Origin of the sequence: Pseudoruminococcus massiliensis, assembly GCF_900291955.1 — a bacterium.
Classification (GTDB): domain Bacteria; phylum Bacillota; class Clostridia; order Oscillospirales; family Acutalibacteraceae; genus Pseudoruminococcus; species Pseudoruminococcus massiliensis.
Genome location: NZ_OLMR01000001.1, coordinates 576715 through 628657 on the forward strand (window position 1 = coordinate 576715; position 51943 = coordinate 628657).

Below are 51943 nucleotides of genomic sequence, written 5' to 3' on the forward strand. Positions count from 1 at the left end.
CACAAGGGACTCCGTCCCTTGACCCTGCAAGCCTTTAAAAAGGCTTGAGCGAAACTTTTAATTTCTGTCGAACTCGTGTTATTTAATAAATTGAAAGCTATTATTTGCCGATGATTTCCTTAAATCTCTTTGCAAGAGAAACAGAATCAAGACCGTATTCAGCAATAAGTCCAACTGCTGGACCTGAATGACCGTATGTATCGTTGATACCAATTCTTGTAACTGGTACTGGATATTCTTCGCATACAGCAGATGTAACAGCCTCGCCAAGGCCACCAATGACATTATGCTCCTCGACAGTGATAATTCTTCCTGTTTCCTTTGCTGCCTTAATTATAATATCCTTATCAATAGGCTTGATTGTGTGCATATTGATAAGTCTTACATTAATACCCTCTGCCTCAAGTGCCTTAACTGCCTTGAGTGATTCATAAACAACAAGACCAGTTGCAATAACAGTAACATCGTTGCCTTCGTGGAGAGTAATACCCTTACCAATTTCAAACTTATAGTTATCAGGGTCGTTAAAGCTATCAATAGCAAGTCTGCCAAGTCTGATATAAACTGGGCCATTATGCTCATATGCCGCCTTTGTAGCTGCTACCATCTCATAGTGGTCAGCAGGATTGAGGATAACCATTCCTGGAATAGTTCTCATAAGAGCAATATCCTCAAGACACTGGTGAGTTGCACCATCTTCACCAACAGAAATACCTGCGTGTGAACCTGCAATCTTAACATTAAGTGCAGGATAAGCTACTGTATTTCTGATTTGCTCGTATGCACGACCTGTTGCAAACATTGCAAATGATGCAGCAAATGGGACTTTGCCTGCTGCTGCAAGACCTGCTGCAACGCCTATCATATTACATTCTGCGATACCGCAGTCGATAAACTTATCTGGATATTCTTTTGCGAAGATGTCTGTTTTTGTTGCAGCGGAAAGGTCTGCATCAAGAACGACTATATCTGAATGTGTCTTTGCAAGTTCACAAAGAGCCTTTCCGAAGCTCTCTCTGGTTGCTATTTTAACACTCTCTGCCATTTATAACCATTCCTTTCAATAATAAAGGGTTTTATTTAAAATTAATCTTTAATTTCTGCAAGCTGTGCTTCAAGAAGCTTTTGCTGTTCTTTGAGTTCGTTAAGTGCAAGCTCATACTGCTCTTGGTTAGGAGCTTTTCCGTGCCAGCCCACTTGGTCTTCCATATAAGAAACGCCCTTGCCTTTAACTGTTTCTGCAATGATAACAGTTGGCTTACCCTTTACGGATTTAGCCTTTTCAAAAGCTTCCTCAATCTGGTTGAAGCAGTGACCACAAATCTTTATAACCTCAAAGCCAAAGCTCTCAAACTTCTTATCAAGAGGCTCAAGACCAGCAACTTCGCTGACCTTACCATCAATCTGCAAGCCGTTATAATCTACGATATAGCAGAGATTATCGAGGTTGTGATGTGCTGCAAACATTGCAGACTCCCAAACCTGTCCTTCTTCACACTCACCGTCACCGAGCATTGCGTATACACGATAGGAGGCATTATCCATCTTAGCTGCAAGAGCCATACCACAAGCAGCAGAAACGCCTTGTCCGAGTGAGCCTGAACTCATATCAACACCAGGAGTTCCCTTCATATCAGGGTGACCCTGAAGCATTGCACCTATATGGCGGAGAGATTTTATCTCTTTCTCAGGGAAGTAGCCTTTAATTGCAAGTGCTGCATAAAGACCAGGGCAGCAATGACCCTTAGAAAGTACAAATCTATCCCTGTCTGCCCACTTAGGATTCTTCGGGTCTACATTAAGCTCCTTAAAATAGAGGTATGTAAAAATGTCTGCGGCAGAAAGTGAACCGCCCGGATGACCCGATTTAGCATTAAAAACTCCCTCAATTATAAGCTGTCGTACTTTGTTAGCAGTAATTTTCAGCTCTGCTTTTTCTCTTTTGTCCATGGATCATATTCCTCCCGTAAAATGAATAAGAAATATATTTAGACTTTCGCTTTATGCGAAATCCATTGCGTAATTATTATCACTGTTATTTTTTTGGTGCAATTCTTCTGCCAGAAGAATCATTGCCTCCATTAGCTTGGCGTCTTGGGTTATTAGCTGTTCTACTGTTAGCCTTCTGTGACATTTTCTTTCTTCTCAACATCATAAATACTACAAAGCCAATTCCTGCGACTCCAAGCACTATTAAGATTATGCCTATAACCAAAAGCCATTCGCCGTTTCCGACATATTTGCCATCTTTAAAATCTTTAAAGCTTCCGCCCTTAGAATTTTCATTACTTGGTGATTTACTGCTACGCTCTGCATTCTGTGAGCTAAGCTCTGCTTCCGCCTGACTTTGAAGCTCTGCCCAGTCGGAAGAAGTCATTCTTGAGGTTTCTTTAGAAGCTTCAGTTTTAATTGTGCTTGCACTGCTATAATCATCTTCAGCCATAGCGATTATCGGACAAGAAACTGCAAGAACCATCGCCGAAAGTATAGCTATAAGTTTTTTTTTGAATGTGATATGCTTCATTATCCAATCAACCCTTATGATTTATTCGCCAAAAGATTCACACTAAAAACAGTGATACCAAATTGTATTTTAACACAACAAACGAAAAAAATATAGTAGCAACGCATAAAAACCGCAAAATTCCTACTATTTCAACAAAATTCACTAACAAATTGTAGAATAAAGCAACAAAATAGTTTTAACAAAAATTGCAAAAAGAATTTTTTGATATTTAAGATTTTATTCCTTGTATAATATCTAACTCTTTTAGTCTATGATTTATTCCGTTAAGCACTTGCAGCTTTCTCAAGCTCCAAAGCGGAGCTATAAGCTCGTCAGGATTTCCATCTCCTGTTAATCTGTGTATAACCATTTCTCTTGGCAAAATAGAAATAATCTCACAAACTATTTCTATATATTCTTCCTCAGTAAGTGCTTTAAATTCGCCTTTTTCATACATTTCAAGAAGTTTTGTATTCTTTAAAATGTGCATAAGCTGCAATTTAATGCCATTAGCTGTTTTTCCGATATATTCTGCTGTAGAGAGAATATCTTCTTTTGTTTCATAAGGCAAGCCGATAATCATATGAGTTATAATCTCAACACCTATATTTTTAAGCTTTCTGACTGCTTCATCATAGCATGAAAGCTCATACCCTCGATTTATGAGTTTTGCTGTTGATTCATTTATTGTTTGTAAGCCTAATTCTACCCAAACTGGTTTTATGCGATTAAGCTCAGCAAGCAATTCAATAACATCATCACCAAGACAATCGGGTCTTGTGGCAATCGAAAGTATAGCTATATCATCTCGCATAATTGTATCCATAAATAGCTTGCGAAGATATTCAACAGGGGCATATGTATTAGTATAGGCTTGAAAATATGCTATAAATCTATTACCCTGATATTTTTTACTGACAAGCGTTTTTGCTTGCTCAATCTGCTTAGCAATATCAGGATTAAAACTTGCGGCGAAATCTCCTGAACCTCCAGCACTGCAAAAAATACAACCGCCCTCGGAAATTTTGCCATCACGATTAGGACAAGTCATTCCACCATTGAGAGATAGCTTATAAAGCTTTTCGCTATATCTTTCTTTAAGCATATAGTCTAAAGAGTAGTATCTTCTGCCACCCCAAAAAGTTTTTTCCATCTTAATTTCCCCATATTTTATATTAAATATAAAGCAAACGAGCTAAAAGACCCACTTACTTTATATTATTAAAAGGATTATCATTTTTTAGATTCTGGCATTGAAACTACAATTTCAGCTTCTTCTCGTATATCGCTTTCTATGCCTGATATTTTTTCTGTAACATTATCAAACAAGCCCATTATGGTTGCTCTATATCTTGACGCAAGGTGAAAGCCTAATAAAGCCATCAATGCTGTAAATACAACAATAAATACGATAGCTCCTGTAAGCTTTGCTGTTTTCTTTAAACCTTTTTCGTTAGATTTTCGCATAATCCCCTCCGCAGTATCTTTTATTGCTATAATATTATATCCTAATATAAATTACTGCAATAGGCAAGTAGAAATAACCAATAAAAAACTTATTCCATTATTTTTAAAGAATTTTTTCCATACCATATTTCTGAATACTTAATCCGCACTTTTCATAAAAACTTTTTGCAGATTCATTACAAGCCCATACATTAAGAGTGACATTATAACAATTACTTTTCTTAGCGCAATCTAAAACAAATTCATAAAGCTTTGTGCCGACCTTATGACCTCTTGATTTTTCGGAAACGCATAAATCGTCTATATAAAGAGTAGTCTTATTATACATAGAGTTTCCATGATACTGAAATACGCAAAAAGCATAACCAAGTATTACATCATCTTCTGCAACAAATATTGGTTTCTCATCATTTTGAACTAAGGTTTCAAGTTCTTTTGTTGTATACTTTTTCTCGCCTGCTTTGAAAAGGTCTGGTCTGCCATCTGAATGTACTTTATGGACTTGATATAACAATTCCTCTATCTGTGGTATATCTTCTTTTTTTGCTCGTCTGATATTCATTTTAGTCCTCCGAATTTATAATTTTTAAACATAACTTATTTGTATCAACAAAATTATATCATTTTTTCTCTTATTACGAATTATTACGAACGATAATATTACATTAAAAAAGAGAACCCTTTCGGACTCTCTTTTTCTTTGATTATTTTATATACATAGAAATATCAAAAGCTTTTACTGAGTGTGTTAATGCTCCTATTGAAATAATATCAACACCACTTTCAGCAACCGCTCTCAAGGTTTCATTAGTGATACCGCCTGAAGCCTCAAGAACTGCTCTGCCGTCAGTAATTGCAACTGCCTCTTTCATAAGTTCAGGACTCATATTATCGAGCATAATTATATCTGCTCCAACTGCAAGAGCCTCTTTGAGTTCGTCGAGGTTTCTTGTTTCAACCTCAATCTTTGTCATATGACCGATTTTCTTTCTCAAAGCGGTAACTGCTGCTGTAATTCCGCCTGCTGCATCAATATGATTATCCTTGAGCATAGCTGCATCAGAAAGATTATAGCGGTGATTCTTTGCACCGCCTGTCATAACAGCGTACTTCTGAAGTGGACGCATACCCGGAAGTGTTTTTCTTGTATCAGCAATACTTGCATTAGTACCCTCAACAAGCTTTGTTGCTTGATTAGCCGCCGTAGCAATTCCACTCATATGCTGAATAAGGTTGAGTGCAGTTCTCTCACCCTTTAAAAGTGACGCTGTTCTGCCCTCAAGACGCATAATCTCATCGCCATATTTTACGCTCTCACCGTCTTTGATGAGAATTTCGATTTTAATATCACTATCTATAAGTTCAAAAACTCTTGCGGCAACTTCTACACCACAAAGTATGCCTTCTGCCTTTGCAACAAGCTTACCCTTGCCCATCTGTTCAGCAGGAATGAGGTAATCCGTTGTAACATCACAATAATTGATGTCCTCTAAAAGAGCCGTTTTAATTAAATTATCAACATAAATTTTATTCAGAATCATTGCTAACCTCCTCAAGAATTATGCAAGCAACGCAAGCAAGGCTTCTTGCCTCAACAAAGTTATGGTCGATTTTGTAGTGTCCGTTAAGGAGTAAATCTTTGATTTCCTTTGCTCGCTTTAGACCTGCTGGAACAGCACTTGGGTCTGGAATTACAAAATGAGATGTCTGCATAATCTTTCTGATTTCGGTTCTGAGTCCGTGTGGAAGTTCATTACCTTCAAGAGATTCCTTAGGCGGAAGCTCGCCAACAGAAGCTCCATTATCATTTTTAAGCTTTTCTGTAATATCCTGTGCGGCACGGCGTGAGAATACCAAAGCCTCAAGCAAAGAGTTACTTGCAAGACGGTTTGCACCATGAACGCCTGTATGTGAGCATTCTCCTGCGGCATAAAGTCTATCAACAGTAGTTCTTGCATTGAGGTCAACATCTATTCCGCCCATAAGGTAATGCTGGCATGGGAATACTGGTATTCTATCCTTTGTAATATCAATACCTTCCTCAAGACAACGCTCATAAATCATTGGGAAACGATTTTTTACAAATTCTGGGTCTTTATCGGTAATATCAAGATAAAAATTCTCATTGCCCTTTTTGCGTGATTCGAGAATTATTGCATTTGAAACAACATCTCTTGGGGCAAGCTCTCCACGCTCATCATAATTAAAGGCAAATCTTTCGCCGTCACAGTTGAGCAAAACTGCTCCTTCACCACGAACAGCCTCACTTATAAGAAAACGCTCTCTGTCTGCTTCTGCGGCAAAAGCTGTTGGGTGGAACTGAATCCAGCTAAGGTGCTTAATTCTTGCACCAAGCATATGTGCAAGAGTAATGCCGTCACCTGTTGCAATAGCTGAGTTTGTAGTATACTGATAAACTCTGCCGATACCGCCAGACGCCATAATGCAGTATTTTGCACCAACAAAGGCTTGTTCGCCATTATCGAGAATTAAGCCTGCAAAGAATCCATTATCTGCCTTTTCGAGAGAATAAAGAAGTGTATTCTCAAGAATATCAACATTCTTATGTTCCTTAACCTTTTCAATAAGTGCATCAACAATAGCTCTGCCTGTTGAATCCTTATGGTGAACTATTCTATGTCTTGAATGTCCCGCCTCAAGGGTCATCATCATCTTACCTGATGCGTCAAGGTCAAATGCAACGCCCATCTCTTTAAGCTTGAGAACATCTTGAGGTCCTTCGGAAACAAGCACCTCGATTGCAGCTAAATTATTTTTATACTTACCCGCAATAAGTGTATCAGCGATATGTAGCTTAAAATTATCATGGCTCTTATCAAGAACAGCCGCAACACCGCCCTGTGCCAATGAGGAATTGGAAAGTGGAAGTTCTCTTTTGGAAATAAGCAAAACACTTACATTCTCAGGAAACTGCAATGCTCCGTAAAGTCCAGCAGCACCTGCTCCAACAACAATAACATCATATTCCCGCTTCATAATTAGTACCTCTTTTTATTTCACATTTCTAAAATTTTATTATTCTAAAAAAACCTTAGACTTATTTTATTGTATCATAATTTATATGAAATTTAAATAGGAAAAATAAAAAAAGTGCCGACTGAACGACACTTTTTATTTTAGGCGAAATTAAATCAGTTTTTTACCGCATTTAACGCAAAAACTTCCTGCTGTAGTATTTTGCGTTCCGCAATTTTGGCAGAATATAATATTATTTATCTCTTTTATCTTTGAAGGTAAAAGCTTGATAGCTTCTTCAACAGTTGTTGCCATTCCGTTGCGTATATATCCTGAGATTTCTAAGGCATTATCCCAATAATCTTTTGGTATAACACAAACCTGAGTATTACTCATATATAGTTCAAGTGAGTTTAATTCTTCTACTGCTTTTTGATATTCTACAAGTTTAGATTGACACATACTGCGATATTGATTATCTTGTCGTATATATTCTTGATATTTACTTTTTTTAATAGTAGTTGCAATCGTACCCAAAATAGCAGCAATAACTAACCAAAAAATTCCTGCCATTGACGCATAGTACGAAATTATCATTATAATACCCATGACAGCTATAACATTGCTTATAACTCTAAATACAGAAGCAGCCACGATTTTATTATTTGCTTTATATATTTTAAAATCTACTTGTGGAGTATTCAAATAATCATTATACTGTGAAAGCTCATTTACATTTTCTTTTAAAATTTTTCTCTTATTTATCAATTCAATAGAAAGATTTAATTTTTCAATAATATTTTCCATAATTAACAACACCTTTCCTCTTCAAATTCAATTTGATATTTGGGGCACACCCCATGTATCTTTCGTAGTACTTAATTCTGTTACATTGTAATATTCTTTTTGAGATGTAACCTCATCAATAATCAAGCTATCATAATTGTCTGAACTTTTATAATCTATATTTACATCCCAATTAATAGTAGCGTTACAGTCTAAGCTTATGTTATTTACGATTATCATAACATACCTTTTTTCTTTTCTTACATCATCTTCATATTTCTTACTTGTTACATTATAATCATACACTAACATAAGTTTGTTATACGCATCATTGCTGTATTTATCCTCAAAATCACTTTTTAAAGATATTAAATAAGCAGATTTCAAACCTTTATTTTCATATGAATTGAATTTATATCCAGAAATCCAATCAAGGGGAAATCCCGCAAAAAAATTATCTCCCTCTTTCGCTGCAGTTACAACAGTTAATTTATCGTTTATTTCTGACTGCATTTCAGATAAATCTAAACCATCTATATTAGTTATAAATTCGGGACAATCTTTGATTGTGTAACTTTTCTTATTATTTAACACTGAATATCCTAATGTTTCTATACTATACGAATCATATACAGCCGTAACTTCAAAACTATCACCATTTTTATATTTTTTATCCTCAATCTGATAATTAAAATTTTCTTTTATAATACTATCGCACGATGAGTTATCAGTAGATACAACTATATATGGTGAAGTTCCAGTATATGTAATTTTAAGTTTTTCAAATGGGTCTAAAACTTTTTCTGATGATTTAGAAAGTTCTGATATTTCAGATTTTGTTTCAGACGAAAATACGACAGAAGATTCATATGAATTAGAACTTTCATCAAAATCATAGTTTTCTGATAAAACTTCTTCATTTTTCTGACAAGCTGCTAATGATGCCACAGATGTAACAGCTAAAGCCAGAGAAACTAAAATTTTCAATTTTTTCATAATTTAATCACTCCTAAAATAGATTTATTTTTTTGTATCAATCAAAAACTTACAATTTAATTCGGGGTTATCAGTTCTGCCAAGTAAAAAATCTACTGAAACATTAAAATAATCGCCAAAAGCAATTAACGTTTTATAATCAGCTTGGCGTACTTCTGTTTCATATCTACTAATATTATTTTGACTCATGTTTAAATCCATTGCTAACTTTACTTGAGATATTTTCTTTGTTTTTCGCAATTCTTTTAATCTAAAAATTTTTACCACCCCTAATATAATTATACTCTGGTAGTATAATGTAAATATCCCGTTTTGGGATATTTTAGGTAAAGTGCTTATTTTATGCTGAATTTAGTAAGAAATTATATAAAAATAATGCAAGAATGATATTTTTCTACAAAAAAACGCCCACAGTTTTTAAATGTAAACTGTGGACGCTCATTTTTCGATTTAATATTTTTCGCTTAGAAACGAAGCTCTTTATAGTTGCCTAAAAATGAAAATTCCGGAAGTTCTTCTGAAAGCGAACAAAGAAGATTTTTAATATGCTCGCTTTGTGCATTTCCTGTGAAATCAAGATAGAAAAGATATTCAAAACTCTTTCCAACCATAGGGCGGGATTCTATCTTAGTAAGATTTAAACCATGTGAGGAAAAGCGTGAAAGTACACTGCAAAGCGAACCTTTGACATGAGAAACAGAAAAACAAAGGCTTATTCTATCCGCATCATCGGAAATTATAGGATTTTTGGATATTATTATAAAGCGTGTGCAGTTGTTCTCATCATTCTGTATACCCTCTGCAAATACCTTTAAGCCATATTCCTTAGCGGCATATGCTGAACAAACTGCTGAAAGGCTCTTATCGCCTTTTTCGGCAACCATTTTGGCAGCGGCTGATGTACTTGCATAAAGCATAGCTGAAAGTTTATGCTCATCTATAAACTTGGAGCATTGTGCCAATGCTTGGTCTTTTGAATATACTTCCTTAACATCAGAAAGCTCCGCTCCCTCAACTCCTGCTATGCAATGATTTATCTTTAAATCAACTGCACTTACTATGTAATAGCGGTATTGCAACATAAGGTCGTATACATCTATAACTGAACCAGCGGAGGAGTTTTCTATCGGAATAATACCATAATCTGCCTCTTTATTTTCCAGTGCCTCAAACACACTGCTGAACTTTCCATAAAAAACAGGCTCGCTCTCAGGGAAAAGCTTCATCAAAGCTATGTGCGTATTTGAACCCGCATTTCCAAAGCAAGCTACTTTTTCGTGGGTTTCATTGATTTTAGCCTTGCTATCTGCTGAATCAAAAAGCTTTCTAAGTTCTTTTCCTGAACCTATTATATCGTGCTGTAAGCCTCGGCTTATCTCCATTATATTTTGGAAAAGAATCCTTGTACAATCGGCATATCTGCCTGAATTTGCAGTAACCTTATCTATAATTTGCTGTTCTCTCTCATTATTGAAGATTGGCATATTGTTTTCTGCCTTATATCTTGCAACCTCTTCTGAACAGTTCATTCTGCGAAGCAGCAACTCAACAAGCTGGCTATCTATTTCGTCAATTTCTGCTCTTATATCCTTTAAATCCATTCCGTAATCTTCCTTTTTATTTTTCATTCATATGGTATACTTATCCATCATAAGGTCAAGTATTGCAATTGCTGTCGCATTCTCTATAACTGGTACTGCACGAACTACTATACAAGGGTCATGTCTGCCCTTTATCTCAAGCTCTGTATTTTCGTGAGTTTCAAGATTTACTGTGTTCTGCTTTTGAGATATAGAGGCTGTCGGTTTAATAGCCGCTCTGAAAATAATTGGCATACCCGAAGTGATTCCGCCGAGAATACCGCCATGATTGTTGGTTTCGGTCTTTATGGTATCTCCGTCATAAACAAAAGGGTCATTATTTTCACTTCCTTTATGCTTAGAACCCTCAAAGCCTGAACCGAACTCTATCCCCTTAACTGCTGGAACACCAAAAATCATAGACGCAATAACATTTTCAACGCCATCAAACATAGGAGAACCTATGCCGACAGGTACACCTTTTATAGCACATTCTACAACGCCACCAATGCTATCCTGTGACATACGGCAATCCTCAATAAGCTCACGCATAGGCACTTCTGCACTTTCATCTATAAGACAGAATTTTTCTGTTGAAAGTCTTTCTAAAAGCTCGTCTGATATATCTACTGGATTGAAAAGCTTATCTTCAACCGTTCCAACACTTGCTATATGAGCTGCAATTTTAATTCCACGATTTTCAAGAATTTGTCTTGAAACTGCTCCTGCAAATACAAGCGGTGCTGTTAATCTTCCCGAAAAATGTCCTCCGCCTCTGACATCATTAAAACCACCATAGCGGATATGTCCTGTATAGTCTGCGTGAGATGGTCTTGGCGAGGTCATAAGATTTCCGTAATCTTGAGAGCGTGTATTTGTATTGCGAATTACAGCACAAAGTGGAGCACCTGTTGTTGTATCATTAAGCATACCCGAAAGGATTTCTGGCAAATCACTTTCTTTTCTCGGAGTAGCGGCTTTATCGTTGCCTGGTGCTCTCCTTGCCATTTGTGCTAAAAGCTTATCCATATCAATTTTTTTGCCCGCTGGAAGTCCATTTATTACAACACCTATGCCATTGCCATGACTTTCTCCGAAAATTGAAATTTCTATATTTTTACCCCATGTTGATGACATTAGCGTTACCTCCAAGATTATTATAGTCCTCAAAGAAGCTCGGATATGATTTATTGATACTTTCTGCGTCTGTAATGATGACTGGCTCTGTTGCTCTTGTTGCCGCCACAGAAAGTGCCATAACTATTCTATGGTCATTATAGCCCTGAACTGCTCCGCCATGAAGTGACTTAACACCGTTTATTCTTAAGCCGTCTGGCAGTTCTGTTATATCTGCACCAAGCTTATTTAAGCCCTCTGTAATTGCGTGAAGTCTGTCGCTTTCTTTTATGCGAAGTCTTGCTGCACCTGTAATGGTAGTTGTACCCTCCGCAAGTGCTGCTACAACTGCAAGAATCGGAACTAAATCAGGAATATTTTCTGCGTCAATTTCTATTCCATTAAGCTTATTATGCTTACAGCTAAGAACTTGTCCATTTATTGTTATATCCGCACCAAATTGACGGAGTAATTGATATATAGCTTTATCGCCTTGATAAGATGCAGTATCAAGATTTTCTATGGAAACATTTCCACCTAAAGCCCCAGCCGCAAGGAAAAATGCTGCCTGCGACCAATCGCCCTCTATATTCAAATGCTGTGGTTTATAGCTTTGATTGCCATAAACCTTATAGCCATTTTCGGTTTCTATCGCTGTCACACCAAATCTATACATAGCGGAAAGTGTCATATCAATATAGCTTTTGGATTCGAGAGAGGAAGTAACTACAATCTCACTATCAGCCTTTAAAAGCGGTAATGCGAGAAGTAAACCTGTTATAAACTGTGAACTGACATTTCCAGGCACTTCAAATATTCCAGGCTTTAGCTGACCGTTTATAGAAAGTGGCAAACCACCCTCTGTTACACAATTTACGCCCGCCTTTGGCAAGCACTCAAGATAAATGCCGATAGGTCTTTCTGGAAGTCTGCCGTGACCTATGAATTTTGCTTTTACATTGCCTGCTCCTACAACTGGAATCATAAATCTTAGTGTAGAGCCTGATTCTCCACAATCAAGAGTTGCTTCGGTATTTGTAAACATCATTTTTCCGTCAATGGTAAGTCTTTTACCAATGAGCGAAACTGCTGCTCCAAGTTCCTTTACACAATCTATTGTGGCACGAATATCATTTGAAAGCTCGACTGGCTCCATTACGCTTACTCCCTGAGCCAATGCCGCACAGATAACGGCTCTATGGGCAGCACTTTTTGACGGTGGAACAGCCACCAATCCTGAGAGCATTTTTGGTTCTAATACAACATTACTCATATTTCCTCACCCTAAAACAATAATTAATATAATTATAGCATAAAACAACTAAAAATGTCCATAAACTTTTACGAACACTTTGAATATCGCATTTATGTTAAGAATAAATACTTTAGCACATACAAGAAATGTCTTAAAATTTAATGCTAATCAGTATTTAATAATATCATCTGTTGGAGTTTTCAACTTAATGTGTTATTATAAGAATAGGATTGCTTTGAGGTGATTTATCTTGAAAAATAAAATTCTTCCCGCTCGTGAAACTATGGAACGAAGTTATGATACAAGTGGACTTATTATTTATCTATTCTTGATTCCATTTGCTATAATTATTTTACTTTTGCTTATAGTACTTATTATATTTACTCAAATAAAGCAAAGCCCTGAAAATTCTATTGATAATTCATATGATACTCAAAGTGTTGTATCATACAATTCTGAAGATGAAGAAAAGCTCTTGACTCTTGCCTCGGTTTATTCTCCACTTTCTGATGATTATAAACCAAGCCTTGAAAATTATAATGGGATAAAATATGATTCTACTCTTGAAGAACCGCTCTCTGCACTTATCAGTGCCGCAAAGGAGGACGGAGTTACTATTAAAGTTACTGGTGGATACATTTCTAAAAATGAACAGGATAAGCTATTTAAGTCAGAAGTAGAGCGTCTTATGCAAGAAAAGGATTATTCTCAGGTTAAGGCTGAAACGGAAGCAGAAAAATCTATCCCTAAGGGCAATCATTACGATAGACAGACAGGACTTTCTATAACTCTTTCAACAGATGATAATTATGCTTGGCTTGAGGCAAATGCCTATAAATATGGCTTTATCCAACGATATACAAAATCTGGTGAGGAGGAAACAAAGGTTAAGGCTGACAATTCGCTTTTTAGATATGTCGGAATAGAAAATGCTAAGAAAATACGCATACTTGGTATGACCTTAGATGAATATGTCGATTATGTCAACAGCAGATAAATTTCGCTGTGCGAAATAAACATTTATAAACTAATTTTTTTGTGATATTCTCCTAAAAATAAAATATTGTAAACTTTCTCTTTTATAAGTTTATGCTATATGTTATAATAAAGCTTAGACACATATGTATATATGTCAAACATTAGAATCGGAGTGAATTAGTGATGTATTATCTTGGAATCGACCTCGGCGGAACTAACATTGTCGCTGGCGTAGTTGACGAAAACTACAAAATTATCGCAAAGGAAAGCTGTAAGACAAATGTTCCACGACCAGAGGAAGAAATCTGTGACGATATGGCTCTTGTTGCAAAAAAGGCACTTGCAGCCGCTAAGCTTACAAATGACGATATTTCTTTCGTGGGTATTGGTGTTCCTGGTGCTGTTAACGGCGAAACAGGTATGATTGAATATGCTGCTAACCTCGGTTTCCATAACTGGCCTATCGTAAAGATGATGGAAGAAAGACTTGGAACTAAGGTTAAAATTGAAAATGATGCAAACGCTGCGGCTCTTGGTGAATATCTTGCTGGTGCAGCAAAAGGCTCTAAAAACGCTATCGCTATCACACTCGGAACAGGTGTAGGCGGCGGAATTATAATTGACGGCAAGATTTACAGCGGTTCAAACTTCGCAGGTGCAGAGCTTGGACATACTGTTATTGTATATAATGGCTGGAAGTGTGGCTGTGGCAGACATGGCTGTTGGGAAGCTTACGCTTCTGCTTCAGGTCTTATCAAGATGACAAAAGAAGCTATTCTTGCAGATAGCGAAAAGGGTGCTTGTATGCTTCGTCTTGTCGGCGGAGATATTAACAAGGTAAACGGAATTACTGCTTTCAACGCTATGCGTGAAGGCGATGAATACGGCAAGAGCGTTGTTGATAAGTATATCAGCTATCTTGCTTGCGGTATTACTAATGTTATCAATGTATTTCAGCCTGATGTTCTTTGTATCGGTGGCGGTATCAGCAGAGAGGGCGAAACTCTCCTTGCTCCACTTCGTGCAATCGTTGAAAAAGAACGCTATACAAAGCACAATAAAAAGCAGACAAAACTTTGTGCCGCTACTCTTGGCAATGACGCCGGCATTATCGGTGCAGCTTTCTTAGACTAAAATTCAACTTATAAAATTTTTAGGAGGAATTGAGATGTCAGATAAAGTAAAAGAACAGTTTGAAAAAGAATTTTATGAAGAAGAATTTGAATTATTAGTACTCACAAGTGAAGAATGTAAAGGTGCTATAATGTTAGACAATAAATACATTAATCCATCTGTCGATTTTGTTGCGAGTATAGATTGTAAAACAGGAAAACTAATAAAATCTGAAGGTCGTTTAACATGGCTTATAAAAGATGAAAAATCTAGAAATGGCTATGGATATGATTTTGAAAAATATGGGATATATAAGGTTCTTGTTAGAAAAAGTATTCCGATTAAGCTGGACAAATATCAATCAGAAATATGGAATAACAGATTTATGTTAGTAAAATTACTTGAAAAAGATGTTTTGAATAAGGATTTGCAAGAATTAAAAGAATATTATTTAAAGCCTGTAATTCTTGAAAATGATATGGGTACTTTTACTCTTAATAGATATTTTTCTTGGTTTGAATGTAATAATGTAGACTGGAATGGTGCAGATATACTTATATATTTGGAAGTAGATGAAAACTGTGATGAAACAGCAAATTCAGCTATGGCTACTTTACTTAAATATGCAAAGGATAAACAAAGCTTCGACCAAAAAAATCGTGAGTTTGCCGCAAAAGAATTACTTGATTTAGCAAATGATTGGCTTGAAGATAACGAAGATGAAGACAAGCCAGATAAAATCACAAAAGAAATGTTTATAGATAACATTAAAATGTCTGAATTGTGTATATCACCAGATGGAAGTATAACATTATTTTATGATGATGGAGATATGTTCTGGGGGCACACTATTCAAATAATTATAGATGAAAATGGTAACTATGAAAGTGCTGATATAGCAGGATAATTTGATATTATAAGTAGCTAAATTATAAAAAACTTCGCTTATTCTTATGAATTGGCGAAGTTTTTGCTTTAAATATACTTTTTTACATCTACAAAAAGTCTGCCCTTTCGGCTTTTGCCTGAAATTCCGACAACCTCTGCTTTACCCTTTCCACGCATAGAAATTTTATCGCCTGCCTTAACCTCTTTTGAAGTATCTGTACAGACAAGCCAATTAAGCGACACCGCTCCTTTTGTAATAAATTCCGCAGATTTTGTTCTTGAAAGTCCGAAACACTCTGCTGAAATGCTGTCTAAACGCATAGAACTTACATTTATGCTTATATCCTGAGTTTTCAGAACAGGTACTTCATAGCTTTCGCTTTCTCGGATTTCAGCATTATATCTGCCGACCTTTTTCAGATTAAATTCTACAAATTCTGAAATGGAATTATGACAGAAAAATTGTGCTTTATCTTCATTTATAATTATATCACCTATCATCTCACGCTTTATTCCAAGTCCCATAAGTGAGCCAAGAATATCTCTGTGTGTAAACTCTGCATTAGAGGAAATAACTGAATAAAGCTTAATCGGCAAGCCCTCATCATTGCAATATTCGTTATCCCTGACACGACAAAGCCTTCGTTCGGCATCATCAAAACCGCCGACAAAATCTATATATCCACGAAATTCTTCTACTTTGGAAATTAGAGTTTGTTCCGCAGGTGTCAGAAAATGTGAATATTCAACAGAGTAGGTTTTTTCACTTCTTGCGATAAGGTCGCTGATTTTTCTGAGTAGAATTTTCTGTTCATCAATGGTTGTATATTTAGCTGTGAAATCTTTCATATGCTTATCCCCTATAAAATTATAAGCTAATCATACCTTAAATTTTTTATAAACTCAAGACTATAAAAAGACTTAAAACAAAAACTCGGTGCCAGTCTATGACTGACACCGAGAATTTTTTCCGGGCGAATAAACTTAAAAATTATTTAAAAGTATTATTCTTCTCTCATCTTTGCAAAGCACTCGCTGCAGTATACAGGTCTGTCTTCACGAGGCTTGAATGGAACCTTAGCTTCCTTGCCGCAAGAAGCACAGATAGCTGTGAACATTTCACGCTCTGGCTTAGATGCATTCTTTCTTGCGTCACGGCATGCCTTACATCTCTGTGGCTCGTTTACGAAACCCTTAGATGCATAAAATTCTTGTTCGCCAGCTGTAAAAACAAATTCTTTGCCACATTCCTTACAGATGAGAGTCTTGTCTTCGTACATTTGATTAACCTCGCTTTGGTAAAATTATAATTTTGCCCCAGGACGGTTTTGCACCGCCGCCTTTGAAAAGTTTACAACGCTCTACTTTAAGCTACTTGGGCATATAACACACGAATCAGTGCTTTTTAAGTTTTTTTCGCACTCGCTGCATAGCATTATCACAAGCTTTTTCATTTATACCAAATTCGGCAGAAATTTCTGCATATGAATAACCAAGCAGATATAGCGAAAGAACTTTTTTTTCAAGTTCAGTAAGATTTTGCTCTATTGCTGTATAAAGCCCTTCCTCCGCCTCTTGAGATATTATAACAGCCTCAGGCTCGGAAAGACAATCAGCAGAAAGCTCATCATCAAGTAAAACAAAATCATTCAAAATCTTATTCTTATCACTAAGAGCTGTTCTGACGGCTGAAACAATTTTATTTTTGACGCATACTCCTGCGTAGGATTTGAATGCTGAACCTTTTGTTTCATCATAGCTATTAACCGCACTTAAAAGTCCGAGCAAGCCCTCTTGAATCAGGTCATCAGGCTCTAAACCGCTTTTTTTATATTCCGCAGCAACAGAACGGATAAGGTATAAATATCTTACAACAAGTTCACGAAATGCACCCTCGTCAGAATTTTTGGCAAGTTTCACAAGTTCTGCATCTGAAAGACTGTCAAAATTACCAAAAGCCTGATTATCGAACATGATTTCACCTCATTGCACTCTCGTACTAATAAATAATACACTATTTGAACGAATAAGTCAATGCATGTTTTATACAATTTGCAAAATTTCTTATAATTTTGTGTATAAAAATAATTTATTTTCTTATATGAAATTACTTTTAATTTATATCACGCAAAATATTTCTTTTGGGTAAAATGTTGAAGTTTACTTGAATTAAATTGAATAAAATATTGATATAAATAAATTATGGCTGTATAATAAAATTAATAATGCTTAGGGGAGATTTACAGTGGTTGTTAAAATAAATAGTATGGGAATTTACGGCATAGAAGCATATGCTGTCTGTGTAGAAACTGATATTTCGAGGGGCTTGCCTGGATTTGAAATTGTTGGCTTGCCAGGAATCGCCGTTAAGGAATCTCGTGATAGGGTTCGTTCCGCTATCAAAAATAGCGGATTTACCTTTCCATCTCAAAGAATAACCGTAAATCTCGCACCTGCAAACATCAAAAAAGCTGGTGCTTTATATGATTTGCCGATTTTAGTTTCAATTCTCACTTCTATGGGAGCATTGACTAACACCTTTGATGATGCTGTTTTTATAGGTGAGCTTTCACTTTCGGGCGAGTTAAGACCTATAAACGGTGTATTGCCTATGGCTATTGAAGCAAAAAATCTTGGCTTTAAGCGTATATTCATTCCATTCGACAATGCCGCAGAGGGTGCTGTTGTTGATGGAATAGATGTCTTCCCTATTAAAAAGGTTTCTGAGCTTATATCAGTTCTGAGAAATCAGACCTCCACTGAACCATATAAAACAATAACTCGTGACACAGCACAGGCTACTTTCTCATATGATTTTTCTGATGTCAAAGGTCAGGTTCTTGCTAAGAGAGCATTGGAAATTGCTGCCGCTGGCGGACACAATATCCTTATGATAGGAAGCCCTGGTGCAGGAAAAAGTATGCTTGCAAAGCGTGTTCCGTCTATACTTCCTGATATGACCTTTGATGAAATGATTGAAACAAGCAAAATACATTCTATTGCAGGAACTATGCTAAATGGACAATCACTTATAACAGAAAGACCCTTTCGCTCTCCTCACCATACAGTTTCTCCCGCTGGACTTTCTGGTGGCGGAACTATCCTAAGACCTGGCGAAATCTCTCTTGCACATAATGGTGTACTTTTTCTTGATGAACTTCCTGAATTTAGCAGAACAGCAATGGAAGTTCTTCGTCAACCACTTGAGGACGGAAAGGTTACTATTTCTCGTGTCAGCGGTTCAATAAGCTATCCAAGTTCAGTTATGCTTATTGCCGCAATGAATCCTTGTCCTTGCGGATATTTCGGTCACCCTACTAAACCCTGTATATGCAGCAGAAAGGCTGTAAATCAGTATCTTTCGAGGGTTTCAGGCCCTTTGCTTGACAGACTTGATATACATATCGAGGTTCAGCCTGTTAAATTTGATGAACTTTCTTCAAATGAAAAAAGCGAAAGTTCTGCAACAATTCGTGCAAGAGTTAATCATCAACGAAAATTACAACTCGAACGCTTTAAAGGTACTTCTATAACTTGTAATGCGAGAATTACCACAGATAAACTACACGAATTTTGTCCACTTGACGATACCGCCACGGCTATTATGAAGCGTTCGTTTGATGCTATGGGCTTATCTGCAAGAGCCTATGACAGAATTTTGAAGATTGCAAGAACTATCGCAGATATGGACAACAGCGAGGTTATTAAGCGTGACCATATTTTTGAGGCTATACAGTTCAGAAATCTTGATAAGAAATATTGGAATTAATAAAGCAAGGTAAGTTCAACAGAAATTAAAAGTTTCTTATGAACTAAAAGCTACTAATTAAAACAAAACGGAAACAGCCATTACAAGCTGTTTCCGTTTTATTTTTTTCTCTGCAAGTTTTAAAAAACTCGCAGAAGATTTTTATTATTTATAATTACTTGAAGTATTTTACGCCACTCTCGAAAATCTTCTGGTCTTTCTCGAATGGTACATTCTTATAAAGGTTGTCGCCCTTTCTTTCGGAGTGTCCCATCTTACCAAGAACACGACCGTCCGGGCTTGTAATACCCTCAATAGCACAAACAGAGCCGTTCGGGTTGAACTCGATTGTATCAGCCTGCTTACCGTTAAGGTCAACATACTGTGTTGCAATCTGTCCATTTGCGATAAGCTTTTGGAGCATTTCGTCAGAAACTACGAATCTACCTTCACCATGAGAAATCGGCACTGAGAATACATCGCCTGCGTTTACAGATGAGAACCATGGTGACTTTGTGGAAGTAACACGAGTATATGCCATATGGGAAATATGACGACCGATTGTGTTAAATGTAAGTGTTGGGTCATCTGCTTTAAGCTCACGAATTTCACCGTAAGGTACAAGTCCGAGCTTGATAAGTGCCTGGAAGCCATTGCAGATACCGAGCATAAGACCATCACGCTGATTGAGAAGTCTTGCGACCGCTTCACTTACTCTTGGGTTTCTGAATGTTGTTGCGATAAACTTACCTGAACCGTCTGGCTCGTCACCGCCTGAGAAACCACCTGGAAGCATAACCATCTGTGCATCGTCAATGAGCTTAACCATCTCGGAAATTGTTTCCTCGATAGCTGCTGGAGTAAGGTTCTTTACAATGAGAAGCTTAGGTTCTGCACCCGCCTTTTCAAAGGCTCTTGCTGTATCAATCTCGCAGTTTGTTCCTGGGAATACAGGAATAAATACCTTTGGTTTTGCTGTCTTGATGACAGGTGATGAAGTATTGCGTTCTGTATAAAGTGGGATTTCCTGCTCATTTGCCGGGCAATATGATTTAGTTGGGAATACGCCCTCAAGCTTGAAGTTCCATTCCTCGATAAGCTCATCAATAGTGAGAGTTTCGCCGTTGACTGTGATTGTTTCTGCATCAACAGTTGTACCTAAATCATAATAGAGAATATCGGAAATTTCTGCACCGTCTGCAAGTTCAACAACAAATGAACCTGAAAGCGGAGCGAAAAGTTCTTTTGCTGTAAGCTCATTCTTGAACTCAAAGCCTATCTTATTACCAAAGCTCATTCTTGCGACAGTTGCAGCCGCACCGCCCTCACGAACAACAGATGCTGCAAGAATCTTGCCATCATTTGCAAGTGCATAGATTGCCTTATATACTTTCTTGAGTTCTTCCCAAGCTGGAAGTCCTGTTGCCTTATCCTCTGGAAGTGGGATGTAAACAACCTTAGAGCCTGACTTCTTAAATTCGGCGGAAATTGTCTTAGAAGCCTTTGTCATTGCTACGGCAAAGCTTACGAGTGTAGGTGGTACATCTAAATCCTCGAATGAACCTGACATACTATCCTTACCACCGATTGATGGGATACCCATATTTATCTGTGCTGTCAATGCACCAAGAAGTGCGGCAGTAGGCTTGCCCCAACGGGAAGGAACTTCGTGAAGTCTTTCAAAATATTCTTGGAAGGTAAGTCTTGAAGTGAGTGGGTCTGCACCGATTGCGGCTAACTTTGAGAGAGATTCTGCAACAGCATAAGCCGCACCGTGGAACGGACTCCAACGGGAAATGCCTGGAATATAACCATAGCTCATTGCAGTTGCATCGTCAGTTTCACCTTTGAGAAGCGGAAGCTTTGCAGCCATAGCATCTTCTGGTGTAAGCTGAGTTTTACCACCGAATGGCATCATAACTGTTGCCGCACCGATACTTGCATCAAAGCGTTCAACAAGTCCTCTCTGTGAGCAGCACTCAAGACGAGAAAGGTTCTTCTTAAATGCAGTCTTTGTGTCAAGTCCTTCAAGAGCCTTTGGAACAGAAGTTCTATAACAATTATCAGCATCAGGAGCAGTAATATATGAAGTTGCTACCTGTGTAACACCGTTTGTATTAAGGAATTCACGGCTGAGGCTTACGATAACATCGCCACGCCATTTCATTGTAAGTCTTGGATTCTTTGCAACTATTGCAACAGGATATGCTTCGAGGTTTTCCTCGCCTGCAAGTGCAATAAATGCGTCAACATCGCTCTTATCAAGTACAACAGCCATTCTCTCCTGAGATTCGGAGATTGCAAGCTCTGTGCCGTCAAGACCGTCATACTTCTTGCGAACCTTATCAAGGTCAATGTCAAGACCGTCTGCAAGCTCACCAATAGCAACACAAACACCGCCTGCACCGAAGTCATTGCAACGCTTAATCATCTTAGCGACTTTTTCATTTCTGAAAAGTCTTTGAATCTTGCGTTCTGTCGGAGGATTACCCTTCTGAACCTCAGCACCACAAGTTTCGATTGATTCAAGCGTATGTGCCTTGGAAGAACCTGTTGCACCGCCACAGCCGTCACGACCTGTTCTACCGCCGAGGAGAACTATAATATCGCCTTCACTTGGAACGCCACGAACAACATTTTCCTTTGGTGACGCACCGATAACTGCACCGATTTCAAGTCTTTTTGCTGCATAACCCATATCGTAAAGCTCTGTAACTTGACCTGTTGCAAGTCCGATTTGGTTGCCGTATGAGCTATAACCCTGTGCCGCACCTGTTGTAATCTTTCTTGATGGAAGCTTACCCTTCATTGTCTTTTCAAAAGGAAGTGTTGGGTCGCCTGAACCTGTAACACGCATAGCCTGATAAACATATGCTCTGCCTGAAAGTGGGTCTCTGATAGCACCACCAAGGCAAGTAGCCGCACCACCGAAAGGCTCAATTTCTGTTGGGTGGTTATGTGTTTCGTTCTTGAACTGAACGAGCCACTTTTCTGTCTTGCCATCAATAGTTACTGGAACTTCAATAGAGCAAGCGTTGATTTCGTCACTGACATCAAGGTCAGGAATAAGTCCACGCTTACGAAGAAGCTTCATTCCAATGATAGCCATATCCATAAGGGATACATCTCTCTTTGTATCCTTGCCATAAATTTCATCACGAGCTGAATAGTATTCTTTAAGAGCATTCTCGATAGCCCCAGACAATGCACCTTTTTCAATCTCAATCTTCTCAAGTCTTGTGAGGAAGGTTGTATGACGGCAATGGTCTGACCAATATGTGTCGATAACACGAAGCTCTGTAACTGTTGGGTCACGATGTTCTTCATCTCTGAAATAATCACGGCAGAACTTCAAGTCTGAAAGTGTCATAGCAAAGCCCATAGAGGAATAATACTTTTCCATTTCCTCATCATTCCAGACTGTGAAGCCCTTTATAACTGCAACATTATCTGGAACATTTGCTTTCATATCAAGGCTTTCTGGCTTTTCAAAGGAAGCAAGTCTGGACTCAACTGGGTTGATAAGATAATCCTTAATCTTTTCAAAATCAGTGTCTGAAATATTGCCTGAAACTGCGATAACTTTAGCTGTAACTACCTGTGGTCTTTCGCCCTGTGTGAGAAGCTGAACACATTGTGCAGCTGAATCGGCTCTTTGGTCATACTGACCTGGAAGATATTCCATAGCAAATACCTTAAATTCATCACCGATAGAAATCTTTTCATCATAAACAGTATCAGCATTTGTTTCGCTAAGAATAGTATTCTTAGCTTTTTCAAAGCTTTCACCGTCAAGGCCTGAAATATCATAGCGGTTAATAATTCTTACTGCTTCTGCATTTTTAATACCGAGATTTTGCTTTAAATCTGCGAGCAGGTTTACCGCTTCGACATCGAAGCCCTTTCTTTTTTCAACAAAAATTCTTTTTACTTCTGACATTTCACTACCAATCCTTTCAGTATAATGAAATCTTGACATACTATGTTTATTTTATCACACATTGTCGAATAGGTAAAGCGGAAAATTAAACTTTATGCAAAAGTAAAAGTCCTTGCATCGAATTTTGATGCAAGGACTTAAATTTATTAGAAGGTATAGGGGGAATTGTATCAATATGGCTTAAATTTATCAGGGGAATTTTTAATAATCGTAAGTTTCTTTAATACATCACGAGCGAAACTTTTAATTTTCCTAAGGAGAAGATTTAATTATTTATTTGCAACTGCCTTAAATGCTTCTTCAAGGTCAAAGATAATATCATCAATATGCTCTGTACCGATAGAAAGTCTGATTGTATTTGGCTTAATGCCCTGCTCTGCAAGCTCTTCTTCGTTGAGCTGTGAATGTGTTGTTGTTGCTGGGTGGATTGCAAGAGATTTAACATCGGCAACATTTGCAAGAAGTGAGAATACCTTGAGGTTATCAATGAACTTTTGTGCATCCTCAGATGTACCCTTAATCTCAAATGTGAAGATAGAACCAGCACCCTTCGGGAAGTACTTATCGTAAAGGTCCTTATAACCGCTCTCTGGGAGTGATGGGTGATTAACTCTTTCAACCTGTGGGTGATTTTTGAGGAAATCTACAACCTTGAGTGCATTTTCAACATGACGCTCTACACGGAGTGAGAGTGTTTCAAGACCTTGGAGGAAGATAAATGCGTGGAAAGGAGAAATTGTTGCACCAGTATCACGAAGCAGGATTGCACGAATCTTTGTAACGAATGCTGCTGGTCCAGCCGCCTTTGTGAAGCTTACACCGTGGTAGCTTGGGTTTGGCTCTACAAGTGATGGGAACTTTCCACTTGCTTCCCAATCGAATTTACCACTATCAACGATAACACCGCCAATTGCTGTACCATGACCACCGATGAACTTTGTTGCTGAATGAACAACAATATCTGCACCATGCTCAATAGGTCTTAAAAGATATGGTGTTGCGAATGTGCTATCGACAACAAGCGGAATTTTATGTGCGTGTGCGATTGCTGCAACCTTTTCTATATCAATAATGTTAGAATTTGGATTGCCGAGGGATTCAATATAGATAGCCTTTGTGTTATCCTGAATAGCACTTTCAAATGCACCCTCTTCGTCAGGGTCTACAAAAGTTGTCTTAATGCCATATGTTGGGAGTGTATGCTCAAGAAGATTATAAGAACCACCATAAATTGTTTTTGCAGCAACAATGTGGTCGCCTGCACCTGCAAGGTTCTGAATTGTATATGTTACAGCTGCTGCACCACTTGCTACTGCAAGAGCTGCTACACCACCCTCAAGAGCTGCAATTCTCTGCTCAAAAACATCTTGTGTTGGGTTAGTAAGTCTGCCATAAATGTTACCTGCATCTTTAAGTGCAAATCTATCAGCGGCGTGCTGTGAGTTATGGAAAACATATGAAGTTGAAGCATATATTGGAACTGCTCTTGCATCTGTTACGGGGTCAGCCTGCTCTTGACCAACATGGAGTTGAAGTGTTTCAAATTTTAAATTTCTTTCTTTAAGTTCGCTCATTATTATTACCTCTTTCAACTATTCTGTATAATTCATTTATAATCAAAATTTATTGTGTTCAGATTTTACTATCAGCAACAGCACATTCGTTCTGTGCGTGATTTATAGGGTTTAAAATACTTACTGATTTTCATAACTAATCACCTTCCACAATTCATATCGGATTGCTATGTTTTGAATTATACACTAATCCCTTTCGCTTGTCAAGGCTTTTTCAAAAATATTTCCTATAAATTTTATAGGTTTTTAGGTTTATCTCGGATAAACCAATTTTTCAACTGTCCAATCACTTAAAATAGGTAACATATCTTTAGCATATTTCTTTGCGGCAACTAAGTCGTGGGCTACATAATTTCCACATTCTTTGCGTTCACTGCCTGGGATAGTTCCCTCAAAATCTGCTATAAAGCAAAAAGCATCATATACTATATTAATAGCCTTTTCTGGAGATATGCTATCTCTTACAAGAAAATAAAAGCCTGTACGGCAACCCATAGGTCCTACATAAACAACGCTATCTGAATATTCAGAATTTCTTGCAAAGGTTGCAAAAAGATGCTCAAAGGTATGCAAACCGCTATCCTCGAGGTATTCTCCTGCGTTTGGTTTTTTCATTCTTACATCATAAGTTACAACATCGCCATCAACACGAGATGTATACATACCGACATCAAGTAAATCATGGTTAATAGTAAAGCTTGCAATAGTTTTCATTATATATTTCCTCCAAGAATTTTAAATAACTTTTATAAATAGTAGCATAGCCAAAGAGCAGTTTGTTTCTTATAAGGAATTTTAGCTTGCGGAAATTCCTTTATAGATTTTTTAATAATCAATATATGGCAGTGTATAAGAAATCTAATTGCTATAATTGAGAAAATCGCTTATAAACTAACATATAAACTAACAAAAGGGAGGACTTCGTCCTCCCTTAAAACGAAAGAGATGTTAAGGGCTTTGCCCTTAACACCCATGAGGGACTCCGTCCCTCAACTCTGCAAGCTTTTGAAAAAGCTTGAGCAAAACTTTTAATTGTCTTTAGGGAATTTGCAAGCAATTTGTAGGGGCGAACTGTGTTCGCCCGTTCGGTAGTTCATTGGTAATTTTTTTATCCGCATTAACAAACTTCCCATAACACACCACGAGCGAGGCAACGCCGAGCAATTCTGCGTCTTCGCTGTGGGTCGGCACCCACTATTTTCCTTTGATTTTTCGCCAATATTCTGCAAATGCCTGTTCGTTTTTGTTTTCGGCGGGAACATAATATATAGCGTCTTTTATCGCATTTGGCAAATATTGCTGTTCAACCCAATGATTCTTAAAATCGTGTGGGTAATTATAAAACTGCCCCTTAACCTTTGCGTCTGCTCCGTCATAATGCTTATTCTGCAACTGTCTTGGAATAGCACCCGTTTTTCCAGCTCTTATATCTTCCATTGCAGAATTTATAGCCATATATGCCGAATTGGATTTAGGTGCAGAGCATACTAAAATCACTGCGTCTGCCAGCGGAATTCTTGCCTCTGGCAAGCCGACTTGCAGGGCTGAATCAACCGCCGCCTTGACTATTGGAATTATCATAGGATACGCCAAGCCTACATCTTCACAAGCACAAACAATAAGCCTTCTGCAAACTGATGGTAAATCTCCCGCTTCTAAAAGTCTGCCAAGATAATGCACTGCTGCATTTGGGTCAGAACCTCTCATAGATTTCTGAAAGGCTGAAAGCAAATCATAATGTTCATCGCCCTCTCGGTCATATTTGGCAGCACTCATTTGAGTGAGTGATTTTACGGTTTCAAGTGTAATATGTTTTATTCCGTCTGTCGCACAGGTTGAAAGAACAGAAAGTTCAACCGCATTAACTGCCTTGCGAACATCTCCACCACAACCATAAGCTATATGTTCGGTAACTCCATCTTCAAGCTCAATTTTTTCTTCGGATTCTTCACGAAGTATATTATAGGCTCTCTCTATTGTATTAAGAACATCATTCTTTTCAACTCGCTTAAATTCAAAAACAGTTGAACGACTCAAAATAGCACCATAAACATAAAAATATGGATTTTCCGTAGTAGATGCAATAAGTGTAATACTACCATTCTCAATAAATTCAAGAAGTGTCTGCTGTTGCTTTTTATTGAAGTATTGAATCTCGTCAAGATATAGTAAAATTCCATTTAAGCCTGAAAAGCCTGAAAGTTCAGAAACAATATCCTTTATATCCGCTGTTGATGCAGTAGTGCCATTCAGCTTGCGAAGTGTCATATTTGTACGCTTGGCAATAATTGAGGCAAGTGTGGTTTTTCCAACACCCGACGGTCCGTAAAAAATCATATTAGGAATTTTGCCTGACTCAATAATATTTCTGAGCGGCATATTTTTGCCAATAAGGTGCTTTTGTCCTGAAATTTCGTCAAGCGTTTGTGGGCGTATTCTGTCTGCTAATGGTCTGTTCATAAGCCTCAATCTCCAATATCATTTCTGTATGCGAAAACAGCCACAGTATAAAACCTGTGGCTGTTTATTAATTTAATCTTTATTAAGCAAATTATAATAAGCCTAATTTTGTTTCCATATCCTTGCCAAGCTTATCGCAAAGTGCAAGTGATTCTTCTCTTGTCTTACCAACAGAAGTAAGATAAAGCTTAATCTTAGGCTCTGTGCCTGATGGACGAACGATAACTGCTCCACCATCTGCAAGTGAATATGAAAGAACATTTGACTTTGGAAGATTGATAACTTCCTCTGTGTCTGCCTTCAAATCCTTAGCAATTGAAAGCTTATAGTCGGCTGTTGCAACAACCTCAATGCCTGAAACTTCAGCAGGAGGATTGTCACGAAGATTGCTCATAATATTAGCCATCTTCTCCATACCTGATGCACCCTCAAACTCAAAGCTGAGAGTTCTGTTGATATAGTAGCCATATTCTTCATAAACGCTGTTCATAACCTCATAAAGGCTCTTGCCATTCTTTCTATAATATGCAGCCATCTCACAAATAAGCATAGATGCAACAACAGCGTCCTTATCTCTTACATATGTGCCGGCAAGGTAGCCATAGCTTTCCTCAAAGCCGAATACATATCTTGATTCTTCGCCATTCTTTTCAAGACCAAGAATCTGTTCGCCGATATACTTAAAGCCTGTAAGAACATTTCTGAGTTCACAACCATACTTTTCGCAAATTCTTTCAACAAGCTTAGATGTAACGATTGTCTTAACTGCAACTGGCTTTTTAGGAAGTGTTCCATTAGCCTTTCTGCAAGAAAGAACATAATCCATAAGAAGAATACCTGTTTCATTACCTGTGAGAAGTCTATAACCATCTTCTGTCTTAACAGCGATACCTACACGGTCGCTATCAGGGTCAGTAGCGAGAAGTAAATCCGCTCCAACCTTTTCAGAAAGCTTCAAACCGAGGTCAAGTGCTTCTCTGATTTCTGGGTTAGGATATGGACAAGTTGTGAAATTGCCATCTGGATTTTCCTGTTCAGGAACTACTGTAATATCTTCAACACCAATTCTTGCAAGAATCTTGCGAACAAGCTTATTGCCTGCACCGTTAAGTGGAGTATAAACTACTTTAAGTCCTGCGTTCTTGCAAATATCCTTATTGACTGTCTGAGCCTGAACATTATCAAGATATGTTTCATAAACGCTCTCATCAACCCACTCGATAAGACCGCTCTTAATGCCTTCTTCAAAATCAACAAGCTTAACATCATTGAAAATGTCAACCTTCTGAATTTCATCATAAACTGTTCCAGCATTGACATCTGTCATCTGACAGCCATCTTCGCCATAGCACTTATAGCCATTATATTTTGCAGGGTTATGGCTTGCTGTAACCATAATACCAGACTTACATTTTAGCTCTCTTACAAGGAATGAAAGAACTGGTGTTGGCTGAAGTTCTCTTGAAATATAAGCCTTAATGCCATTTGCTGCGAGAACTCTTGCAGCCTCTTGTGCAAAATAATCAGCCTTAATTCTTGAATCATAAGAAATAGCAACAGCAGCTTCGCCATATTTCTTCTTGAGGAAGTTTGCCAAGCCCTGAGTTGTACGGCGGACAACATAGATATTCATTCTGTTTGTACCAGCACCGATAACACCTCTAAGACCTGCTGTACCAAATTCGAGTTCACGATAAAATCTTTCATAAACTTCATTTTCATCATCTGCAACTGACTTTAATTCTGCGATAAGGTCAGAATCATCAACAGCATTTTCAAGCCAAAGATTAAATTTATTTTTTACATTTATTTCACCCATAAATAACATCTCCCCTAAGTATATTCTTGCTCAAAACTTTCCCATAATAGTATATACTTTCATATTCTCAATTATATCACGAAATCTTTTTTCTTTCAACATCAGCTTTAGAAAATTATTACATTTCTATCAACTGTAACATTGTTTTTTCTCACTGCAATAATAAATCAGTAAACATTCACTATTTTCATCAATGAATTTGTGTAAATATAATAAGTTTATTAAGTAGTGGTGAACTGTGTTTGCTCGTTCGATAGCTTATCAACAACATTAGTCAATAAGTGCGGACTGTGTCCGCACTTACAGGGCAAGATATGTTAAGGGCGTTGCCCTTAAAACTCACCAAAGGCTCTGCCTTTGGAAACTGCGAGCCTTTGAAAAGGCTCGAGCGAAACTTTTAAGTGTCTTAGGGAAATCTATTAGCTAATCGGTAGTTTAGTCTTCCGCGTGAATAAACTCCCCTAACTTAATACGAGCGAGGTTTGCCGAGCGATTCCGCGTCTTGACAGTGGCGGCACGCCACCTCGAGCGAAACTTTTAAGTGTCTTAGGGAAATCTATTAGCTAATAGATAGTTACAATGATATTACATTGAAAATGCTATTAATTCACATTAAACAAACAGTCTGAATATAATATTAAGAGTATTATTTCAGGAGGTAGGATTTTTATGAATAAAGCAAATACTCCGCCAAAAATAAGCAATGTTGCAAGGCGTTATCTTGACACATTTTCCGTTATTCTTGATACTATGATTCGCTGTATGGCAGAGGTTAAAATTACAGACAGCATTTCTTGCAACTTCATAAAACAAATGATTCCACATCATCGAGCCGCAATAGATATGTCACTAAACATACTCCGCTACACTACTGACATAGAAGTGCAGAATATAGCCTTGAACATAATTGCTGAGCAAACTAAAAGTATAGATGATATGGTTTCGATTGAGGTTTGTTGTCGTGCTAAGACTAATTCACCTATTCAGCTTAAACCATATACGAGAATATATAATGAAATCACACAAAAGATGTTCAGCGAAATGAAATCTTCACCACAAACTAATAATGTAAACTATAATTTTCTTTGCGAGATGATTCCGCATCATATGGGTGCTGTAAGAATGGGCGAAAATGCTATGAAATATTCAATTTGCCAAGAGCTAAGACCAATAATCAGTGCTATTATTCACTCTCAAAAAGAAGATATAGCAAAAATGCAGGTATTAGTACGACATTATCAATCAACATAATATAAAAATCAGGCATAGCCCATAATCTGAGCTATGCCTGATTTACAATCTAAATGTTTTTATTCAGCTGAATTAGATGGATTTTCCTCTCTATATTCAACATCTCTATAACGGTGCATACCTGTACCAGCAGGAACAAGCTTACCGATAATAACATTTTCTTTAAGGCCCATAAGTGGGTCAACCTTACCCTTGATAGCTGCATCTGTAAGAACTCTTGTTGTTTCCTGGAATGATGCGGCTGAAAGGAAGGAATCTGTTGCAAGAGAAGCCTTTGTGATACCAAGAAGCATTGGTGTGTAGGTTGCCTCTGTGAGTCCCTCTTCACCATTTGCAATTCTTGCACGAACCTCATCGTTAGCAGCATAAAGCTCGCTCTTATCAACAAGAGTTGTTGGGAGAAGCTTTGTAGAGCCGTTATCATCAATTCTGACTTTCTTCATCATCTGACGAATGATAACTTCGATATGCTTATCGTTGATATCAACACCCTGCATACGATATGCTTTTTGAACTTCCTGAATGAGGTAGTTCTGAACAGCTTCTGTACCCTTAATTGCAAGAACATCGTGTGGATTTACAGAACCCTCTGTAATCATTTCACCAGCCTCGATGACCTGACCTTCTTCAACACGAACTCTTGAACCAAATGGGATGAGGTAAGACCTCTGTTCACCTGTTTCATCATTATAAATAACAGCGTGACGGTTCTTCTTGATTTCCTCGAACTTGACAACACCAGCAATTTCACTGATGATAGCGAGATGCTTAGGCTTTCTGCCCTCAAAGAGTTCTTCAACACGAGGAAGACCCTGTGTAATATCTTCAGCTCCTGCGACACCACCTGTATGGAAGGTTCTCATTGTGAGCTGTGTACCAGGCTCACCGATAGACTGAGCGGCAATAATACCAACAGCCTCACCGACTGTAACAGGCTGACCGTTTGCAAGGTTAGCACCATAGCAACGCTTGCAGACGCCGTGCTTTGCACGACAATGGAGAATTGAACGAAGCTTAATGCGTTCAACACCCTTGCTGACGATAAGGTCTGCTTCATCATCACCCATAAGCTTATCCTTAGAAACAAGAACCTCGCCTGTTGCTGGGTCTTTGAAATCTTCGCAAAGGTATCTGCCGAGAAGTCTTTCGTGGAAGCTTTCGATAGATTCCTTACCCTCTTTAATCTCGAATACTTCGATACCCTCAGTAGTACCACAGTCGTCCTCTCTGATGATAACATCTTGTGAAACATCAACAAGTCTTCTGGTAAGATAACCTGAGTCAGCCGTTCTAAGAGCTGTATCGGCAAGACCCTTTCTCGCACCACGAGATGAAATAAAGTATTCCAAAATGTTAAGACCTTCACGATAGTTAGCTCTGATAGGAATTTCGATTGTTTTACCTGCTGTATTCGCAATAAGTCCACGCATACCAGCAAGCTGTCTAATCTGGCTCATAGAACCACGGGCACCAGAGTCAGCCATCATAAAGATTGGGTTATATCTGCCGAGGTTAGCCTGAAGTGCGTCAGAAACATCATTTGTTGCAGTTTCCCAAACCTTAAGAACCTTTTCGTAACGCTCTTGGTTAGACATAAAGCCTCGCTTATACATCTTTGTAACCTGGTCAACCTGCTTTTCTGCACGAGCGATAATATCTTTCTTTGTTGGTGGAATTTCAGCATCACAAACAGCAACAGTAATAGCACTCTTTGTAGAATACTTATAGCCCTGTGCTTTAACAGCATCGAGAACCTCAGATGTTCTCTGTGTGCCATGGATTCTTATACACTTATCAAAGATTTTTCCAAGCTGCTTTTTGCCAACAAGGAAGTCAATCTCAAACTTGAGGTCATTTTCAGGGTTAGTTCTATCAACAAAGCCCAAGTCTTGTGGAATAGGTCTATTGAAGATGATTCTGCCAACAGTTGTATCGACAAGACCTGTCTTCATAACGCCATTGATTTCGAGAGTTCTTCTGACCTTAATCTTAGCGTGAAGGCTGACAACCTTTGCATCATAAGCCATAATAGCTTCGTCGCAGTCACGGAAAATTTTGCCCTCGCCTGGTTCGCCGTCCTTATCGAGTGTAAGATAGTATGAACCAAGAACCATATCCTGAGTAGGAACTGTAACTGGTCGTCCATCTGATGGCTTGAGGAGGTTATTTGATGCAAGCATGAGGAATCTTGCTTCTGCCTGAGCCTCTGCTGAAAGCGGTACATGGACAGCCATCTGGTCGCCGTCGAAGTCAGCGTTAAATGCTGTACAAGCAAGTGGGTGGAGTTTCAATGCTCTACCCTCTACAAGAACAGGCTCGAATGCCTGAATACCAAGTCTATGAAGTGTAGGAGCACGGTTGAGGAGAACTGGGTGTCCCTTGATAACCTTTTCAAGTGCGTCCCAAACCTCTGGCTTTGCTCTTTCAACAGCCTTACGAGCAGCCTTGATATTACCGGCAGCATTATTTTCAACAAGGATTTTCATAACGAAAGGCTTAAAAAGCTCAAGAGCCATTTCCTTAGGAAGACCGCACTGATACATTTTAAGTTCAGGTCCAACAACGATAACCGAACGACCTGAGTAGTCAACACGCTTACCAAGAAGATTCTGACGGAAGCGTCCCTGCTTACCTTTAAGCATATCGGAAAGTGACTTCAAGGCTCTGTTATTAGGGCCTGTAACTGGTCTGCCTCTTCTGCCGTTATCTATAAGTGCGTCAACTGCTTCCTGAAGCATTCTCTTTTCATTTCTGATGATAATATCAGGAGCATTAAGCTCTAAAAGTCTGCTAAGTCTGTTATTTCTGTTGATAACTCGTCTATAAAGGTCGTTAAGGTCAGATGTTGCAAAGCGTCCGCCATCAAGCTGAACCATAGGACGAATATCCGGAGGAATAACAGGAATTACATCGAGAATCATCCATTCAGGTCTATTGCCTGAAAGACGGAAGGATTCTACAACTTCAATTCTCTTGAGGAGTCTTACTCTCTTTTGACCAGAAGCATTTTCGAGTTCTTCCTTAAGTTCATCAGAAAGTTGGTCGAGGTCTATTTCTGCAAGAAGCTTTTTGATAGCTTCTGCACCCATCATAGCCTCAAAATCGTCTTCATACTTCTCTTTAAGGTCTCTATACTCTTTTTCTGTAAGGCACTGCTTTTTCTCGATTTCTCTTACATTGCCCGGATCAGTAACGATATACATTGCAAAGTAGAGAACCTTTTCGAGTGTTCTTGGTGATATATCAAGGATAAGCCCCATTCTTGATGGAATACCCTTGAAATACCAGATATGAGATACAGGAGCAGCAAGCTCGATATGTCCCATACGCTCTCTTCTTACCTTAGAACGAGTAACTTCAACACCGCAACGGTCGCAGATTTTTCCTTTAAAGCGAATTTTCTTATACTTACCGCAGTGGCATTCCCAGTCTTTTTGCGGACCAAAGATAGTTTCGCAGAAAAGACCATCGCGTTCTGGCTTTAGAGTACGGTAGTTAATGGTTTCAGGTTTTTTAACCTCGCCATAAGACCATTCTCTTATCTTTTCGGGTGAAGCAAGACCAATCTTTATAGATTCAAATACATTAAATTCCATTAAATGCTTCCTCCTGTCGATTATTTATCATCATCGGAATTGCCGAAGAAGTCGCCGCCCTCATAGTCGGAATCCTCTCCGAACATATCTTCGTCGGCATCGTCCTTGTCGTTTACGATTCCTCTTTCGTCAAACATATTGTCCTCGTCCTCATCATCACCATCGAGCATATAGCCATCCATAGTGGTCATAACATTTTTCTCGTTAAATTCGGAGTCGGAATCAGCGTTCAGACCAACATCATCATCTTCGTCAAAGTTTTGTCTGAGGTCGATTTCGTTATTATCCTTATCGAGAACCTTAACATCAAGAGCAAGTGACTGGAGTTCCTTAATAAGAACCTTAAATGATTCAGGAATACCAGGTGTAGGAATGTTCTGTCCCTTAACAATAGCCTCATAAGTTTTAACACGACCGACAACATCATCAGACTTAACTGTGAGGATTTCCTGAAGTGTATAGGCAGCGCCATAAGCCTCAAGTGCCCAAACTTCCATTTCACCGAATCTCTGTCCGCCGAATTGAGCTTTACCACCCAAAGGCTGCTGAGTAACAAGTGAGTATGGACCAGTAGAACGAGCATGAATCTTATCATCAACAAGGTGATGAAGCTTGAGGTAGTACATATAACCGACTGTAACAGGATTATCGAACCACTCGCCAGTTCTGCCGTCACGCATTCTTGTCTTACACTCGTTAGTAATAATGCCGTCCTTTTTGAAGCATTCTGTAAAGTCAATCTTGCTTGGATTTTCAGGCGGCGGCAATTCTCCTGCCTTCGCCTTTTTCTCTATATCCTTATAAATATCAAAGATGTCATCTTCGTGAGCACCGTCAAAGACAGGCGTCATAATCTTCCAGCCAAGTGCCTTAGCGGCATAACCGAGGTGAACCTCAAGAACCTGACCGATATTCATACGAGAAGGAACGCCCAATGGGTTAAGAACTATATCGAGCGGAGTACCATCTGGGAGGAATGGCATATCTTCAACAGGGAGTATTCTGGAAACAACACCCTTGTTACCATGACGACCAGCCATTTTATCACCGACAGAAATCTTTCTCTTCTGTGCGATATAGCATCTGACAACCTGATTTACACCCGGCTGAAGCTCATCTTTACTATTTTCTCTTGTGAATACCTTAACATCGACAACGATACCATATTCACCATGAGGAACTCTAAGTGAAGTATCTCTGACCTCACGAGCCTTCTCACCGAAGATTGCTCTGAGAAGTCTTTCTTCTGCTGTAAGCTCTGTTTCACCCTTTGGTGTAACCTTACCGACAAGAATATCGCCTGTGTGAACCTCTGCACCGATATGGATAATGCCACGCTCGTCGAGGTCTTTAAGCATATCGTCGCCGACATTAGGAATATCTCTTGTAATTTCCTCAGCACCAAGCTTAGTGTCACGAGCCTCTGTTTCGTATTCTTCTATATGAATTGATGTATAAACATCATCACGAACTATCTTTTCACTGATAAGAACAGCATCTTCGTAGTTATAACCTTCCCAAGTCATAAATCCGATAAGAGCATTCTTACCAAGACTGATTTCACCGTTATTTGTTGAAGGACCATCAGCAAGAACTTCGCCCTTCTTAACACGCTGACCTCTGTTAACTATTGGAATCTGGTTGATACATGTATCCTGGTTTGAGCGTGTAAACTTAATAATGTGGAAAGTTTCAGTCTTGCCTGAATCATATCTCATCTTGATTTGGTCAGCACTTACACTCTCAACAACACCATCTTCGGAAGCAAGGATACAAACGCCTGAGTCAACACCTGCTTTATATTCCATACCTGTACCAACGATAGGTGACTCTGTTACGAGAAGCGGAACAGCCTGTCGCTGCATGTTAGAACCCATCAAAGCACGGTTTGCGTCATCGTTTTCGAGGAACGGAATCATTGCAGTAGCAACAGAAACAACCATTCTTGGAGATACGTCCATATAGTCAGCTTTATCACGCTCAACTTCAACGAATTCATCTCTGCATCTACCGTTGATTTTCTCGTGAATGAAGTGTCCTTCTTCATCGAGTGGTTCGTTAGCCTGTGCAACAATATAGTTATCCTCAACATCAGCTGTCATATAGACAACTTCATTTGTAACAACGCCCTTATCCTTATCAACCTTACGGAAAGGTGCTTCTATCAAGCCATATTCGTTAATCTTTGCAAAGGTTGCAAGATATGAGATAAGACCGATGTTAGGACCTTCAGGAGTTTCGATAGGACACATACGACCATAGTGGCTGTAATGAACATCTCGAACTTCAAATCCTGCTCTATCTCTTGAAAGACCACCAGGACCAAGAGCTGAAAGTCTTCTCTTATGTGTAAGCTCTGCAAGAGGGTTATTCTGATCCATGAATTGTGAAAGTGGTGATGAACCAAAGAATTCCTTGATTGCAGCTGTTACAGGACGAATATTGATAAGCGCATTAGGGGACATATTTTCAAGGTCCTGAGCCTGAAGTGTCATTCTCTCACGAATAACTCTTTCAAGACGGGAGAAACCTATTCTGAACTGATTTTGAAGAAGCTCGCCAACAGAACGGATACGACGATTGCCAAGGTGGTCGATATCATCAGTATTACCAATGCCGTTTGCAAGACAGTTCATATAGTTGATACTTGCAAAAATATCATCAATGATAATGTGCTTTGGAACGAGGTCATCTCTTCTGCGGCAGATTTCCTTTTTAAGTTCTTCGTCATTATCGCACTCGCCAAGAATTTCGCTGAGAACAGCAAAACGAACACGCTCTTTAATATCACATTCTTCTTTTGCATCGAAATCAACAAACTTGGAAATATCAACCATTGCATTGGATATAACCTTAACGATTTTGCCCTCGATATGCTCAACGAAAGCAATATTTACACCTGCATCTTCGATTTCTCTTGCAAGAGCAGGAGAGATAACCTGACCTGCCTCTGCCATAACCTCACCTGTGAGTGGGTTTGCGATAGGCTCTGCAACCTTTTGATTTGCAATTCTATTTGCTATGCCAAGCTTTTTGTTATATTTATAACGACCTACTCTTGACATATCATATCTTCTTGGGTCGAAGAAAAGTGCATTGATATGTGCCTGAGCACTTTCTACTGTTGGTGGCTCACTTGGACGAAGCTTTCTATAAACTTCCTTGAGAGCCTCTTCGGTATTGCTGCATGAATCCTTTTCGATTGTTGCAAGGATTCTTTCGTCAGCACCGAAATAATCTATAATATCTGTGTCGGAGCTAAGACCTAAAGCTCTGATAAATGTTGTAACAGGGAGCTTTCTGTTCTTATCAATACGAACATAGAAAACATCGTTGACATCGTTTTCATACTCAAGCCATGCGCCTCTATTAGGGATAACTGTTGAGCTGAAAAGCTGCTTACCTGTTTTATCATATTCCATCTTATAGTAAACGCCAGGAGATCTGACAAGCTGTGAAACAATAACACGCTCAGCACCATTGATAACAAATGTGCCGCTTGGTGTCATAAGAGGAAAATCGCCCATAAATACTTGGCTTTCCTTAACCTCATCTGTTTCTTTATTGTGTAATCTCGCAGTTACACGAAGTGGTGCGGAATGAGTTGCATCTCTCTCCTTACACTCTTCAACACTATAATTGGGGTGCTCGGTATCAAGCTCATAATCAACAAAATCGAGCGTAAGATTACCTGTATAATCAGAAATACCAGAAACATCTCTGAAAACCTCACGCAAACCCTCATCAAGGAACCATTGATATGAATTTTTCTGAATCTCGATGAGATTAGGCATATCAATAACTTCGTCAATACGGGCAAAGCTCATTCTCTCGGTATTACCGAGACGCACAGGTTTGACATTTACCATTTGGCCAATCACTCCATTCATCATTTAACCGTCTTTAACTTTCCCTTTATATATTCGGCAAAGTCATAAAGAAAAATTTTTGAAAAATTAGACTTGATTTTTTGTCGAATATGTGATAATATCTTGTAGTCAAGCACACGAAAAGGGAATATTTATCTATTATGGTGCAGTATATTATTATAAATCCGTGGGAAGCTATTGTCAAGTATTTTTGCAAAGTTTCCTTATTTTTTTGCATTTTTTCAGGATTTATGTAATATCATTTAAATAAAGTATTTTGAATTTTAATGCCGCTGTTTAAGAAGCACCCGACTGGGTTGTTATAAATTTAACTTGATATTGGCATTTTAAACAAGAAAAATCTCCTACGCTTACTAAAGCTGTAAGCATAGGAGATTCTTTTTTAATATTTAAGCTGCATTGTTGTATTGTTCGTCAGTAGTTGTTTCTTCTGATGAATTGTTTGAAACTTCACAATCTGAGCTTCCGAAAATAGCCATCTGGATTCTTGCTCTCTCTGCGTCCCAATCGTTGATTGTAACAACATCCATTCCGTCAATTTTTGGGCAAGAGAAATTTCCGCCTGATAAATCAGGTACACTCAATGCGGTAACATCATAATTAAGATAGTTCAAAGCATTCTGAGCAAGATAAACAATTTCGCCCTTGTCAAGGTCTGTTTCAATCATAGGTCCTACTTGATATATGATACTCATAATCTGTGCAAGGTTAGACTTCTTCAAATCCTTCATAATTGTATTGAGAACGATTCTCTGACGGTTTGTTCTATCCCAGTCAGAACCAGCACTATCTCTATCTCTTGAATACCAAAGAGCCTGTCGTCCGTTAAGATGAACTACACCGGCCTTTGCAGTAATTTCGTGTCTTGTCTGAACCTGATTGTTCTTCCAGCACTGCCAGTTTATATAGTCGATTTCCTCGTCAGTAAGCTCAAGGTCTATACCGCCGAGAGTATCTATAATATTTGTAAAGCTATCAAAATCAACTATCGCATATCTGTCTACATCTACGCCGAAATTATATTCGATAGTTTCTATTGCAAGCTCCGCTCCGCCGAGTGCATACGAGGTATTAAGTCTATGAGGAAAATATCCTGGAATTTCAACCCACAAATCACGCAAAAACGATGTCATAACTATGTCACCTGTTCTATTGTTGATAGAAAGCAAAATCATAGAGTCTGAACGACCATAAGCTTCGCCTTCAACTTTTTTATCTGCACCAAAAAGCATAATATTAAGAACATCATTATCAGATTTTAAGGTATCGGGAATAGTCCCCATATTATACGATGTTGTACTGCTTTCTGCCTTTGATGAGCTTGAACTTTTGCTTGAGCTTGAACTATTCTCTGGCAGTTTATTATAGTTTATACGGCTTATTGAGCTATAAGCATATATACACGCCGAACCACCTAATATAAATATAACTGAAACAAGACAGATTGCAATATTAGCAATCCACATTTTCTTGAATTTTTGAGATTTATTTTTCTTTTGGGCATTGCTTGAGGGACGACTTCTTACCTCAACCGGAAAATTGTCTATATCATCATAGCTTGAATATGACGAATCAGAGAAAATATCCTCAAAGTCATCATTCTTGTGATTATCTTGCATAAATTCATCACAACCTTTCTAATATTGCAGCGCATAAGCACATAGGATAAGATGTTTAAATACCTTTCCATTCTTGTCATTATAGCTTATATATCGGCAAAATTCAACGAAATCCGCAAAAATCGGCGATATTAACAGAAAATTTCCTATTATAAATTTTCTACCGTCAATGAGAAATATAATAAATCCTAAAAACTTATATTATTGTCGGTTTATTCATTATATTTTTTAATTTGCTCATCGAGTGTCATTCCATATGATGGCATAAATTCTTTGATAAATTCTGCAAGCTCAGGTGTCATATTTTCTTCTATTATTTTCCTTGTGCTTTCCTCTGCCTTGCAAAATTCCATATTGCCCATTCGGCGTTCATCAATACATTTTATCAATGCTGACAATCTATCTGCTGATTTTACGATTTTCCATATTTCTTCATCGCCGTCTTGTACTACAAAATATTTTTCATATTCTTCTCTCAAATCATCTGGGAGAGTTGATAAAAGTCTTTCTCCAGCTTCTTCCTCAACAGCCTTATATGCCTCACGCAGTTTTTTGCTTGAGTATTTTATCGGTGTTGGCAAGTCGCCTGTAATAATCTCTGTGCAATCGTGAAACATTGCATAAACTGCCACTTTATCTGCATCAATGCTTCCGCCGAAACGCTTATTCTTAATTATACAAAGTGCATGAGCAATAAATGCTACTTCAAGGCTATGTTCGCTAAGGTTTTCGTTTCTTGTATTATTCATCAAACCCCAACGATTTATGTATTTAAGGCGTGAAAGCGTAGAAAAAAAGGAATAGCTCATACCAAAAACCTCTCTGAACATTATTTTGCAATAATAATAGCATAATATTCGTCAATGTTCAACAGAATGGTATGAGCCGTTCCTTATTTAGTTATTTTAATAAAAGACTTTTAGATGTTTTTATGAGTTGCTATCGAGAATAGTTACCTTTAAGCAGTGCATACTTCCTGGATATGATTCCGCAACCATATCATAGCTGATAAGCACACTGGACATAGGTTTAATATCAGCAGCAGTAGCAGTTTTTCCATTTTCAAACTTAATCTCTGCATCAGATAAATCAATTGTACAGCAGTTATCTGGCTCACCATTAATACAGCTTATAAACTTATCAGCTGTAACTATTGCGTATACGCTGTCATTCAGCTTATCCTTTATGCGTTCAGGCACTTTATATGGAATAGCTTGCTTTAAAAGTTCCTCGCCTGTTTTTTTGCAAACATCTGACAAGCTATCAAATCTCAATGGTAATACCAATTTATCGTCTACTATATATTGACGAATATTTCCTTGTCCAAAGTTTGCAGTTTCACCAAGCTGATTGATAATTTCCTTATAGGTCATACCTGCTTTAATTGCTTTCACATCAGATGAAGTGATTTTCTTAGAACCCGCACAGAAATAATTATCTGGAATATCTGTGTTAGATAGTTTTGCTGAATTAGAACTTTCAGAACTGCTTGCTTCTACACTTGAAGTATTATTCTTGGAATTTTGAGAATCACTTGCTGCTGTACTTGAAGAAGTATTTTTGGAATTCTCAAAATCATATTTACTTTCTAATGAATTATATATTTCCTCTTTATTGTTATTTCCTTTGGCACATACACTGTCTGACGAGCATGAACCATTATCACCTACCTGTGGTCTGAACTTTGTTGAGCCGATTATAGCAAAGCTTACAGCCGCAGCAAAACACACACAAGCCGCAATAGATGCAACTATTCTGAATGTATTTCTTGGCTTAACCTTAACAATCTCAACAAGTTTTTTATCATCAGTTTTCGCACTATCATTTGATTCTGCTGCGTTGGTTTCATTAACTGCATTTATCTTAGGAGCAGCCTCCTCGATAAATTTATCATCAATATTACCTATGGCTTTCAATAAATCTTCACTTTTCATAAATAATACCTTCTTTCTCTAAGTGGCTCTTCAACTGTTTTCTCAAACGAAAAAGTATAGATTTAATCTTTTCTTCACTAATATCATATTGTTCTGAAATTTCCTTTATAGAACGGGTGTACCAGTATCTGCTTACAAAAATTTTTCTCTTTTCTGATGTCAAGCTCTCTAAAAAAGCGTTTATTGACTGTGAAAGCTGTTTGCTATAAATTTCATTTTCTACACTGAAGCTATCTGAAATACATTCCTCAAGCTCTGAAAGAAGTACATCTATTTGCCCGGCACCTCTTTTTTGGGTATTATTATGTTTTAATCTATTCAGTGATATGTTTCTTGCTATTTTACCTAAGAATGCTTTTAGGTTATTCGGTTCACTCGGCGGAATAGATTCCCACGCTTTTTGAAATGTATCATTGACACACTCCTCTGCATCTTCTGAATTTTGCAGAATAGAAAATGAAATGCTATTACAGTACGCTGAATATTTATTGTAGGTTTCGTTGACAGCCTTTTCGGAACGTTCCATATATAACTCAACTATTTGCTTATCATTCATTTTCTCACCTCACTTGAATTATAGAAGAGCCTCTTCACCTATATAGACAACAAAATTTTACAAAGGTTGCATTAAATACAATATTTTAAACGATTTTCAAAAAAATAGAGCATATTTGCCCTAAAACCATTAAAATGGAAATCCGAGAACAAATATACTCTATAAACATTTTGTTTAATTTTTAGTTTGGCGGAAGTGTACCAAACTTCTTTAGCATAAAATCAATTCTTTCTCTTGTTAAGCCCTTTAACAAGATATTCTGTGCATCATAATGTAGATAATCCTCTTTTTTCAATGCCTTGAGAAAATCATCATACATAAGATGTCCGAGAACACTTTCTTCATCGTGCGAGTAGATGCTGATATACCAATCTTCAATTTCAATAGGTCTGCCTGTTTTTGCGTTCTTAAATCCAAATGGGCATCTTGGTATGGCAGGAACTATACTTACAACACCTTCTGTGAAAACATACATTCCAAAAACACAATCACGGCGTTTTGTTGTCATAATATTAGGGCGAGCATAATATGCGTCAATATTCTGCATTCTGTGCATATATTCGCTAAACGCTTCTAAAGGATTTCCTTCTTTGAGAAATTTTAAATCACCCTCACCAAGGTATAATGCCCATCTTGCACAAAACAAAATCGGCTTTTGGAATTTTCCACTTGTTATCTCTTTTATTGATTCAATAGAGCTTGCTTTTGCAGCTTCTGCAAGCTTGCTTGAATTATATGGGTCGAATATTTCTCCACCCTGACTTACCTCGACTTCTTTGTTCCAGAAATCAGCCACACGAGCAGCCGTAGCATAGAAATCAGCAATTTCTTCAGCAGATGAAGGGAGTGGCAAAAATAAGCTTATCTCATTATCGCCAAAGCCTACGCTCATACCCCTGCCGATTCTTTCTGGATTAAACATACTTATGCTGCCATCAGGACCTTTTTGTTCCATATTGAGTCGAACACCATCGAAAGAACCATATTTGAATTTACCACCTGTAAGCACATCAATAGATGGCAATTCTTTTTTAGCGGATTTATTTTTAATTATAATTTCAATAGCCATAAATTCACCTAATTACTCAGCGTATTTCTGCTTGAGTCTATCATAAATCATATTTGCACACATATATACATTACCACCGCCAAGAGTGATAATTAAATCTCCAGGCTTAACGCTGTTCACAACAAAGTCTGTGATTTCCTCAAAGGTTTCAAACCATACACAGCCCTTGATTTTATCAGCTAAGTCTTTAGAGTAGATATTATATGTATTTGTTTCACGAACAGCAAGTATCTCAGAAAGAACTGTATGGTCAGGTATTGAAAGTGCGTCCGCAAAATCATCAAGAAGCATAGCAGTTCTTGAATATGTATGTGGCTGAAATACAGCCCAAACATTTTTATAGCCCATTTCCATAGCGGCAGTGAGAGTTGCACGAAGCTCTGTCGGGTGATGTGCAAAGTCATCAGCAACAGTGATTCCGCCCTCTGTTCCGAGAATTTCAAAGCGTCTGTGAGCACCTGTAAATTCACCAAGACCATTTGCAATATCACGAGCTGAAACACCAAGCTCAAAGCAGGCAACCGCCGCCGCAAGAGCATTCATTACATTGTGTTTGCCAGGAACCTTAAGCTTAACAGTTGTAAGCTTTATATTGCCCTTGATAATATCAAATTCGTCCATAACGCCTTCATTGGTGATAACTGCACGATAATCATTCTTCTCACCAAAGCCAAAGGTTATTGCACGACACTCAATGTCTTTAATAGCTTTGAGTGTATTTGCATCATCACCATTCACTATAAGAAGTGAAGTTGTCTGCTGTGCAAACTTATGGAAGGATTCAATGATTCGGTCAAGAGTTCCGAAATAATCGAGGTGGTCTTCATCAATATTAAGAATAATAGAAATTGCAGGATTAAGATGTAAGAAAGTATCTACATACTCACAAGCCTCACAAACAATAATATCACTCTTACCAATTCTGCTGTTGCTCCCTAAGAAAGGAAGCTTGCCACCGATAATTGCGGTAGGGTCATAATCAGCCATAGTCAAAAGCTGAGTAAGCATAGAAGTTGTTGTTGTTTTTCCATGAGTACCAGAAACAGCAATTGAACGATTATACTTTCTTGTTACCTCACCAAGCATAATACAGCGTTCAACAGCAGGGATTCCAAGATGTTTTGCGGCTACAAGCTCAGGGTTATCAAGCTTAACAGCAGCAGTATAAACTATAAGGTCAGCACCCTCAACATTTTCCGGATAATGCCCCATAGTAACAGGAATTCCATAAGAACGAATACGCTCTAATGTATCAGATTCTGCCATATCGGAACCCGTAATTTTATAGCCTTCATTAAAAAGTATCTCTGCCAAAGGACACATACCTGAGCCACCGATACCTATAAAATGTATAGTTTTGACACCGTCCAAAAGATTTTGCTTATCCAAGAAATCCACTCCAATCTTAAAAATAGTTCACATAACTGTACACAATTAATGTATTTATAAAAATCGATAAAGAGATTTGTCGTATTTTTACGGCAAAAAGAAAAAGCACTCGCAAGGCGAATGCTTTCTTTTTGGAGCGTTGGAGCGGATGACGAGGCTCGAACTCGCTACCTCCACCTTGGCAAGGTGGCGCTCTACCGGATGAGCTACATCCGCATCTCTTAATGCTTGATTATTATAACCTATGCTTTCAAATTTGTCAAGCATTTTTTCGATTTTTTTGAAAAAGATATTTTTATACATCACTGAATACCAAATTATTAAATAAATAATTATATTTTTCATTTTAAGTTAGTCAAGCTATTCTGAATTCTATATTAGAAAAAACATTAAAATTTTATACATTATGTATAATTTATTTTAAATAATTTGGTGGTTTTTATTTTAATACGTTAGATTTTTTTTCGTTTTTCTCTTGATTTTTTGAATATTACATAGTATAATAAGTGCAATGAATCTCTTAAGTGAGGTTTAAAAAATTTATTTTTATTTAATTTAGGAGGAAATCCAAAATGAAAAAGATTCTTAGTGTCATTTTCGCAGCAGCTCTTGTAGCTTCTATGTTTGTTGTTGGTGCAGTTAGCACATCTGCAGCAGACGATTACACAGTTTACTTCGAGATTCCAGACGATGCAACTCTCGAAAAAATTGGCCTTGATGTATGGGGCAGCAAAGTTTCAGTTCATGCTTGGAATGACGCAGGCAACTTAAACGGCGAGTGGCCAGGTGCTGAAGCTACTCATGTTGAGGGTAACATTTACTCTTACACATGGACAGCTGATAGCGTTCCAACAGGTATCATCTTCAACAACGGTAATAACGGTGTTCAGACACAGAACATTGACGGTGGCGAAACAGTCTCTAAGACAGATGCTTCTAAGACAGTTAAGAACCCAGCTATCGAGTGGGGCAAGCTTTATAAGGCTACTGGCGAAGGTATAGAAGATCCTAATGGTAACACAAATGTTGTTGTAGCAGCTACTGACTATAAGACAGCAGAGCCATCAGCTACAGAATCTAAGAAAGAAGAACCATCAGCTACAGAATCTAAGAAAGAAGAACCATCAGCTACAGAATCTAAGAAAGAAGAACCATCAGCTACAGAGTCTAAGACTGAGTCTGTTGCTGAATCTTCAGACGACAAGACAGTTGCTACTGGCGACACATCTGCTGCATGGGTTCTCCTTGCTGTAGTTGCTGCTTCCCTCGGCACAGCTGTTGTTATGACAAAGAAGGCTTCTTCTAAGGACTAATCCTTAGTCGTAAGAGTACTTAACGATTAACTAATTAAAATCGCTCTTGCTTTCGGGCAAGAGCGGTTTTTTTATGCAATTAAATTTCTATAAAAAATTGTAGAGTATATTGGGCTGTAATTCATTTCTAAATGAATCCATTTAGGATTTTAGCCATATATACTCTACTTTTTTAATTTATTTTCTTTTAGTGCTTTTGTCTTTTACCTATAAAGGTCATTTAAAAAAGCTTATTCATTACAAGACCTGTAATGAGCTTTGGATAAAAATATGTAGACTTCTGAGGCATCTTTCCGCCTGCGGCAGCTACATCTCTGATTTCAGTAACTCTTGTAGGATTCAAAATAAAAGCACAGTTAGCCTTGCCGTTTTTAACACTTGCTATTGCCTCATTGAAGTCCTTTGTATATGTAAGGTTGACTTGATTAGCCATATTTTCCTTATCTATACCGAAAAGCTTTTCGAGTATGAGAGAATGAAGTACTGTAACATCAAGCTCTCGAACAGGCTTTAACATATCTGGCAAAAGCTTTTCTAAAACATCAGAATCTTTGAATGTAAGCAATGTATAACCATTGCCACCACTATAAAAGCCGTAAGCCTTCTTGCCCATATCATATAAAGTACGGAGGTCTTTCTCAATAGTTTCGTATGATAGTTTCTTTTCTACATAAAAGTATTCCTCGCAAAGCTTTTCTGCCTTTTCAGCATCAAAGCTTTCCAAATCACGCACTATTCTATGTGTTGGAAATACAACAAGTCCTTCGTGTTCCATATCGACAAGCATCATCATTACATAATCTTCGCCACCGTCACCAATTTTATTTTCATGACAATAGTTTCTATAATTAAGGGCAGTTTCATAGCGATGATGACCGTCGGCAATATAGAGCTTTTTATCATCAAACTCCTTGCAGATAGCAGAAATTTCTGCTTCATCTGTTACAATCCAAAGACGATGAGTGACGCCATCATTATCTGTCAATTCTATTTCAGGCTTACCTGCGGAAAGTCTATCAAGTGTGTTTCTTATGGTATGTTTTTCGTCCATATAAAGAGAATATATCTGACTGAAATTGCAGTTTGTAGCTTTCATAAGCTCGAAACGGTCTTTCTTTGCCTTTGAAAGAGTTTCTTCGTGTGGAAGAACTATTCCCTTAGAAAATTCTTCCAGCTTAACACGAGTAATACAACCCTTAAATTTATTTTTCACACCATAAGCTGTAAATTCTTCTTCGTAGATATAAATGCTATCCTTTTCATCTTGTTTCAAAACGCCTGTATCAATCCACTTTTTAAGTGTTGCTTGTGCGTCCGCATAAGGATTTTCACCTCTTGGAAGTTCAAGTCTGATGATGTTGTTTTCGTTCTCATTGAGGTATGCCTGACGCTGTTCCTCACTGATGATGTCATAAGGTGGGCAAACAAGCTCATCAATTTTTCCAGCAACAGCTGTATCAAATCTCAATGCACGAAATGCTTTAATTTCTGCCATTTTAAAATTCTCCTTTCAACTATAAAATTTGATTATGGAAAAACAATTAAACATTGAATCGGAAAAGAACTATATCACCGTCTTTCATAACATAGTCCTTACCCTCTGAACGAACAAGTCCCTTTTCCTTTGCGGCTGCCATAGAACCACAGGCCATTAAATCATCAAATGCAACTACTTCTGCACGAATAAAGCCACGCTCAAAGTCGGTATGAATCTTACCTGCTGCCTGTGGTGCTTTTGTACCCTTTGTAATTGTCCACGCTCTTACTTCTGGTTTACCCGCTGTGAGATAAGAAATAAGTCCAAGCAAGCTATAACACTCTGTAATAAGGCGGTCAAGACCTGAACTTTCAAGTCCCATTTCAGAAAGGAACATTGCCTTTTCTTCGTAGTCCATATCTGAAATTTCTGCTTCACTCTCTGCACAAATTGGCAGAACAGCTGCGTGTTCACTTGCGGCAACTTCCTTAACACTATTTACATACTTATTATTTTCTATGCCCTTTGCGAAATCGTCTTCGCTAACATTTGCTGCATAAATAATAGGCTTATTTGTAAGCAATGCAACACTCTTGAGCAACTCTGCCTCATCTTCTGTACACTCAACAGAACGAGCAGATTTGCCTGCATCAAGTGCTTCCTTTACTCTCTTAAAGAAATCAAGCTCTGTCTGATACTTCTTATCGCCCTTGAGGAGCTTCTGAGTTTTATCAATTCTTCTATCAAGCATTTCTATATCAGAAAGAATAAGCTCAACATTAATCGTATCTATATCACGCTTAGGGTCAACTGAGCCATCAACATGAATAATATCATCATTATCAAAGCAGCGTACAACATGAACGATAGCATCACATTCCCTTATATTTGAGAGGAATTTATTTCCGAGACCTTCGCCCTTAGATGCACCCTTTACAAGTCCTGCAATATCAACAAACTCGATAGTTGCTGGTGTAAACTTTTCTGGCTGATACATTTCTGCAAGCTTATCAAGCCTTGGGTCTGGGACTGCAACAACACCAACATTTGGTTCTATTGTGCAGAAAGGATAGTTAGCAGACTGAGCACCTGCATTTGTAATAGCATTAAAAAGTGTACTTTTTCCGACATTTGGTAAACCGACAATTCCTAATTTCATATTTCAAGTTCCTTTCATTATAAAACAAGCAAAAAGCTTTGCATAACAAAACTAATATACCATATTTAGAAGAATTTCTCAACACTCACAGATAAATTTATAAAATGATATGAACTTAAAACCCTTAAATCAATTATTTATAGATAGAAATATGTTTCGTAATCATAATAAGTAAAATCACGCCTATTAAAAATACTTTCCTCAACCTTATCTTCATTTATATTATTTAAATCATAAGACTTTGTGTCTAACTGCCAGTCGAGATTTTTGGGGATTCTTATGGTAAATTTTCCGTACTTTTCATCTGTGTATAATATAATTCCTATATCAACGCCCATAAGAAAGTTTTTTCGTTTTATATATAACCTAAATATAAAATCTGCTACAATAAAAATTAATATTATAGCAAAAAGAATTGCTAAAGGCATTCTCTCCTCCAGCCACCAAGTAGGATACCTTTTTGGAAAGCTATACTTATAATACTTATAGTCACAAAGGAATAGCTGTACATATTCTTTAATTATCAAAAACATTATCATAATAAATAAAGCGTGTTCTTTGAGATTATTCCACCAATATGACTGCTTCCAAATATCAAGTTGTTTTTGTTCGAGCCTTCTCCAAACCATAATTTTCACCTTTTATTTAATACTTATATAATTAAATATTATCATACAAGCATTTAAAAGTAAAGAATTATTTTTATTTTATCACTAAATAGCTTTACTGATATTTGCTATAAAGAATTTCGTCTTCTTCTACATTCTCTACCTTACAAAATGAAAGAATATAATCAAAAAGGTTTTCTTCCTCATGAATTTCATATCTATCACCAAAAATAAGCTCTATATCTATATGACGATTTACTTGTTTCTGTTCGTTATATTCAAAGCTATCTACGCGATAAACTACAAGTGATACATCATCGCTTACATCATATTCATCTACTGGCAAATCTTTTACAATCTTCTTAACATCATCTAAGCTTAGCATTATTATTTTCGCTTCCTTTTTCAAAAAATTTAATAAAATTATACCATATAAAAAACGAAAAGCAACAAAAATATATATGCAAATCTTCATCACTTGCATATATATTGAGTTTTTCTGCTTATTATGCTATAATAGCGTAATAAAAAATATAGAAAAGATTCATTCTAAGGCGGTGAAATGATGAAGAAAATACGCAATCGTTCTCTGATTGTCTGGCTTTTAGCTATGGCTTTTATCGGTGGAATGATATATTTTTCAATTAATCTTATAATCCACGCTGACCTTTGGGCCTCAAAACCTCAAAATGCACACATAGGCGTGGACGGAATGGGTATGGCTGGAACTATAACAGATATAAATGGTGAAATTCTTGCTTATAGTGAGAACGGAAACCGCTATTATAATTCAAATGAAGATATTCGTTGTGCTTTACTTCATACTGTCGGCGATGAGGGCAGAAATATCGGTGGCTCTATACAAAATGTTTATCGCTCGCAACTTTCAGGATATAGTTTTATTTTTGGTATGGGGCTTCCTGACGGCTTAACACTTGGTAGAAATATTCAGCTTACTGTAAACAGTGAGATTTGCAAAACTGCTTATCAGGCATTGGGCAATAATCGTGGTGCGGTATTCGTCTATAATTATAAAACAGGTGAAATCGTTGCAAAGGTAAGCACTCCTTCATATGACCCTCAGAACATTCCTGATATTGAGGGTAATGACGAATACGAAGGTGTTTATGTTGATAGAAGTATTATGGCGACATATCCACCAGGCTCTACTTTCAAGCTTGTAACCGCAGCAGCGGCTCTTGAAAATATGACAAAATCCGAGCTTGAAAATCGCACATATACTTGCACAGGCAGCGATACTATCGGAGAAAATAAAATTACCTGCTATGAGGCTCACGGCGAGGAGAATTTTGAACAAGCCCTTGCACATTCTTGTAACTGCTATTTCGCACAATTAGCTGTTGACCTTGGTGCCGATAAAATGACTACACAAGCCAACAGAATGGGATTTAACAAAAGCGTTTCTATAAATGATATTGATACTGCAAAAAGCGTTTATGATGTTTCTAAGGCTGATAAAAATCAGCTGGGCTGGAGTGGTGTTGGTCAATATACAACTCTTGCAAGTCCTATGACTATGGCTGTTATCTCTGGAGGTATTGCAAATGGTGGTACACCTATAATGCCATATCTTATAAAGCAAATTTCATTGCCGTTTGGTCTGCCAAATATTCCTCAAAGTGGAAATAAAGGGACTCAGATGTTAAGCGAACAAAATGCAAAAACACTTTCTGATATGATGAGATACACCGTTGAAAATGAATATTATGGTGGTGGCTTTAATGGAGAAATCTGTGCTAAGACTGGTACTGCTGAAGTCGGCGGAGGAGAAGCTGCTCATGCTTGGGTAACTGGTTTTAGTAGAGATGAAAGCTGTCCTTTGGCATTCGCTGTTATCATAGAAAATGGTGATTCAGGATATTATACAGCTTTGCCTGTTGCCGCACAGGTTATGAATAAAGCCCTTGAAATATACGGACAGTAATAAAAAAAGCTACTATAAAGAGCATAAATGGCTAAAATTCCTAAAACGGAAATTGGCTGTTTATGCTCTTTTCATAATATTCTTTTTACAAACAAAATAAAGTCACTTTTTGATGTAACGGTTTCTCTTTATTTACATATTTCATTTGTACTCTCCAAAAGTTCAAACACTTTACAACAGTTTATCTTCTATATATGTATTAAGTGTGGCAATTCTATCAGCATATAAATTCATAACCACACTACAAATTTCAATATAAAAATAATCTCCAAATTTTTGCAAAATAAAAAGCAGTAAGCAAAAAACTTACTGCTTTATGGCTCCCCCAACTGGGCTCGAACCAGTGACATCATGATTAACAGTCATGCGCTCTACCGACTGAGCTATGGAGGAATAACAGCAAAACACCCTATTGGGTGTTTCGCTTGTGTTGGCGTCTTCCTATTTTTCCAGATCGTCACCAATCAAGTATCTTCGGCACTACTGAGCTTAACTTCCGTGTTCGGCATGGGAACGGGTGGACCCTCAGCGTCATCAACACCAACTCTGTATGGTTCTTTATCGCCATACATACTTAATATTCTCTTTTTCTTGGTGACTCGTGCGGGAATCGAACCCGCGTTACCGGCGTGAGAGGCCGGTGTCTTAACCGCTTGACCAACGAGCCGTTTTCTCGGCGATTGGTTAGGGTTCGTCACCGCTCGAGAGTGTGCACCCTTTCGGGCTTTGGTGCACCATCAGGGATTCGAACCCGGGACACCCTGATTAAGAGTCAGGTGCTCTACCAACTGAGCTAATGGTGCATATCGCACCCTCAAAACTGAATAAAGAAGCAGATTTGCTTGAACCAAAGTTCATGGTCAAGCCCTCGACCTATTAGTACTGCCAAGCTGAATACCTCACGGTACTTACACACGCAGCCTATCAACCTTGTA

Annotated in this window: 41 protein-coding genes, 4 tRNA genes and 2 rRNA genes; 7 read left to right on the forward strand and 40 right to left on the reverse strand. The window is 37.9% G+C overall.

From position 1 onward, the window contains the following. Nucleotides 1-100 precede the first annotated feature (100 nt). The 14 genes from C9914_RS02740 to aroA all read right to left on the reverse strand — a co-directional run bounded on the left by C9914_RS02740 (nucleotide 101) and on the right by aroA (nucleotide 12700). Nucleotides 101-1045, reverse strand: coding sequence for a transketolase family protein (locus C9914_RS02740; RefSeq protein ID WP_106763176.1), 945 nt, complete (start codon nucleotides 1043-1045; stop codon nucleotides 101-103). A 41-nt stretch (nucleotides 1046-1086) separates the two neighbouring features. Next, nucleotides 1087-1950, reverse strand: a complete 864-nt coding sequence (locus C9914_RS02745) for a transketolase (protein ID WP_106763178.1) — start codon at nucleotides 1948-1950, stop codon at nucleotides 1087-1089. An 85-nt stretch (nucleotides 1951-2035) separates the two neighbouring features. Next, nucleotides 2036-2524, reverse strand: coding sequence for a hypothetical protein (locus C9914_RS02750; protein WP_106763180.1), 489 nt, complete (start codon nucleotides 2522-2524; stop codon nucleotides 2036-2038). 211 nt (nucleotides 2525-2735) lie between these two features. Further along, nucleotides 2736-3659 carry a TIGR01212 family radical SAM protein gene (locus C9914_RS02755; protein WP_106763182.1) on the reverse strand — a complete coding sequence of 308 codons (924 nt, stop codon included), beginning with the start codon at nucleotides 3657-3659 and terminating at the stop codon, nucleotides 2736-2738. Between the two features lie 80 nt (nucleotides 3660-3739). Then, on the reverse strand, nucleotides 3740-3973 hold the full coding sequence (locus C9914_RS02760) for a hypothetical protein (RefSeq protein WP_106763183.1): 234 nt from the start codon (nucleotides 3971-3973) through the stop codon (nucleotides 3740-3742). 103 nt (nucleotides 3974-4076) lie between these two features. Then, on the reverse strand, nucleotides 4077-4535 hold the full coding sequence (locus C9914_RS02765; RefSeq protein WP_106763185.1) for a GNAT family N-acetyltransferase: 459 nt from the start codon (nucleotides 4533-4535) through the stop codon (nucleotides 4077-4079). Nucleotides 4536-4677: 142 nt separating this feature from the next. Further along, nucleotides 4678-5514: a carboxylating nicotinate-nucleotide diphosphorylase gene (gene nadC / locus C9914_RS02770; RefSeq protein WP_022265286.1), complete on the reverse strand. Its 837-nt coding sequence runs from the start codon at nucleotides 5512-5514 to the stop codon at nucleotides 4678-4680. After that, entirely contained in the window at nucleotides 5501-6970 is a 1470-nt protein-coding gene (locus C9914_RS02775) for an L-aspartate oxidase (protein WP_106763187.1), read from the reverse strand. Before C9914_RS02775 ends, nadC begins: the two co-directional genes overlap by 14 nt. Before the next feature lie 150 nt (nucleotides 6971-7120). Beyond that, a complete protein-coding gene (locus C9914_RS02780) occupies nucleotides 7121-7756 on the reverse strand; it encodes a zinc ribbon domain-containing protein (RefSeq protein ID WP_106763189.1) in 636 nt (211 codons plus the stop codon). 27 nt (nucleotides 7757-7783) lie between these two features. After that, nucleotides 7784-8731 carry a hypothetical protein gene (locus C9914_RS02785; protein ID WP_106763191.1) on the reverse strand — a complete coding sequence of 316 codons (948 nt, stop codon included), beginning with the start codon at nucleotides 8729-8731 and terminating at the stop codon, nucleotides 7784-7786. Between the two features lie 24 nt (nucleotides 8732-8755). Then, complete coding sequence (locus tag C9914_RS02790; protein WP_242972037.1) at nucleotides 8756-8971, reverse strand: helix-turn-helix domain-containing protein; 216 nt, start codon at nucleotides 8969-8971, stop codon at nucleotides 8756-8758. Nucleotides 8972-9195: 224 nt separating this feature from the next. Next, nucleotides 9196-10359 (reverse strand): prephenate dehydratase, encoded by a 1164-nt coding sequence (gene pheA / locus C9914_RS02795; RefSeq protein WP_242972038.1) that lies wholly within the window; start codon nucleotides 10357-10359, stop codon nucleotides 9196-9198. Continuing rightward, a complete protein-coding gene (gene aroC, locus C9914_RS02800) occupies nucleotides 10360-11448 on the reverse strand; it encodes a chorismate synthase (RefSeq protein ID WP_106763195.1) in 1089 nt (362 codons plus the stop codon). It abuts the gene before it with no gap. Beyond that, nucleotides 11429-12700 (reverse strand): 3-phosphoshikimate 1-carboxyvinyltransferase, encoded by a 1272-nt coding sequence (gene aroA, locus C9914_RS02805; RefSeq protein ID WP_106763197.1) that lies wholly within the window; start codon nucleotides 12698-12700, stop codon nucleotides 11429-11431. Before aroA ends, aroC begins: the two co-directional genes overlap by 20 nt. Before the next feature lie 232 nt (nucleotides 12701-12932). On the opposite strand from aroA, the gene C9914_RS02810 reads away from it, so the two are divergent. The 3 genes from C9914_RS02810 to C9914_RS02820 all read left to right on the forward strand — a co-directional run bounded on the left by C9914_RS02810 (nucleotide 12933) and on the right by C9914_RS02820 (nucleotide 15680). Then, on the forward strand, nucleotides 12933-13679 hold the full coding sequence (locus C9914_RS02810; protein WP_106763198.1) for a M15 family metallopeptidase: 747 nt from the start codon (nucleotides 12933-12935) through the stop codon (nucleotides 13677-13679). A gap of 164 nt (nucleotides 13680-13843) precedes the next feature. Further along, nucleotides 13844-14794, forward strand: a complete 951-nt coding sequence (locus tag C9914_RS02815; protein WP_181013430.1) for an ROK family protein — start codon at nucleotides 13844-13846, stop codon at nucleotides 14792-14794. Between the two features lie 34 nt (nucleotides 14795-14828). After that, a complete protein-coding gene (locus C9914_RS02820; protein ID WP_106763202.1) occupies nucleotides 14829-15680 on the forward strand; it encodes a DUF2262 domain-containing protein in 852 nt (283 codons plus the stop codon). A gap of 68 nt (nucleotides 15681-15748) precedes the next feature. On the opposite strand, the gene C9914_RS02825 is transcribed toward C9914_RS02820, so the two are convergent. From C9914_RS02825 to C9914_RS02835, 3 genes are all read right to left on the reverse strand, one after another. Then, nucleotides 15749-16510, reverse strand: a complete 762-nt coding sequence (locus C9914_RS02825) for a YlmH family RNA-binding protein (RefSeq protein ID WP_106763204.1) — start codon at nucleotides 16508-16510, stop codon at nucleotides 15749-15751. A 155-nt stretch (nucleotides 16511-16665) separates the two neighbouring features. After that, the gene (locus C9914_RS02830; RefSeq protein WP_022265296.1) at nucleotides 16666-16941 is read right to left on the reverse strand and encodes a zinc-ribbon domain containing protein; all 276 of its coding nucleotides are present in this window, start codon (nucleotides 16939-16941) and stop codon (nucleotides 16666-16668) included. Between the two features lie 115 nt (nucleotides 16942-17056). After that, nucleotides 17057-17635: a sigma-70 family RNA polymerase sigma factor gene (locus tag C9914_RS02835; RefSeq protein ID WP_022265297.1), complete on the reverse strand. Its 579-nt coding sequence runs from the start codon at nucleotides 17633-17635 to the stop codon at nucleotides 17057-17059. 271 nt (nucleotides 17636-17906) lie between these two features. On the opposite strand from C9914_RS02835, the gene C9914_RS02840 reads away from it, so the two are divergent. Continuing rightward, the gene (locus tag C9914_RS02840) at nucleotides 17907-19430 is read left to right on the forward strand and encodes a YifB family Mg chelatase-like AAA ATPase (RefSeq protein ID WP_106763207.1); all 1524 of its coding nucleotides are present in this window, start codon (nucleotides 17907-17909) and stop codon (nucleotides 19428-19430) included. A gap of 154 nt (nucleotides 19431-19584) precedes the next feature. Here the strand turns inward: C9914_RS02840 and C9914_RS02845 are convergent, their stop codons facing one another. From C9914_RS02845 to C9914_RS02865, 5 genes are all read right to left on the reverse strand, one after another. Then, nucleotides 19585-23349 carry a phosphoribosylformylglycinamidine synthase gene (locus C9914_RS02845; RefSeq protein ID WP_106763209.1) on the reverse strand — a complete coding sequence of 1255 codons (3765 nt, stop codon included), beginning with the start codon at nucleotides 23347-23349 and terminating at the stop codon, nucleotides 19585-19587. 269 nt (nucleotides 23350-23618) lie between these two features. After that, nucleotides 23619-24923, reverse strand: coding sequence for an O-acetylhomoserine aminocarboxypropyltransferase/cysteine synthase family protein (locus tag C9914_RS02850; protein WP_022265300.1), 1305 nt, complete (start codon nucleotides 24921-24923; stop codon nucleotides 23619-23621). 252 nt (nucleotides 24924-25175) lie between these two features. After that, complete coding sequence (locus tag C9914_RS02855) at nucleotides 25176-25637, reverse strand: S-ribosylhomocysteine lyase (RefSeq protein ID WP_106763211.1); 462 nt, start codon at nucleotides 25635-25637, stop codon at nucleotides 25176-25178. A gap of 480 nt (nucleotides 25638-26117) precedes the next feature. Continuing rightward, complete coding sequence (locus C9914_RS02860; protein ID WP_022265302.1) at nucleotides 26118-27383, reverse strand: replication-associated recombination protein A; 1266 nt, start codon at nucleotides 27381-27383, stop codon at nucleotides 26118-26120. 91 nt (nucleotides 27384-27474) lie between these two features. After that, the gene (locus C9914_RS02865) at nucleotides 27475-29202 is read right to left on the reverse strand and encodes a phospho-sugar mutase (RefSeq protein ID WP_106763213.1); all 1728 of its coding nucleotides are present in this window, start codon (nucleotides 29200-29202) and stop codon (nucleotides 27475-27477) included. A gap of 669 nt (nucleotides 29203-29871) precedes the next feature. Between C9914_RS02865 and C9914_RS02870 the strand changes: the two genes are divergently transcribed. Then, nucleotides 29872-30453, forward strand: coding sequence for a DUF305 domain-containing protein (locus tag C9914_RS02870; RefSeq protein WP_106763214.1), 582 nt, complete (start codon nucleotides 29872-29874; stop codon nucleotides 30451-30453). A 59-nt stretch (nucleotides 30454-30512) separates the two neighbouring features. Here the strand turns inward: C9914_RS02870 and rpoC are convergent, their stop codons facing one another. The 9 genes from rpoC to C9914_RS02915 all read right to left on the reverse strand — a co-directional run bounded on the left by rpoC (nucleotide 30513) and on the right by C9914_RS02915 (nucleotide 44722). Then, nucleotides 30513-34049: a DNA-directed RNA polymerase subunit beta' gene (gene rpoC / locus C9914_RS02875; protein WP_022265305.1), complete on the reverse strand. Its 3537-nt coding sequence runs from the start codon at nucleotides 34047-34049 to the stop codon at nucleotides 30513-30515. Between the two features lie 20 nt (nucleotides 34050-34069). Further along, entirely contained in the window at nucleotides 34070-37918 is a 3849-nt protein-coding gene (rpoB, locus tag C9914_RS02880) for a DNA-directed RNA polymerase subunit beta (RefSeq protein ID WP_106763216.1), read from the reverse strand. A 410-nt stretch (nucleotides 37919-38328) separates the two neighbouring features. Beyond that, the gene (locus C9914_RS02885) at nucleotides 38329-39558 is read right to left on the reverse strand and encodes an LCP family protein (protein WP_106763218.1); all 1230 of its coding nucleotides are present in this window, start codon (nucleotides 39556-39558) and stop codon (nucleotides 38329-38331) included. A gap of 212 nt (nucleotides 39559-39770) precedes the next feature. Next, entirely contained in the window at nucleotides 39771-40367 is a 597-nt protein-coding gene (gene yfbR / locus C9914_RS02890) for a 5'-deoxynucleotidase (RefSeq protein WP_106763220.1), read from the reverse strand. A gap of 120 nt (nucleotides 40368-40487) precedes the next feature. Then, nucleotides 40488-41492, reverse strand: a complete 1005-nt coding sequence (locus C9914_RS02895; RefSeq protein WP_106763222.1) for a hypothetical protein — start codon at nucleotides 41490-41492, stop codon at nucleotides 40488-40490. After that, nucleotides 41482-42048 carry an RNA polymerase sigma factor gene (locus C9914_RS02900; protein WP_022265310.1) on the reverse strand — a complete coding sequence of 189 codons (567 nt, stop codon included), beginning with the start codon at nucleotides 42046-42048 and terminating at the stop codon, nucleotides 41482-41484. The genes C9914_RS02895 and C9914_RS02900 overlap by 11 nt, the downstream gene beginning before the upstream one ends. Before the next feature lie 181 nt (nucleotides 42049-42229). Continuing rightward, nucleotides 42230-43117 carry a DUF4299 family protein gene (locus tag C9914_RS02905; protein ID WP_022265311.1) on the reverse strand — a complete coding sequence of 296 codons (888 nt, stop codon included), beginning with the start codon at nucleotides 43115-43117 and terminating at the stop codon, nucleotides 42230-42232. A 12-nt stretch (nucleotides 43118-43129) separates the two neighbouring features. Next, nucleotides 43130-44506, reverse strand: coding sequence for a UDP-N-acetylmuramate--L-alanine ligase (gene murC, locus C9914_RS02910; protein WP_106763224.1), 1377 nt, complete (start codon nucleotides 44504-44506; stop codon nucleotides 43130-43132). A 140-nt stretch (nucleotides 44507-44646) separates the two neighbouring features. Further along, nucleotides 44647-44722: transfer RNA gene (locus C9914_RS02915), tRNA-Gly, on the reverse strand. A 356-nt stretch (nucleotides 44723-45078) separates the two neighbouring features. Between C9914_RS02915 and C9914_RS02920 the strand changes: the two genes are divergently transcribed. Further along, the gene (locus C9914_RS02920) at nucleotides 45079-45819 is read left to right on the forward strand and encodes a starch-binding protein (RefSeq protein WP_106763226.1); all 741 of its coding nucleotides are present in this window, start codon (nucleotides 45079-45081) and stop codon (nucleotides 45817-45819) included. Nucleotides 45820-46039: 220 nt separating this feature from the next. On the opposite strand, the gene C9914_RS02925 is transcribed toward C9914_RS02920, so the two are convergent. From C9914_RS02925 to C9914_RS02940, 4 genes are all read right to left on the reverse strand, one after another. Next, a complete protein-coding gene (locus C9914_RS02925; RefSeq protein WP_106763228.1) occupies nucleotides 46040-47314 on the reverse strand; it encodes a DUF1015 domain-containing protein in 1275 nt (424 codons plus the stop codon). Nucleotides 47315-47360: 46 nt separating this feature from the next. Then, nucleotides 47361-48455 carry a redox-regulated ATPase YchF gene (ychF, locus tag C9914_RS02930; protein WP_022265315.1) on the reverse strand — a complete coding sequence of 365 codons (1095 nt, stop codon included), beginning with the start codon at nucleotides 48453-48455 and terminating at the stop codon, nucleotides 47361-47363. Between the two features lie 137 nt (nucleotides 48456-48592). Next, a complete protein-coding gene (locus tag C9914_RS02935; protein WP_106763230.1) occupies nucleotides 48593-49084 on the reverse strand; it encodes a hypothetical protein in 492 nt (163 codons plus the stop codon). Nucleotides 49085-49178: 94 nt separating this feature from the next. Then, on the reverse strand, nucleotides 49179-49448 hold the full coding sequence (locus tag C9914_RS02940) for a hypothetical protein (protein ID WP_022265317.1): 270 nt from the start codon (nucleotides 49446-49448) through the stop codon (nucleotides 49179-49181). 177 nt (nucleotides 49449-49625) lie between these two features. Between C9914_RS02940 and C9914_RS02945 the strand changes: the two genes are divergently transcribed. Continuing rightward, nucleotides 49626-51008, forward strand: coding sequence for a penicillin-binding transpeptidase domain-containing protein (locus tag C9914_RS02945; RefSeq protein ID WP_106763232.1), 1383 nt, complete (start codon nucleotides 49626-49628; stop codon nucleotides 51006-51008). Nucleotides 51009-51325: 317 nt separating this feature from the next. Here C9914_RS02945 and C9914_RS02950 read toward each other — a convergent pair. The 5 genes from C9914_RS02950 to C9914_RS02970 all read right to left on the reverse strand — a co-directional run. Further along, nucleotides 51326-51401, reverse strand: a tRNA-Asn gene (locus C9914_RS02950). A gap of 35 nt (nucleotides 51402-51436) precedes the next feature. Next, nucleotides 51437-51553, reverse strand: a 5S ribosomal RNA gene (gene rrf, locus C9914_RS02955). Between the two features lie 47 nt (nucleotides 51554-51600). Further along, a tRNA-Glu gene (locus tag C9914_RS02960) sits at nucleotides 51601-51675 on the reverse strand. Nucleotides 51676-51735: 60 nt separating this feature from the next. Then, a tRNA-Lys gene (locus C9914_RS02965) sits at nucleotides 51736-51811 on the reverse strand. Between the two features lie 53 nt (nucleotides 51812-51864). Further along, a 23S ribosomal RNA gene (locus C9914_RS02970) occupies nucleotides 51865-51943 on the reverse strand; the annotation flags it as partial.

What these genes read in the sequence shown, in the direction of transcription:
- C9914_RS02740 (WP_106763176.1), bottom strand. Translation starts at nt 1,045, where the DNA reads ATGGCAGAGAGTGTTAAAATAGCAACCAGAGAGAGCTTCGGAAAGGCT.
- C9914_RS02745 (WP_106763178.1), bottom strand. Translation starts at nt 1,950, where the DNA reads ATGGACAAAAGAGAAAAAGCAGAGCTGAAAATTACTGCTAACAAAGTA.
- C9914_RS02750 (WP_106763180.1), bottom strand. Translation starts at nt 2,524, where the DNA reads ATGAAGCATATCACATTCAAAAAAAAACTTATAGCTATACTTTCGGCG.
- C9914_RS02755 (WP_106763182.1), bottom strand. Translation starts at nt 3,659, where the DNA reads ATGGAAAAAACTTTTTGGGGTGGCAGAAGATACTACTCTTTAGACTAT.
- C9914_RS02760 (WP_106763183.1), bottom strand. Translation starts at nt 3,973, where the DNA reads ATGCGAAAATCTAACGAAAAAGGTTTAAAGAAAACAGCAAAGCTTACA.
- C9914_RS02765 (WP_106763185.1), bottom strand. Translation starts at nt 4,535, where the DNA reads ATGAATATCAGACGAGCAAAAAAAGAAGATATACCACAGATAGAGGAA.
- nadC (WP_022265286.1), bottom strand. Translation starts at nt 5,514, where the DNA reads ATGATTCTGAATAAAATTTATGTTGATAATTTAATTAAAACGGCTCTT.
- C9914_RS02775 (WP_106763187.1), bottom strand. Translation starts at nt 6,970, where the DNA reads ATGAAGCGGGAATATGATGTTATTGTTGTTGGAGCAGGTGCTGCTGGA.
- C9914_RS02780 (WP_106763189.1), bottom strand. Translation starts at nt 7,756, where the DNA reads ATGGAAAATATTATTGAAAAATTAAATCTTTCTATTGAATTGATAAAT.
- C9914_RS02785 (WP_106763191.1), bottom strand. Translation starts at nt 8,731, where the DNA reads ATGAAAAAATTGAAAATTTTAGTTTCTCTGGCTTTAGCTGTTACATCT.
- pheA (WP_242972038.1), bottom strand. Translation starts at nt 10,359, where the DNA reads ATGAAAAATAAAAAGGAAGATTACGGAATGGATTTAAAGGATATAAGA.
- aroC (WP_106763195.1), bottom strand. Translation starts at nt 11,448, where the DNA reads ATGTCATCAACATGGGGTAAAAATATAGAAATTTCAATTTTCGGAGAA.
- aroA (WP_106763197.1), bottom strand. Translation starts at nt 12,700, where the DNA reads ATGAGTAATGTTGTATTAGAACCAAAAATGCTCTCAGGATTGGTGGCT.
- C9914_RS02815 (WP_181013430.1), top strand. Translation starts at nt 13,844, where the DNA reads ATGTATTATCTTGGAATCGACCTCGGCGGAACTAACATTGTCGCTGGC.
- C9914_RS02820 (WP_106763202.1), top strand. Translation starts at nt 14,829, where the DNA reads ATGTCAGATAAAGTAAAAGAACAGTTTGAAAAAGAATTTTATGAAGAA.
- C9914_RS02825 (WP_106763204.1), bottom strand. Translation starts at nt 16,510, where the DNA reads ATGAAAGATTTCACAGCTAAATATACAACCATTGATGAACAGAAAATT.
- C9914_RS02830 (WP_022265296.1), bottom strand. Translation starts at nt 16,941, where the DNA reads ATGTACGAAGACAAGACTCTCATCTGTAAGGAATGTGGCAAAGAATTT.
- C9914_RS02835 (WP_022265297.1), bottom strand. Translation starts at nt 17,635, where the DNA reads ATGTTCGATAATCAGGCTTTTGGTAATTTTGACAGTCTTTCAGATGCA.
- C9914_RS02845 (WP_106763209.1), bottom strand. Translation starts at nt 23,349, where the DNA reads ATGTCAGAAGTAAAAAGAATTTTTGTTGAAAAAAGAAAGGGCTTCGAT.
- C9914_RS02850 (WP_022265300.1), bottom strand. Translation starts at nt 24,923, where the DNA reads ATGAGCGAACTTAAAGAAAGAAATTTAAAATTTGAAACACTTCAACTC.
- C9914_RS02855 (WP_106763211.1), bottom strand. Translation starts at nt 25,637, where the DNA reads ATGAAAACTATTGCAAGCTTTACTATTAACCATGATTTACTTGATGTC.
- C9914_RS02860 (WP_022265302.1), bottom strand. Translation starts at nt 27,383, where the DNA reads ATGAACAGACCATTAGCAGACAGAATACGCCCACAAACGCTTGACGAA.
- C9914_RS02865 (WP_106763213.1), bottom strand. Translation starts at nt 29,202, where the DNA reads ATGGGTGAAATAAATGTAAAAAATAAATTTAATCTTTGGCTTGAAAAT.
- C9914_RS02870 (WP_106763214.1), top strand. Translation starts at nt 29,872, where the DNA reads ATGAATAAAGCAAATACTCCGCCAAAAATAAGCAATGTTGCAAGGCGT.
- rpoC (WP_022265305.1), bottom strand. Translation starts at nt 34,049, where the DNA reads ATGGAATTTAATGTATTTGAATCTATAAAGATTGGTCTTGCTTCACCC.
- rpoB (WP_106763216.1), bottom strand. Translation starts at nt 37,918, where the DNA reads ATGGTAAATGTCAAACCTGTGCGTCTCGGTAATACCGAGAGAATGAGC.
- C9914_RS02885 (WP_106763218.1), bottom strand. Translation starts at nt 39,558, where the DNA reads ATGCAAGATAATCACAAGAATGATGACTTTGAGGATATTTTCTCTGAT.
- yfbR (WP_106763220.1), bottom strand. Translation starts at nt 40,367, where the DNA reads ATGAGCTATTCCTTTTTTTCTACGCTTTCACGCCTTAAATACATAAAT.
- C9914_RS02895 (WP_106763222.1), bottom strand. Translation starts at nt 41,492, where the DNA reads ATGAAAAGTGAAGATTTATTGAAAGCCATAGGTAATATTGATGATAAA.
- C9914_RS02900 (WP_022265310.1), bottom strand. Translation starts at nt 42,048, where the DNA reads ATGAATGATAAGCAAATAGTTGAGTTATATATGGAACGTTCCGAAAAG.
- C9914_RS02905 (WP_022265311.1), bottom strand. Translation starts at nt 43,117, where the DNA reads ATGGCTATTGAAATTATAATTAAAAATAAATCCGCTAAAAAAGAATTG.
- C9914_RS02920 (WP_106763226.1), top strand. Translation starts at nt 45,079, where the DNA reads ATGAAAAAGATTCTTAGTGTCATTTTCGCAGCAGCTCTTGTAGCTTCT.
- C9914_RS02925 (WP_106763228.1), bottom strand. Translation starts at nt 47,314, where the DNA reads ATGGCAGAAATTAAAGCATTTCGTGCATTGAGATTTGATACAGCTGTT.
- ychF (WP_022265315.1), bottom strand. Translation starts at nt 48,455, where the DNA reads ATGAAATTAGGAATTGTCGGTTTACCAAATGTCGGAAAAAGTACACTT.
- C9914_RS02935 (WP_106763230.1), bottom strand. Translation starts at nt 49,084, where the DNA reads ATGGTTTGGAGAAGGCTCGAACAAAAACAACTTGATATTTGGAAGCAG.
- C9914_RS02940 (WP_022265317.1), bottom strand. Translation starts at nt 49,448, where the DNA reads ATGCTAAGCTTAGATGATGTTAAGAAGATTGTAAAAGATTTGCCAGTA.
- C9914_RS02945 (WP_106763232.1), top strand. Translation starts at nt 49,626, where the DNA reads ATGATGAAGAAAATACGCAATCGTTCTCTGATTGTCTGGCTTTTAGCT.